Raw genomic sequence first — 56,140 nt, forward strand, 5'->3', positions numbered from 1 at the left:
CCACGTGCGGCAATCGCCCCACCCTCAAGCTCCGCCCGCAAGATCACGTCTTCATGGAAGACCTTCCGCTCTGCACGCAACAGCGCGGTGGTTTTAAGCGCTTCAACATCGCCCCCCAAGCCGTACAGATCTTGGCTCAAGCGGAAGGTGAAGCCGTAGCGCGGGTCGATCCCAGTGCGGCGCGTGTCATAGGTGTAGGTATAGCCGATGGCAGAGCTGTCGCGCTTACCTTCTTCTTGCTCAAGCGCCCAAGAAGACCAGTAGTTGTCATCGATATCCGCATCCGCCGCAGCATCAGCTTCGCTCGTCACCCCGCTCAGCTCGTTGCTGGCCCAAGTGTAGCGCAATTCCAGCCGCGAATTCCGCGCGATCGGGAATTCGATCGAGGGCGAAATCCCATACATCTTCGTATCGAAGTCGGTGCTGTCGCTTTCCGACGTATTGTACCACAGCCGGATGCGGCCCTTCAGGTCGCGCCCAAGAAGATGCGGTTCGATGAAGTCGATCGAATTGCTCTGGTTGTCAGAAGTCGTCCCGATCGAAACACCCAGATATTGCCCGCGCCCAAGGAAGTTGCTTTCTTCCAACGAGGCGTTGACCCCGAAGCCTTGCGAGGCACCATAGCTCGCCCCGAAGCTCAGCGAACCAGTGGGCTGTTCCTCGACGTTCACGTCGACCACAACCTGATCGGCACTGGAGCCTTGACGCGATTCGACATCCGCTTTCGAGAAGAACCCAAGCGCGCGGATACGTTCCGCCGAATTGCGAATTTCACGCGGGTTGAAGGGGTCCCCTTCGACCGTGTTGAACTCCCGCCGCACCACCGAGTCGAGCGTCGTGGTGTTGCCCTCAATATCAATGCGCTCAACAAAGACACGCTGACCGCGCACCAGCGCGAATTCGACATTGAGCGTTTGCGTGCGCGGATCGCGCGTGATGCGCGGATCGACGCGGACGAAATTCGCGCCTTGGCGCAGCGCGACCTCTTCCATCCGGGTCACAGCATAATCCAGAGCGGCCGGCGAATAGATCGCGCCATCGCGGATTTTGATCAGTCCTTCGAAATCCGCAGCATCCAGCTCGCTCACTTCCGAGACAACCGTCGTGGTGCCGAAGTGGTATTGCTGGCCCTCGCGGATGTTGAAGGTCATAAAGAACCCTTCGCGGTCACGGGTCATTTCCGAAGAAACACCGGTCACTTCCACATCGGGATAGCCACGCGAGCGGTAGAAATCGAGCAGCATCTGCCGGTCCAGCGCGACCCGGTCAGCGACAAAATTGTCGCGCTGAATAAGGCGGTGCAAAATGCCCGCTTGTTTCGTTCCCAGCACGTCGCGCAGGCGGCGATCGGAATAGGAGCGGTTGCCGGTAAAGGTGATGCGGTTCACCTCGGAAACGGCACCTTCCTTGATCTCAAACACCACGTCGACGCGGTTGCCAGAGCGCTTGATCACTTTCGGATCGACGCGGACGTTCAAACGCCCCGCCTCAGCGTAGCCCTGCGCAATCGCCGCAGCATCCGCTTCGACCAAGGCAGGCGAGAAAATGCGACGCGGTTGCGTTTTCACGACTGTGGAGAGGATCTCGTCTTTGAGCGCTTTGTTGCCCTCAAAATCGACCACGTTCACCGTCGGGAATTCTTGCACCTTGATCGTCAGCGTCGCGCCGCGCGGGATCAGTTCAACGCTTTGGAAAAGCCCCGAGCCTTGAAGGCGCTGATAGGCATCGTTGAGCGCCCCGGCCCCAAGGCTTTGACCTTTGCCGATGGCCGCAAACCCAAGGATCGTTTCGGGTTCAACGCGCTCGTTGCCCTCGATCACGACCTTTTGGAAGGAATAGCTTTGCGCCAAGACCGGCGCGCCCACAAAGGCAATCGGCGCCGCAACGGCAAGGAAGGTGGTCGTCGCCAAAACCCGTGCGCGATGGCCAAGCCTGCGCGTTTTCGCCGTGGGTTTTGCGCCCTGCAGCCGGTTCGTCATCCCTTTACCCCGCCAGTGTCTTTGCAACATCTTGTTTGTGACTAGCGAGAAAGAACGGCCTTGTCAAAGCGACTGAGCGGCCAAGCGGCGATAGAGTGAAGCGCTGTGGGAAAGAGGTCTTAAAGCTGGTATGAGGCGGGCGCCATCGGGCCCATCATCTCATGCAATTGCACGCCGATCACGGCGGCCCCGGAAAGCGCGACCATGATCGCGGCGGGCATCAACAGACGGTCCAGCGTGAGATCCCACACCAGCGACAAGCCGCGATAACCTTCTGCCAGAACCATCGTCATGAGAGTGCTCCCTATCCGTCAGGATCGGGTTACCCCTCTATTGCGGCGCAAATGCGGCTGAATATGGCGAAAATGAGGCTTTTGCGCCGAGCCGAAAGGCCAAGCGCAAAAGCGTCTCTTTTAGCAAGAGATGTCGTTCCAAAGGCCAAAGGCCATCAGGCTCAGCACCAGCGCAAGACCGACCGACACCATCATCGACATCACACGATCTGACGGCGGCTTGCCGGTGATGCCTTCCCACAGATGGAACATCAAATGGCCGCCATCCAACACGGGAATCGGCATCAGGTTGATAAAGCCCACAGCGGTGGACAAAAGCGCGATAAACCAGATGAAATCCGCCAAGCCAGATTTGGCCGCCGCCGCCGACCCTTCGGCAATGCCAATCGCGCCGCGCAGGTTACAGCTTGAGATATTGCCCAAGACCATATTCTCAATCGCCGAGACAGAGGCGGTGACGGTGCGCCAAGTCTGTTTGGTGCCGTTCACCAGCGCCTCGCCAACGCCACCGCGCTCGGTTTCGGGCGAAAAGCCCATCCCCGCCATCAGTCCGATCTTATAGTCGCTGGTAAAGCTGCCATCGGCTTGCGGAATGTCGATGATTTTGGGCGAAAGCGTGATGTTCAGGGTCTCGCTCGTGCCATCCTCGCCGGGGCGCCAGATTTGTAAATCCAGCGGCGCGCCTTTGGTGGCATCGACGGCGGCCACGATGTCTTCGAAGCGCCAAATCTCTTGCCCATTGATCGCGGTGATCACATCGCCCGCCAACAACCCCGCCTCATAGCCCGCCGATTGCGGCACCACCTGATCGGCGCGCGGCGGCGCGATTTGTGGCCCTTCGACCTCCATATCCGCGCCATCGCGGTTGATGCGATAGGTCAGGAATGGCGCTTCGGGCGTGGGAATATCCATCAACGCGCTGTAATCGGGCAGGTCCACGCCTTCGATGGCCAGAACCGCATCACCGGGGCGCAGATCGCCCGAGCCATTCGGCAGCGCGACAATTTCCGCCACGCGCGGCGGCTCAACAGCCGTGCCCTGCCACCAGATCGCTGCCCCAAAGACGAAGATCGACAGGATGAAGTTGAATGCGGGGCCCGCCGCGACCGTGGCGGCACGCGCCCAAAGCGGAGCACCATGCATGGTTTGCCGCCGCTCGGCTGCGCTCAGCGCCGCCATCGCACCTTCGTCAGCGCCCGCCGAGGCTGCATTGGCATCGCCCAAAAACTTCACATAGCCCCCCGCCGGGATCGCCGAAAGTTTCCAGACGGTGCCATGTTTGTCTTTGCGGCTGATCAGCGTCGGGCCAAAGCCAATCGAGAACGCCTCGGCCTTGATGCCGCAAATCCGGCCAATGATGTAATGGCCGTATTCATGCACCGTAACGATCACGGAAAGCGCAAGGATGAAGGCGATGATGGTGTAAAGCAGGTTGCCGAAATCGGGCAGGAATTCCAAGGGTCAGGTCCTCAGGCTCGGGATCATCTGGCGTGCAAGGGCGCGCGCCGTGGCGTCGGTCTCATAGACCATATCGAGATCGGAAAGCGGTTTGCCAAGGTCATGGCGCGCAGTCATTTCCGAAAGCACTTGGTCAACGAGCGTGGTCATGGCCAGAAAACCGATTTCTTCGCCGATGAAGGCGTCCAATGCGGCTTCTTTGGCGGCGTTGAAAGCCGCGCCCGCCGTGCCGCCCATATCCATCGTTTCGCGCGCAAGCCGCAGCGCCGGGAAGCGCACCCCATCAGGCGCGCGGAAGGTGAGCGCCGCGATTTTCGCAAGGTCGAGCCGTTCCACCGGCAGATCTTCGCGTTCGGGCCAGTTGAGCGCATAGCCAATCGCATGGCGCATATCGGGCGCGCCCAGATGCGCCATCAGCGCGCCGTCTTTGAACCCCACAAGCGCATGGATCAGCGATTCCGGATGCACGATGGTTTCGATTTTTTCCGGTGGCAGGCCAAAGAATTCTTTGGTTTCAATCAGCTCCATCGCCTTATTGAACATCGAGGCGCTGTCGATGGTGATGCGCTGCCCCATTGCCCAGTTTGGGTGGGTGGAGGCTTGCGCAACCGTCGCGTCTTTCAACTTTTCGAGCGGCCAATCGCGGAACGCCCCGCCAGAAGCGGTGATGATCACCCGCTCCACCGCGGCCATATCCTCGCCCACCAAAGCTTGGAACACGGCAGAGTGTTCACTATCGACGGGCAAGATGCGCGCGCCGTGTTTTTTCGCCTCGGCCAGCAAAAGCGGCCCGGCGGTGACGAGCGATTCTTTGTTCGCAAGCGCGAGCGTCGTGCCTTGCGAGAGCGCGGCAAACCCCGGCGCCAAGCCCGCTGCGCCGACGATAGCGCTCATCACCCAATCAGCGGGACGCAGCGCGGCCTCGACCAAAGCCTGCGTGCCTGCGGCAACCTCGGTTCCCGTGCCCGCAAGCGCATCGCGCAATGCGGGTAGGCACTCTTCATGCGCGGTTACGGCCAGTTCGGCGTTGAATTGGCGCGCCTGCTCGGCAAGCAATTTCACATTGCGCCCACCCGACAGGGCCACCACCTGAAACGCGCCCCGACGGCGGGCGATCAGATCAAGCGTATTGACCCCGATCGAGCCGGTGGCCCCAAAAACCGAAACGCGTCGCATGACTTATCCTCCGAAAAAGTTCTGCGGCAATAGAGGATAGATCAGGAGCAGAATGGAAACTGCGCCAATCAGCGCATCAAAGCGATCCAGTAGCCCGCCATGCCCCGGAATAAGGTTGGAGCTGTCTTTCACACCCATGCGGCGCTTGATCGCGCTTTCGGCGATGTCGCCCATTTGGCCGGAAAAGGCGATAAGTGCAGAGAGCGGGATCAGCACCGCGCTGCCCATGCCAATCACCCAGAACAGCGCGCCGATCCCCGCCGCGCCGATCCAGCCCGCCACGGTGCCAGACCAGGTTTTTTTCGGCGAAAAGCGCGGCCAGAACTTTGGCCCGCCAAGCGCGCGGCCCGCAAAATAGCCCGCCACATCCGAGGCCACGACCACCGCCACGAGCCACAAAATCCCAAGCGCGCCAATCCAATGGTGCAACATGATCAACGCATAGCCCGTCGCCATGACAAAAAACGCGTAAGCGGCAAAAATCGGCTTGTCGCGGCGCGGCAGCAGCGTGCCCACGATCACCGGGAGCAAAAGCGCGATCCGGGTGATGGCATTGGGCACAAACAGCACCAAAAGCGTGAGCGCCCCAGCAAAAGCCGCCAGCGCTTTCGCATGCAGACCCGACACGCCCTCGGGTGTCGTCATCTGCGCCAATTCCCAGATCATCAGCGTGACGACCAGCGCGGCCAGAAGCCCAAAGACCACCCCGCCCCACCAAATCGCAAAGCCGCCCACGGCGACCATGGCGATCCCCGAAAGGGTGCGCGCGCGCAGATCGGACCAATTCGCACTCATGCTTTCACTCCGCCAAAACGCCGATCACGTGTGGCGAAATCGGCCAAAATTCCCGCCATCTTTTGCGGCGTGAAATCAGGCCAAAGCGTCGGCGTGAATTCATATTCGGAATAAGCCGCTTGCCACGGCAAGAAGTTGGAGGTCCGCGTCTCGCCCGAAGTGCGGATCACCAAATCCGGATCGGGCAACCCAGCGGTATCCAGATAGGCCTCAAGATCGGCTTCGGTGACGCTGTCCGGCGCACGACCCGCCGCGATTTCGGCCGCCAAAGCTGCGGCCGCGCGGCGCAATTCATCACGCCCGCCATAGTTGATGGCGACCGTCAGATTGAGCCGGCAATTGCCCGAGGTTCGCGCCTCGATCCCTTCCATCAGCGCGACCAGCTTCGGATCAAGCGGTTCACGGTTGCCGATGAAGCGCATCCGCACCCCTTCGGCAGAAAGCGCATCTGCCTCGCGCTGAATATAGCGCGCGAACAGCGCCATCAGCCCCAGCACTTCCTCGGTCGAGCGCTTCCAGTTCTCGGTCGAAAAGGCATAGACCGTGAGGTATTTCACCCCAAGATCGGGGCAGGCCCGGGCGATTTCTTTCACCCGTTCTGCGCCCTTTCTATGGCCGACCAGCCGCGGCCAGCCGCGCTGTTTGGCCCAACGGCCGTTGCCATCCATAATGATGGCGACATGCGGCACCCCGTAATCGGTGATGCCGCCCCCGGTCGCTGGCTCAGAGCTGGGCTCGGTCGCGGCCATGAACTGCCTTTCCGCAGGTCTTAGACCTGCATGATCTCCGCTTGCTTGTCTTCAAGCGCCTTATCGACCAAGCCGATGTGCTTTTTGGTCAGATCTTCGATCTCGGATTCCCAGAATTTCTGGTCATCTTCCGACATGCCGTTGGATTTGGCCTTTTTCACCTGATCCATACCATCGCGGCGCACGTTGCGAATGGCGACACGGGCATGTTCGGCATATTGCGCGGCGACCTTGGTCAACTCGCGGCGGCGCTCTTCGTTCAGTTCCGGGATCGGCAGCATGATGATCGGCCCGTTGGTCTGCGGGTTGATGCCCAGACCAGATTCGCGGATCGCCTTTTCCACCTTGGCAATCAGGCCCTTATCCCAGACGTTTACGGTGACCATGCGCGGCTCGGGCACGTTGATCGTGCCGACTTGGTTGATCGGCGTCATCGAGCCATAGGCATCGACCATGATCGGCTCCACCATCGTGGCAGAGGCACGGCCGGTGCGCAGGGTGCCAAATTCATGTTTGAGCGCATGCATCGCCCCATCCATGCGGCGTTCAAGGTCATCGGTGTCGATTTCGATTTCTTCGGACATGGGTTCCCCCCGGGTCTTGTCAGTCTGTTTCTCTATAGTGGCACGGCGCGCGAATGGATAGGGGCCAAGCGCGCACACCCTGCCCCTGCGTCATCGCAATTTGCCCCAAATCACCCCTGAACGCGGGTGTAGGTGCCTTTGCCAGCCAAAATGCCTTTAAAGCCGCCCGGCTCATCAAGCGGGAAGACGATGATCGGCAGGTTGTTATCGCGCGCAAGCGCAATTGCCGAAGCATCCATGACGCCAAGGTTCTTTTGCAAAACCTCGTCATAGCTGACGGTCTCGTAACGCTTCGCCTCAGGGTGTTTTTTCGGGTCCATGTCATAGACCCCATCAACCCCGTTTTTGCCCATGAAAATCGCCTCACAGGCCATTTCATTGGCGCGCAGCGTCGCCGCCGTATCGGTGGTGAAATAGGGGTTGCCGGTGCCCGCCGCAAACACGCAAATGCGTTTTTTTTCAAGGTGACGCACGGCGCGGCGACGAATGTAGGGCTCGCAGACCTGATCCATCGGAATCGCCGAAATCACTCTGGTGTGGATACCAAGCGCCTCAAGCTGGGCTTGCATCCCCAGCGCATTGAGCACTGTGGCCAGCATCCCCATGTAATCGGCGGTGGTGCGCTCCATCCCCTGCGCAGAGCCCGCAAGCCCGCGGAAGATGTTGCCGCCGCCAATCACCATGCAAATCTCGACGCCCATATCATGGACCGATTTCACTTCGCGCGCGATCCGGGCAACGGTCGGCGGATGCAGGCCGTAGCCTTGGTCCCCCATCAATGCCTCACCGGAAATCTTCAACAACACACGCTTGTATTTCACACTCGGCTCGGCAGCGTCGCTCATCGCGGTTCCTCGATCTGATCTCGGGTTGTCATTGCCGCGCAAAATGTCGCAAATGAGCGCCAGATACAACCCGCCGCGCGCGCCTGAGGGGGAGGCAAATGTTCGATCCTGCAACACTGCCCGCCGACCGCCCGGTGCTGATCGCGGGGCCGACCGCAAGCGGGAAATCGGCTTTAGCACTTGATATTGCAACGCAATCCGGCGGCGTTGTGGTGAATGCCGATGCGCTTCAGATCTGGAATTGCTGGCAAGTGCTTTCCGCCCGCCCCTCCGCAGAAGAAGAGGCCCGCGCGCCGCATTTGCTCTATGGGCACCTTGCGCCGGGGCAAGAATACTCCGTCGGGCATTGGCTGCGCGCGCTTGCGCCTATTCTTGCTGCCCATCGCGCGGGCACCGGGCCGCGACCGATCATCACGGGGGGCACGGGGCTTTATTTCACCGCGCTGACCGAGGGGCTGGCCGAGATCCCCGCAACCCCGCCCGAAGTGCGCGAACTGGCCGATGCACGGCGCATGGCCGAGGGGCATGAGGGCATGCTGTCCGAACTTGACCCCGCCACGGCTGCACGGGTCGATCCGCTGAACCCAATGCGCGTGCAGCGCGCGTGGGAGGTGAAGCAGGCCACCGGGCGCGGTTTGGCCGCTTGGCAAGATGACACGCCCCCGCCCCTGCTGCCGCTCACCGACTGCGCCGCATTTGTGGTGCAGATGGACCGCGATACTTTGGCCGAGCGGATCGATCGGCGCTTTGATCTGATGATGGAGCATGGCGCACTAGACGAGGTCCGCGCGGTGCTGCCGATTTGGGACGAAACCGCGCTTTGGGCGCGTGCGATTGGGGCGCCGGAATTGGTGGCTTATTTGCGCGGCGAACTGAATTTGGACGAAGCAATCACCCGCGCCAAGGCCGCTTCGCGCCAATATGCCAAGCGCCAACGCACATGGTTTCGTGCTCGCATGAAAGACTGGCACAATATCCTGCGCGGCTAACAGAAACCCGCCGATCCCCTTAATTTTCGTTGCAATAACAAGCTGCTCGCCCCTATTCTTAAAGCGATTTCCGCTATTCGGATAGCTGCCCCGTGAAACTGTTCAATGCCCCTCCGTTGTCGCAAATGGCGACGCAGACCGCGCCCGCGCGACCTGATGATAAGCCCGTGTCCAAGGCGAGTTCTGCGCCCGCAAAACCGCGCACGACGCTGTTGCCCGAGGCGCCCTCGGCGCCGCGTGTGGTGCCGCTCGCGCGCCTCACCCAAGGCGGGCGCTGGCGGGTGGAGGCGATGCGCGCGTTTTCTGAACCCTATCTTTTGTGGTTCACCCGTGGTCAGGGCCGGATCACCATGGGCGGCGTCACACGCGGCTATGGCCCCTATACGGCGGCCTTCATCCCCGCAGGGGTCATGCACGCTTTTGAGGTCGGCTTGCAAACCCATGGTATGGCTGTCTTTTTTGGCCGCAATACGGATTTGGCGCTGCCCCATGCTGCGCAGCATTTGCGGATCCGTGATACCGCCGCGCAAGCCGAACTCACCGGGTTGATCGATTCCGTCACCCGCGAATTGGAAAGCGGGCGCCCCGGTGCGGACCGCGCGGCAAGCCATTATCTGGGACTTTTGAGCGTGGTGATTGAGCGCCAAAGCGAAGCCCTGCCCGCCGAAACCCGCCCTGCTGGCCCGACCCGGAAGCTGGTGGCGCGCTATTCGGCGCTTTTGGAGCGCGATTTCCGCACCGGTCATACGGTCAGCGATTATGCCGCGCAGCTTGGGGTCACGCCCACGCACCTGACCCGCGCCTGCCGCGCCAATTGCGGCCGCGCGGCGTCGGAGCTTTTGCAAGAACGCCGCCTTTATGAGGCGCGCAGGCTGCTCTCGGAAACCCGTGCCCCGGTGAAAGAGATCGCGGAAACCTTGGGCTTCACCAGCCCCGCCTATTTCACCCGCGCCTTCCATAGCAAAATCGGCAAAACGCCCTCGCAGTTTCGTCGCGGCGGCTGACAAAGCGCTTTGCTAAAGACAAATATCTTTGCATGGAGCCCCCTGATGCGTATCTAGACGCAAGGCATTGCGTCCGGGCTTGGCCCGCGCTTTTTCAGGGGGAATTTCATGGAACGCGCAATTGAACGGGTGCTGTTTGCCAGTCGCTGGCTGATGGCGCCGATGTATTTGGGCCTTGTTGCGGTCTTGGCGATCCTGCTTTGGGCCTTTGCGCTGGAGCTTTATCACTTCGCGCTGGAAGTCCCGCGTCTTGATGTGGATCACGCGGTGATGGGGGCGCTGTCGCTGATTGACCTCAGCCTTGCCGCGAACCTTCTGCTCATCGTCATTTTCTCGGGCTATGAGAATTTCGTCTCGCGCATGGATACGGGCGACCACGAAGACCGGCCCGATTGGCAGGGCGAGGTCGATTTCTCGACCCTCAAGCTAAAATTGGTGGCCTCGATCGTGGCGATCTCGGGGATCCATCTGCTGAAGGTGTTCATGGATCTCGATAAATATCCGCAAGAAAAGATCATCTGGATGGTGGTGATCCATCTGGTGTTCGTGATCTCTGGCGTTCTTTTGGCGGCGATGGATTGGATCACGAACCACGCCAAAACACTGAAGAAAAACGCCAAATATCCGCCGGTCAAAAAAGGCGAAGACACCGCGCATTAAGCCTGCGCAACGCATCGGCAATAATCGAAAGGGGCGCCCAAGGGCGCCCCGTTTTCATCAAAGCCTGTGCCGATCAGGCTGCCGAGGCGGTGGCGGCACTTACCGCATCTTTCTTGAGATCGAAGGTCTCGACCGTCTGTTTCAGCTGCGTGCCTTCCATCGCCAGCGCCCGGCCCGATGCCGCCGTTTGATCGGTCATATTGGCCATGTGCTGCGTGGTCTGATCAAGCTGCATCACCGCACCATTGATCTCGACGATGCCGCGCGCCTGTTCTTCGGCAGAAGAAGCAATCTCGCCCATCCGCACATGAATATCACGCACCGAGGTCAGAATATGATCCAGCGCCTCGCCGGTGCGGCCCACCAGCTTCACCCCACCCTGCACCTGCGTGGTGGAAGTGGTGATCAGATCCGAGATTTCACGTGCCGCATCCGAGGCGCGCTGCGCCAGCGCCCGCACCTCAGATGCCACAACCGCGAAACCACGTCCGGCTTCGCCCGCCCGTGCGGCCTCAACCCCTGCGTTCAGCGCTAAGAGATTGGTTTGGAAAGCAATCTCTTCGATCACATGTGTGATCCGCGAAATCGCCTCAGACGAGGTTTCAATCTCCGCCATCGCCGAGACCGCCTCTTTCACCACATTCGCGCCGTTTTCGGCATTGTCGCGGGCCGTATCCGCCATTTTGCGCGCGCTCACAGCCCCTTCCGCCGCCGAAGAGACCGAACTGGTCAATTCATTGAGCGCCGCAGCCGTTTCTTCCAGAGCCGCCGCATTTTGCTCGGCGTTATGCGACAGCCGGGTCGAGGCATCGGCCAAACGCGCCGCCTCTTCATCCACCCGCACCGCGCTGTCATCAATATGCTGCATCGCCCCGCAAAGCTTTTCGAGCGCCGCATTGAAGTTTTGCCGCAGCACATCATAGTCGCCCGGCAGCGGGTCGTGGATGCGCGCGCAGATATGACCATCGGCCAAAGCCTGCAAGCCATGCGCCAAGGCGCTGACCACGCGTTCCTGATCGGCCAGCCGCGCTTGTGCCTCAACCGCCTGACGTTCGGCCTCTTCTTGCGCCGCGATCTCGCGTTGACGGCGGCGTTCGATCATCTCGGCTTCCGCCTGCTCGCGCTCCGCGCGAGCCGCTTCTTCTTGTGCGATGCGCGCAGCCTCAGCGGCTTTCAATGCCGCCTCTTCTTCGGCAATCGTGGCCTGCATCCGGGCATTTTCTTGCAGATTGGCTTTGAACACCTGCAGCGCCTTGGCCATCGCGCCGATCTCATCATTGCGATTCAGCCCCTGCACTTCAACATTGGTATCGCCCTCGGCAATTGCCCGGGTCGTTTGCGACATCCGCGAAATGCAATTGACGATGCGGCTTCCGTAACCCCATGCAAAGGCGAAGGCAAAGGCCAGCGCCAACACAACAGAGACGCTCATCATTTTGATTTCGTTTGCCAAAAGCTGTGCGGCCAAGTGGTTCTTGCCGGCAACCACATAGATCCCTGCAATCCCGCCAGAGAAATCTTTCACCGCGATGGCACGGCCAATATAGGCCTCGCCTTCGAAGTCATGTTCGACATCCACCGAGCCGGTTTCCAACACCTGCGCAATCTGCGCGCTGTCCAGCATTGGCGGTGCGCCGGTGGTATCTGCCGTGCGCTCAATTCCGGCCAAAGCTTCCCCGGTCGAGGCGGCCACATCCGCACTGGGCACCACGTAATACTCGTACATCTTCCCGGTATTCGCGGCCATCTCGCCGAGGAATTTCACATCCATGTCAAAGCCCACCTCGACGGTGCCGACATGTTTGCCCTGCCAGCGCACCGAGGCGATGCCGCGCGCGCCCACACCGGCAACGCCACGCTCCAGCCCCATGACAGAGACTTCGTCGCGGTTCGCATCCACCACGGTCTGGCGGAACGGGCTCAGATCATCGCCGCGTTTCGACAGCTTGTGCAGACGAATAAGCGAGGTCGCAGGCGGGGTATGGAATTGCATCTGCTTGAGCCCGGTTTGAGCCACAAGATCATCATAGGCTTTCGCCAAAATCGCCTCGATCGCCATGTCATCGCGGTTCGCGGCGGCTTCTTGCAGCGCGGGGATCGCGGCCAAAACCCGCGCCATCGACAGCGCTTCGGTTTCTTTGCCAATCAACGCCAGACGCAGCGTTTCTTCATTTACTGCACGTTCATTGTCGTAAGCGGCTTCAAGCGTTTGCTGCCCTACAAGCACCATTCCGGCGGAGACAAGCAACACGCCGATCAATGCGGCAACGACAGGCAAAAGCAGGATCTGTTTGCGGAGGGACATACGAAAACTCCCGAACTCGGACGCCGGGAAGGCTAAGCAAACAAGCCTAAGAAGCGGTTTCCCTTGTTCAGAATGACAAGGCGATAATACGTGGCATTCGATGCAAATAAAAATGGCCGCCCCCGGGAAGGAGCGGCCAAAGCTGGGCGGATGGGAAGGATCAGAAGAAGCCCAGCTTGTTCGGGTTGTAGCTGACCAGCATGTTTTTGGTTTGCTGGTAGTGGTCGAGCATCATTTTGTGGGTTTCACGCCCGATGCCCGATTGTTTGTAGCCACCAAAGGCCGCGTGCGCCGGATAGGCATGGTAGTTGTTCACCCAAACCCGGCCCGCTTGGATATGGCGGCCAAAGCGGTAGCAGGTGTTGATGTCGCGCGACCAGACGCCAGCGCCAAGGCCGTACATCGTGTCATTGGCGATATGCAGGGCTTCTTCTTCGTCTTTGAAGGTGGTCACCGAAACGACCGGCCCAAAGATCTCTTCTTGGAAGACCCGCATCTTGTTGTGGCCTTTGAGGATCGTCGGCTGGATGTAGAAGCCATTCGACAGATCGCCGCCAAGGCTCGCCGCATCGCCACCGGTCAGCACTTCCGCGCCTTCTTCACGGCCAATCTTGAGGTAAGACATGATCTTGTCTTGCTGCTCACGGCTGGCTTGCGCACCGACCATCGTTTCCATCAAACGCGGGTCGCCCTGTTTGATGGCGTTCACGCGGGCGATGCAGCGCGCGATGAACTCTTCATAGATGTCTTCTTGCACAAGCGCGCGGCTCGGGCAGGTGCAGACCTCGCCTTGGTTGAAGGCAAAGAGCACAAAGCCTTCGACCGCTTTATCAAGGAAGGCATCGTCCTTCGCCATCACGTCAGAGAAGAAGATGTTGGGCGATTTGCCGCCAAGCTCCAGCGTCACCGGGATCAGGTTCTCGGTGGCGTATTGCATGATTTTACGGCCAGTTTCGGTCGAGCCGGTGAAGGCGATCTTCGCGATCCGGTTCGAACGGGCCAGCGGCGCGCCAACATCGGGGCCCATGCCGTTGACGATGTTCAGAACACCGGCGGGCAGCAGGTCTTTGATCACGTCGATCAGCACCATGATCGCGGCGGGCGTTTGCTCGGCCGGTTTCATCACGATGCAGTTGCCAGCGGCGAGCGCCGGGGCAAGTTTCCACGCCGCCATCAGGATCGAGAAGTTCCACGGGATGATCTGGCCCACAACGCCGAGCGGCTCGTGGTAGTGGTAGGCGACGGTGTCGTTGTCGATTTCCGACATCGAGCCCTCTTGGCCCCGCAGCACGCCCGCAAAGTAGCGGAAATGGTCAACCGACAGCGGAATGTCAGCGGCGGTGGTTTCGCGGATCGGCTTGCCGTTGTCCCAAGTTTCGGCGGCAGCGAGCAGGTCGAGGTTTTCTTCCAGACGATCGGCGATTTTCAAGAGAACGTTGGAGCGATGCGCGGCCGAGGTGGTGCCCCAAGCTTCGCGGGCCGCATGGGCGGCATCCAGCGCCAGTTCCACATCTGCGGCACCCGAGCGGGCGACTTCGCAGATTTTCTCGCCGGTGATCGGCGTGATGTTGTCGAAATACTGGCCCCCAACCGGCGGCGTCCATTTGCCCCCGATGAAGTTTTCGTAGCGCGGTTTGAAGGGCGACACCATCACCCCGTTGAACGCATGCGGCATGTCGTTGGCCATCTTATTCCTCCCTGATGGTCACCAGCTCCTCCCAGAGCCTGTTGATGGACTTACCTTGCGACAGCTTGCGTATATTGCATAGCCGGTTTGTTCTGGGGTTATGCCTCACCTGTTTCAGGGGCGAGACAGGTGCAACTGCAGCATTAAGATTTTGGTAAAGGCGGCAGCTTGTCGCAGGCCGATCAGGAAACCGATCCGGTTGCAGCGCTGCGCCAACTGCGGTCATCTGGGCTACGGGGAATCACACGACGGACAGAAAAGCACGAAAAGCGATGCCCCAAATGCCCTCCCCTCTCCCCGCAAAGGCCCAAGCATGACGATCCGGCTCAGACCGCATCACCTTTTGTGCATGCTCAGCTATGCGGGCAGCGGTTACACACCCGCCTTTACGGTGAATATGTCCGCCATCATGCCGCGTCTTGGTGCGGGCGAAGAGATTGAGATCGTCACCGGCCCCGATGATATTTGCGCGCCATTGCTCGATGAGCCCGAACCGCATTGCCACGGCTGTAGCGTCACCGCACGCGATGCCGCCGCCGCGCGCGATGTGGGCGCTTTGCTGGGCATCGAAATCATGCCGGGGGCGACACTACATCTTACCGCAGAGCGTATCACCGCGTTGCGCGCGGCCTTTGCGTCCGACACGATCCGTGCCGCTTGCCGCGACTGCCAATGGGATAGTTTGTGCCGCGATGTGGCTGCGGCGGGCTTCGCCAATACGCCGTTGCACCCTGTATGAAACGCGCTGTGGGGTGCAGCGCCCTGCCCGGCTGGCCTTAAACGCTCAGCCCGAGCGCTTTCGCTTTACGGTAAAAGGTGGCGCGGCCAATGCCCAGATCACGCGCTGCGGCAGAGACATTGCCGCCCGAGCGCGCGAGCGCGCGTGCCATTTCGGCCCGTTGCGCCTCGGCCAGCGCGCCTTGGCCGGTTTCCGACCGCGCGCCGAAAAGATCATTCGCGGGCAGCCGCCCAATCTGCGCTTCTTCAAGCCCCAAATGCCGCCGCGCGGCGCGGGTTGCGCCAATCACCAGATCATCGCGGTCGAGCGCCAAAAGCATCACCCCTTGCGGTCCATCTTCCGCACCACCGGTGGAAAGGATGCGCGCCCCTTCAAAAGAAGCACGGAAAAGATCGGATTCAATCCGGCTCGCCGCATCTTGCACCGTCAGCCCCACAAGGCAGGCATAGCCCTCGGTCATATCTTCGCGCGCGGAAGAGACATCAATCACCCCCGCCAATTCGCCCTGCGCGCCAAAGACCGGTGCGCCCATGCAGGTGAGCCCGGTGTTATTGGCGCGGAAATGTTGGTCACGCCACACCGTCACCGCGCGCCCCTCGGCCAAGCAGGTTCCAATACCGTTCGTGCCCTCGCGGCCCTCGGACCAATCCGACCCCGGCGCAAGGTTAGAGCCGTGAAAAGCGGTCCGGTCGCCTTCGCGCATCCGTTCATCCAGCACGAATCCCTCGGCATCGGAGAGGAAGACCGCACAGCCCGCCTCACAAGCCGCGCGCGCCAACCGGTCGAGCACGGGCGTCGCCACTTGCAACAAAAGCCCCGCTGCCTCGCGCCGCAGCGCCACCTCGGAAGCCGAGAGCCGCTCCCCGGCTTTGTGCACCGCCGGGTCAAGTTTGTGATGGATCATCGAGCGCCGCCAAGAGGCGGCAAAACCCGCTTGCCCCGCCGCACGCGGAGAGGAGACGACCGATTGCACGATCTCGGCATGATTGCGGCCCTGTGGCCGGGAATTGCGCATCGGAAAGCCTCCCCTCTTTTCGGTGCGACGAAATGGCAGGATAGGCGGTTTCGATGTTAGCGCAAGAGGTGCGACCCCTACGACTTTGGTCGCAAAAGGCTACTCACTCGCCCCCTCTTCATGGCGTTTGCCGCGAAAGCCTGTCGCCACAACGAATTTTTCGGAACTGTCCTTGCGGCTTGAAGGCGGCTTCACATTCACCACCTTGTCGAAATTCTTTTTCAAGACGGTCATCAGCCCCTGCTCGGCCCCGCCCGCCAGCACTTTGGCGACAAAGGTGCCGCCCTCATCCAGCACATCAAAGGCGAAATAGGCGGCATGCTCGCAAAGCGTAATGATGCGCAGGTGGTCCACCTGCTGGTTGCCCGAAGCGGCGGCGGCCATATCCGACATCACTACATCGGCATTGCCCCCAAGCCAGCCCTTCACCTTTTCATCGGCATCATCTTCCAAAAAGTCGAGCTGATGGATTTCGGCCCCGGCGATTGCATCCACTTCTTGCAGGTCAACGCCCAGCACGGTGCCGCGCTTCTTGCCCGATTTCTCGCCAAGCGCATTGACGCGTTTCACCGCGACTTGGCACCAACCGCCCGGTGCGCAGCCAAGATCGACCACCCGTGCGCCCGGCACAAGGAAGCGGAACTTTTCATCCAGCTCCAAAATCTTGAAGGCGGCGCGGCCGCGATAGCCCTCTTTCTTGGCGCGGATCACATAAGGATCGTTCAGTTGCCGCTCCAGCCAAAGGGTGGACGACAGCTTCCGCCCTTTTGCGGTTTTCACCCGCACCCGAAGATCGCGCTGTCCACGGCCCGAAGTGTTCTTGCCGGTCGGAGTTTTCGTCATTTCATTTCCCCTTCGATCGGCTTCATTTCTTCTAAGACGCCATCTTCGGCCATTTGTGCGTAAAGCAGCCCTTCGCGCAGGCCACGGTCCGCGACCGACATCCGGTCTGTGGGCCAGACCCGCATCAACGCCTGCAAGATCGCCGCGCCCGACATAATGAGCGTGTGCCGATCCCGCCCAATGCGCGGGTCCGCGCGCCGCCCATCCGGGCCTAAGTTCAAAAACGAGCGGATCACCGCATCAATTTCGCCCGAGGTCATGGTGAGCCCATCGACCCGGTTGCGATCATAGCGCTTGAGCCCAAGGTGGCAGGCGGCAACGGTGGTGACCGTGCCCGAGGTGCCAATCACCTGAAACCCGGCTTGCGGCGTGCCCGATGCATAGGGCGCGAAATCGGCCAGCTTCTCTTCAAAGAACCAAGACATCAGCGCAAACCGCGCGGCATCATCTTCGACATCGCCGAATTGGTCTTTGAGCGTGGCCACCCCAAGCGGCACGGAAATCCAATCGACCACGCGTGCCGAGGGAATATCGCATTCGGGCTGAGAAAACCCGCCCGAGAGCCGCATGATCGAGCGCGGGCGATCACACCACGGCACTTTGGAAATGTCGATCCAGACAAGCTCGGTCGAGCCGCCGCCAATATCCACAACCAAAAGCTGCTCGGTCTCAGCCTTCACCAGCGAGGCGCAAGAAATCACCGCGAGCCGCGCTTCCTCTTCTGGCGGAATGATCTCCAGCGGCAGATTGGTTTCGCGTCGCACGTAACGGATGAAGTCACGCGCATTGCCCGCCCGGCGGCAGGCCTCGGTTGCGACCAAGCGCATCCGCTTCACGCCATGGCTTTCGATCTTGCGGCGGCAAATTTGCAGCGCTTGCACCGTCCGCGCCATAGATGAACGCGAAAGGCGCCCAGAGGCTTCTAACCCTTGGCCGAGCTGGACAGCTTTCGAAAAGCTGTCGACCACCTGAAACTGATCCCCCTTCGGTCGGGCAATCAGCATCCGGCAACTGTTGGTGCCGAGATCAAGCGCAGCATAAAGCTCGCCCGACTCGGCGGGGGTGGGTGCAGCGCGTTCGACCTTTTTCGGGATCGCGCCCGCAGCCCGAGGACGCCTGGGCGCCATCTTCACGCCCTCCGATTTCAAGTTATCCCCTAGGTAGCGCGGGGGGGAGGCAGGATCAAGCGCGCAGGTGACGATATGGTGACGATCGTCACATCGCCCCCGCAGCCCGATTTTGCCTGATTTTGTGAGCGGTTCGGTGATGCGCTGCGCAATAAGAAAGCGGGCGCACCGCAGCCTTGCCGCCCGCGCCGCGGCGCAATCAGCAAGAAAGCGACCAAGTTTTAAGGCAAAACCCGCGCTTCAGCACCTGCTTCCTTGACCTTAACGGCAAGTGAGCAAGGCTCATCATCATCTTGCAGAATTCGAGGATGCGCAGCGATGCAACAGCCGGGTAAGGAAACGTGGCTGTGTCGCCAACTTTGCGAAAGATGTCGAAATCCGTCACCGGCGTCGTCGTTTTGACACGTATTGCTGGATCAAGAGGGAATCACACATGGCCGATATCACCATCGTCTTCTGGCGCGACATTCCAGCGCAGATCATTGTCGGCTCTGGCCGTCGGGGCGTTAAGAAACCGCTCCCCGAACGGTTTGAGCAAGCGATTGATCGCTGCGCGATGAAAGTGGGCGCAAAAGATAGCGACGCCTATCTTGCAGAATGGCGCAAGGTGATGATTGGCACCCGCGACGGATCGGATGCGGAAGCAGCCGAAGCCGAACTGGCGCGGGTTCTCTCCGACTACGATGCCGCGGCTTTGGCGCGGTTGATTGCCAATGACGGCTGGGCAAACGCCGCCCCACCCAGCCAGACAACCTGACGGAGAGAGACATGGCCCTTCTGAATTTCCGCCGCGACACCAGTGCGCCCACCAATGGCGCTGTGCCTGCTTTCCTCGAGGGGTTCTCGATGGAAGTGATGCCGCGCACCGCCGCGAAGATCCCGGACTTCCGCGAACTCCTGCCTGCGGGCACCCGCGTCTATGTTGCCCATATCGAAGGCACGCCGATTGAAGAAATGGTCGCCACGGTGAAGCGGCTGCGCGAAGAAGGCTTCGAGCCGATGCCGCACTTCCCCGCGCGCATCATGCGCGACGCGCTGCAACTGCGTGACTGGGTTGCGCGCTACAAAGGCGAAGCCGATGTGAAACAAGCGCTGCTGCTGGGCGGCGGGCCGACCACGCCGGTGGGCACGCTTGATAATGCGATGCAGCTTGTGGAAACCGGCGCGTTTGCGGGCTTTGAGCGGCTCCATTTCGCGGGCCACCCCGAAGGCAGCCGCGACATCGACCCCAAAGGCGGCGACAAAATGGTGATGCAAGCGCTGCATATGAAACAGCGTTTCGCCGACACCACCGACGCCGATTGCGCGATTGTCACCCAATTTGCCTTTGAAGCCGGTCCGATGATCGCTTGGGTGAACCGTCTGGCCGAAGAAGGCATCACCATGCCGGTGCATATTGGCATCGCGGGCCCGGCCAAGCTGCAAACGCTGATCAAATACGCCATCGCTTGCGGTGTTGGCCCCTCGCTCAAAGTGCTGCAAAAACGCGCCAAAGACGTGACCAAGCTGCTCGCGCCGCTGGAGCCGACCGAACTTTTGAAAGAACTGGCAAAGCATAAAGCCGCCAACCCCGCCTTCGGCATCGAAGCCGTGCATTTCTTCCCGCTCGGCGGTATCAAAACGAACGCGACCTGGATCGCAGATCAAGTGAAAGGCTGAAAATGACCCGCACCATTCTCGAGAGCAAGACGAAGACCGTCACCATCGGCTTCGACGAGCCCTTCTGCGTGATCGGCGAGCGTATCAACCCGACGGGCCGCAAAAAACTGGCCGCCGAGCTGGAGCTAGGCGATTTCACCACCGTCGAGAAAGATGCGCTGGAACAGGTGGCCTGTGGCGCGACCGTGCTCGACATCAACTCGGGCGCTGTCTTCTCCAACAAAATGGCCGAAGATCCGCGTTACGCCGACAACAACTTCGTTGAACCGCCGCTGATGCGCGACCTGATCACCCGCGTGCAAGCGATCACCGATGTGCCGCTGTGCATCGACAGCTCGGTGCCCGCCGCGCTTGAAGCCGGTCTGGAAGCCTGTGAGGGCCGCCCGCTGTTGAACTCCGTCACCGGGGAAGAAGAGCGTCTCGAACTCGTGCTGCCGCTCGTGAAAAAATACAATGTGCCGGTCGTGGCGATCTCGAACGACGACACCGGGATCTCGGAAGACCCCGATGTCCGCTTTGAGGTGGCGAAAAAGATCGTGCAGCGCGCGGCCGATTTCGGCATCCCGGCGCATGACATCGTGGTCGACCCGCTGGTGATGCCGGTGGGCGCGATGGCCTCGGCGGGCCGTCAGGTCTTCACGCTGGTGCAACGTCTGCGTACCGAGCTGGGCGTGAACACCACCTGCGGCGCTTCGAACATCTCCTTCGGTCTGCCGAACCGTCATGGCGTCAACGGGGCCTTCTTGCCGATGGCGATTGGCGCAGGCATGACCTCGGCGATCATGAACCCGGTGCGCAGCCAAGAGATGGAGGCGATCCGCGCCGCCAACTTGCTGATGGACCACGACGCCAACTCGATGGAGTGGATCAAACTCTCCAAAGTGCTGGATGCGATGAAAGAAGGCGCGACCTTTGCCGAGGCTTCGGCTGCTGCCGCGTCGGCCGGGGGCCGTGGGCGTCGCCGCGCCCGCTAAGGCGCTCGTTACTCCAACGACTCGAACACCTCAAAACGCCCCGGCTTCGCGCTGGGGCGTTCTCATTTTGCCCGCCAATGCCTGCGGCAAGGCCGGTAATGTTTACGGCTTGCGCCGCGAAAAGCAAAAAAACGCGAGCATTTTCCATTATTTGCACGCTATGCGTGTTTCCAGATCGGAAACAACATGATCTTGATTCGGCGCTAATCTGCCCAGATCGGCTCGGTTTCCGAACGCTGCGTTTCCGCATCTGCACCAAAGCCGCACGCGCTGCCCAATTGTGGCAACAATAAGGCGGGTGTTTGAAAGGTTAATGGCACCACATCTGGGGCCGCCTTATTAAAATCCCATTGCAACTCAAAGAATTACTGGTCGAAGTTACGGCGCTGTGCCTACAGTGGCCTACAAAACCTGGGATACGCACTGCCATGCGTTCGAATTGTCTGCCGTTCCGGGCGGATTCTGCGGCTGCCACCGCGGAATTCGTCCGGCCCCAGCGCCATGCGCTGCGGGCCTCTCATTCTATTGCCCGGTGCTCCGGGCTGATTGCCGCTGTGATGCTGGCGGGCTGTATGTCAGCCCCGCCCAGTATTGATGCGCCCACCACTCGGGCCTCAACGGCAGCCATCGACCTTCCCCTCGCTGATCCATCAGCGGGCGTGGATATGTCGTTGCCAGCGCAGCGCCCTGAAAGCCTGCCAAGCAATTCGGCCTTGGCGCGGGACTTCATGGAATTGAGCTTCTCGCTCGAATCCGGGCGCGCAATCCCGCAATTCTCGCGCTTTGAAGGGCCGATCACGGTCTCGCTCGGGGCGGGTGCGCCTGCCAGCGCACCGCGAGAATTGGCGCGGCTCGTGTCGCGACTGCGCAGCGAGGCCGGGGTTCCGATCTCGGTGGGGGCTTCGGCGAAAAACCACATTCAGATCGACTTCGTGCCGCGCAAACAAATGTCGCGCGAAGTGCCGAATGCCGCCTGTTTCGTGGTGCCCAATGTCAGCGGCTGGGACGATTACCGCGCCGCCCGCCGCACGGCACGGGGCGACTGGACACAGGTGAAGCAGCGCGTCTCGGCCACGGTTTTCATTCCGGCGGAAGCCACGCCCCAAGAGGTGCGCGACTGTCTGCATGAGGAAACAAGCCAAGCGCTTGGGCCACTCAATGACCTCTACCGTCTGCCGAATTCGGTCTGGAACGATGACAACTTTCATACCGTGCTAACACGCTATGATATGATGCAATTGCGCGCGACTTATGCAGGCGAGTTGCATTCGGGCATGAGCGCGCCCGAGGTGCAGGCGAAGCTGCCCGCCGTCTTTGCGCGCCTCAACCCTGCAGGGGGCGCGGTGCGTGGCCTGCGCGATGACCCGACCCCGCGCGCCTATGTGTCTGCGGTGAACCGGGCGATTGGTCCGGGCAACACCGGGGCACGCCGCGCCGCCGCGATGAGCGCGATCAATTTGGCCGCCGCGCAAGGCTGGAACGATACCCGCGCCGCCTTTGGCTGGTTCGCGCTTGGCCGCCTGAGCGTGCAAAACGACCCGGAAACCGCGCTGAATGCCTTTGCCAAAGCTGGCAACATCTATCGCGCCACCCCGGGTGCGGGCATTCAATCGGCCCATGTCGATATGCAGCTTGCGGCTTTCGCGCTTTCTGCCGGTCGTGCGCAAGATGCGATTGCACTGGTGAACCGGGCGATGACCCCGGCGCTGAGCGGCGAAAACGCGGCGCTGATGGCGACGCTCTATTTCATCCGCGCAGAAGCCTATGATACGCTCGGCAATCCGGCGCAGGCGCAGCAGGCACGGGTCGACTCGGCGCAATGGGCGCGCTACGGTTTTGGCTCCGATGCTGCGGTGCGCGCTCGGGCCGCCGAAGTGGCGGCGCTGGCCCGCGCCGGGCGCGGCTGATCCGGCGCGCAAGTCCCGCGCCGGGCAACTGGCGCGGGGGATGTGATGTTCTTACCCTTTTTTGAAAACCTCCGCGCGGCTGGCGTTCCCGTCAGCCCGCGCGAATATTTGGGCTTTCTGGAAGGGCTCGCGGCAGGCCTTTGCACCTATGATCTGGATGGCTTTTACTATTTCGCCCGCGCGGCGATGGTGAAAGATGAGCGTTTCCTAGACCGCTTCGATCAAGCTTTTTCAGAATCCTTCAAAGGGTTGGAGGCCATTCCTCAAGAAGCCGTTCTTGATGCGCTTGATCTGCCCGAGGATTGGCTGCGCAAAATGGCCGAAAAGCACCTGTCTGAGGAAGAGAAAGCCCAGATCGAGGCTTTGGGCGGTTTTGAAAAGCTGATGGAAACGCTGCGCGAGCGGCTCAAAGAACAGCAAAAACGCCACCAAGGCGGCAATAAGTGGATTGGCACCGCGGGCACCTCCCCTTTTGGCGCTTATGGCTATAACCCCGAAGGCGTGCGCATCGGCCAAGCCGAAAGCCGCCACCGCCGCGCGGTCAAGGTCTGGGACAAACGCGAATTTCGTGATTTCGATGACCGGGTGGAACTGGGCACCCGTAACATCAAAGTGGCGCTCAAACGGCTGCGGCAATGGGCGCGCCACGGCGCCCATGAAGAACTGGACCTGCCCGGCACAATCCGCGCCTCCGCCGAAGCGGGCTATATCGACGTGAAAACCCGGCCGGAGCGGCATAATGCGGTGAAAGTCGTGCTGTTTCTCGATGTTGGCGGCTCGATGGATGACCATATCGCGCTGGTGGATGAGCTATTCTCCGCCGCGCGGGCCGAGTTCAAACATCTTGAACATTACTACTTCCACAACTGCCTTTACGAGGGTGTGTGGCGCGACAACCACCGCCGCTGGGGCGAGTTGCTCCCGACATGGGAGGTGCTGCACCGCTACGGGCCGGATTACAAATGCATCTTTGTCGGCGATGCCTCAATGTCGCCTTATGAAATCACCCATGTCGGCGGCGCGAATGAGCATTGGAACCCCGAACCCGGCGCGCTTTGGCTCGAACGCGCGATCGAACAATGGCCCGATCACATTTGGCTCAACCCGGTGCCCGAGCGGCACTGGTCCTACACGATGTCGATTGGCATGATTGATCAGATCTTCGCGGGCCGCATGTTCCCGTTGACGTTGGAAGGGATCACCCGCGCGATGAAGGTGCTGGGATGAATGCGTTGCGCAGATTGTGGCGCGAACAACGCGGCGCGCTGATTGCCTTTGTGCTGGCCGCGCTTCTGGCCACGTTTTTTGGCGGGCGGATCGTGGTGCGCACGCTTTATTGGGCGAACCCCGAACACCAGCACCAAGCGCCCGAGGGCTGGATGACACCGGGCTATATCGCCCGCAGTTGGCATCTGCCTGTTGAACAGGTGGATGGCGTTTTGGGCATTGAAAACGGGCCCGAGCTTGTGGGCAAAGGCCCGCCCACGCTCGATCGGATTGCCCGCAAGATCAATGTTCCCCTGCCCGATCTGATCGCCCGTCTCGAAACCGGCCTGCCCGCGCTTGTCGCCGCAAAACAGGCGGCCCCCGGCTCATGACCGATCTGACCGATTGGTTCTTGGCGGCGCTGCCCCTGTATGGGCCTTGGCTAGTGGGGCTGACCACGCTTCTCAGCTGCTTGGCGCTGCCCGTGCCCTCGTCTTTGATGATGATCGCTGCCGGGGCCTTTGTCGCCTCGGGGGATTTGGCGCTCGCGCCCGTGGCGCTGGCGGCTTTTGGCGGCGCGCTGATGGGCGACCAGATCGGCTATGTCATTGGCCGCAAGGCGGGGCATTTGCTGCCCCCGCCGGGCTCGAAACGCGCGGCCCTTATTACCGTGGCTTTGGAAAAACTCGCGCAAAACGGCGCGGTGGCGGTGTTTCTCAGCCGTTGGCTCTTTTCCGCGCTTGGCCCTTGGGTGAACCTTGCCGCGGGCGCTTCGGGCTATGGCCACACGCGCTTTACGCTTGCCGATGTCGCGGGCGAGTTGGTTTGGGTCAGCGCCTATATCGGGCTCGGCATGGTCTTTGGCGCCAATCTTGATGCCGCCGCCGATCTGGCGGGCAACGTGCTTGGCTTGATCACGGCAGGCGCGGTGGCAATTGGGCTGGGGCTGTGGCTCGCCCGCACCCTGCGCCGCCCCGCCAAAGACAGTGATCAGGCCCCCGCCCCCGCTACGACGGGGGATTGAACCGCCCGCACCCAACCCCATTTGTGAAACATGGTCCTATTGCTTCGCCTTCTTCCCTTCTTGCTGCTCATCGCGGGCGGCCTTGTGATGTGGCATTTCTCGGCCCGCGCGACGATGCGCAAACTCACAGCCGAGTCGCGCCCGCTTAATGACACGCGTCTTGCGCCCTATCTGGAGCGTCTGCGCACCGCGCTCGGGGTCGAACGGCTCCCGGTCTTTGTTTATCAAATTCCGCAGGTGAACGGCTTGGCCGCGCCCGATGGCCGGGTCTTTCTGACCGAGGGGTTCATGGAACTTTACCGCGCGGGCAAGGTCAGCCCAGAGGAACTGACCTCGGTCATCGCGCATGAAATCGGTCATGTTGCGCGCGGCCATGCCAAGCGGCGGATGCTGGATTTCTCGGGCCAAAACCTGCTGCGCGTGCTGCTTGCGGGCGTTTTAGGGCGGTTCATCCCCTTCATCGGCCCGTGGATCGCCAATTTGATCACTGCCGCCGTGGCCGCGAAGCTAAGCCAGAAGGACGAATATGAGGCGGACGAATTCGCCTCCGCCCTTTTGATCAAGGCGGGCATTGGTGCAGAGCCTCAGCTTAGCCTCTTTGAAAAGCTTGATGCGCTCACCGGCGCGCGCGCGGGCGCCACCCCTGCTTGGCTTCTCTCTCACCCCGCGACCGAGGCACGGATGCGCGCCATTCGTAGCAATGTTGCGCGCTGGAATGGGGCATAAGTCACAGCTTTGGCTTGGCTTTTTTGCTAGCGTGCCGAGAACAAAGCACGCAAGATAGGCCCCAAATGACCCAAGACGTTGCCAAGCGCCGGGTGTTCTACATCCCCGGTTATGACCCGATCCACCCGCGCCGCTACCGCGAGCTTTACCGCAAGGAAGGCCGAGCACAGGCGCAGATTTCGGGCTATGACCTCACCCTTGCGCCCAAACGCGGCGGCGGCCCCTATGGCTGGCATGTGACCTCCACCCAAGACGGCGCTGCGGTCGAGGCCGATATCGAGGTGCTGATCTGGGCCGATATCGTGCGCGACAGCATGGCCAATTCGATCCCGGCGACCTATGGGCAATTGCTGCGCACCGCTTGGGCCTATATCGCTTCGGGCGCACTTTTCCGGCTGATGCGGCTGCGCAAAGGCCCGGTCATTGCCGCGCTTTACCCGATTTTTGCGCTGATTTTGCAGCTTCTTGTCGCGCTCGTCTTGGGCTTTGGCACCTATGCCGGGCTTGCGGCTTACTTGGGCTGGGCGGTCTCGCTCTTTTCCGTGCCCGGTGTGCTGCCGTTCCTCACCACCGGGGTCTCGGCCCTTGCGGGCTTGGGCGTTGTCTTCGGGCTCTTGCGCTGGTTTCGCAAAAAAGACGGCACCTTTTACGCCTATTACCTGATGCACGACTACGCCTTTACCGCGCGTTGGGGCGGCGCGAACCCGCCCGAGCTTGAAGCCCGCATGGCGCAATTTGGTGAGACCATCGCGCAAACTTTGCAAGAGGATTGGGACGAGGTTTTGGTCGTCGGCCATTCCTCGGGCGCGCATCTGGCGGTGTCGATCTTGGCCGATCTTATCCGCGCGGGCCGCGTGCCCGCCGTTGGCCCGGCGCTTGGGTTTCTCTCGCTGGGCCATGTGGTGCCGATGGTCAGCTACCTGCCCAAAGCGCATCGCCTGCGCGGTGATCTGGCCTATCTTTGCACGCGCGCGGAACTGGCTTGGGTCGATGTCACCGCGCCGGGCGATGGCTGCGCCTTTGCGCTTTGTGATCCGGTGCGCGTCTCGGGCGTGGGGCCTCAGGGGCAGCGCCATCCGCTGGTGCTCTCCGCCGCCTTCACGCAAACGCTCAGCCCCGCGCGATGGAAGGAACTCCGTTGGCGCTTCTTCCGGCTGCATTTCCAATATCTTTGCGCCTTTGATCGCCCCAAGGCTTACGACTATTTCCGCGTCACCGCCGGGCCGAAAACGCTCGCTGCGCGCTTTGCGGGGATGACCCACGCCAAAAGCCTGATCACCACAGCGGCCAACAAATTCACCTCGGTGGCATAAAAAAGGGGGCGCTGCCCCCTCTTTGCCCTAAGGGGCAAATTCACCCCCGGGATATTTGGACCAAGTCGAAGATCAGGTGTCTTTGCTCTTCGACCTTATCGAATATCCCGGGGGGAGTCCTGCAAGGACGGGGGCAGCGCCCCCTGCCCCGTTACAACCCGTAAATCGCGCTGAATTTCTCTTCGAGATACTCAAGCAGCGGCGCTTCAGAGGGCTCAAACCCGCAGGCATGGGCGATGGTTTCGCGCGGCGGGCGCAGGCCGCCATGCACTTGCAACTTTTCACGCAGCCAGTCGGTCGCGGGTTTTGCCGTGCCTTGGGCCAAGGCCGCGTCGATCCCGTCTACCTCGGCCCGCATGGTTTTGTGCAAACAGCCCGCATAAACATTGCCCAAGCTATAGGTCGGGAAATAGCCAAAGAGGCCGACCGACCAATGCACATCTTGCAAGAACCCATGCGAGGGGCGGTCCACCTTCACGCCGAAATCAGCCTCAAAGCGGGTGTTCCACGCCTCTTCCAGATCGGCCACTTCCAGCTTTCCGGTGATCAGCGCGCGCTCCAGATCGAACCGCATCATGATATGCAGGTTGTAATGCAGTTCATCCGCTTCGGTGCGGATGTAGCCCGGGTTCACCCGGTTCACGCAGGCATGGAAGCTTTCAGCATCGGCAACGCCAAAATCGCCAAAGCCTTCGACCATGCGCTGGTAAAGCCAACCGGTGAAGGCGGCAGAGCGGCCCAACTGGTTTTCGTAAATCCGGCTTTGGCTTTCATGCACGCCCATCGACACACCGCGCCCGAGCGGCGTGAAGGCATAGGCCGTGTCGATACCTTGTTCATAACACGCATGCCCCACCTCATGGATGGTGGAATAGAGGCAATTGAACGGCTCGCTTTCGACCACGCGGGTGGTGATGCGCACATCACGCCCCGAACCCGACGAGAACGGATGCACCGCCAGATCAAGCCGACCCGCTGTCCAATCATAGCCAAAGGCGGTGGCGCAAATCCGCGCCATGCGCAGTTGCGCGGCTTCTGGGAAGACCTGATCCATCGCTTTCGGTTGGCTCGCAATGCCCAGCACCTTTTCCCGCAAAGCGACAATGCGCGGGCGCATCCGGTCAAACATCGCGCCAATTTGGCGATGCGTCGCACCGGGTTCGTAATCTTCCATCAGCGCATCATAAAGATCGCCTTCGCTCAGACAGGCCGCCTCTTCGCGCTTCAGCGCCACGACCTGCGCAAGCGTCGGCAGGAAATGCGTCGGGTCTTCGGCGGCGCGCGCCTCGGCCCAGATACCTTGCGAAAGCGAGGTGAGCCGGGCCAGTTCGGTCGCCAGCCGCGCCGGAATGCGGCTCGCCCGGTTGTAGCTGCGCCCCGCAAGGTCAAGCACACGCGCCTCAACCTCCGTTGTGGCCTCAGACCGGGTCACCCAATCTTCAATGCGCGGATCGGTGCGGCGCGCATGCAGCACAGATTCAAGTGCCGCGATTTCCTCGGCGCGCTGTTCGGTCGCCGCGCGCGGCATGATCGTTTCCTGATCCCAGCCCAAACGCTCCGCCACACAGCTCAGCGCCTCGGTCTCGCGCAGATGCGCGGTTAGTTCGGCATAGGCAGACATCACGACCTCCGGATGGATTGGACGCGCGGGTATCGCGCAAGGAAACGGGCACGGATCACAAAGAGCCACATCAGCACCACAACGCCCAGATGGGCGAGCGCCATTTCAAGCGCATCGCCGCGCAGAAGGGTGAGCACGCCCAAAATGGCGGCGAGCGCGAGCCAGATAAAGGCCATCAAAAAGGCCGAGCGCGTCACCCCATGCACCGAGCGGCGCGACCGGACAAAGGCGACAATGCCCAGCACCAAAAGCAGATAGCCCGCAATGCGGTGCATGAATTGCACGAGCCCTTGGTTTTCAAGGAAGTTACGCCACACGGGCTCTAGGCTCAGCGCATCGGCGGGCAAGAAGGCCCCGCCCATCAACGGCCAATCCATGTAAACCGCGCCCGCGCCAAGCGCGGACACAAGCGCCCCCAGCAGGATTTGCACAAAACCAAGGTGCATCACGCCAGAGGCAAGGCCCGTCAGCCCCGCTTCACCCTGACGGCGGGCGGAGATCAACTCCGCCTCGCTGCGGCCCAAGAGCAGCGCATACCAAAGCGCAAAGCCCACGATCATCAGCGCCAGCCCCGCGCGCAACGCCACAAGCACAGGCGCGGTGAGGATGCTGCGCATTTGGTCAATTTGTGCGGCAGTGAAGGAAGCCGCCACCTGCGTATAGTGCGAAGCCTGCGCGATGTAGGGCGCAAGGGCCGAAGGCGCGGCCTCTGGTGCGGCTTCGGGAGCGGGCTCCGGGGTCGGGCTTGGCGGGGTGGCGGGCAGCATCACCATCGGTGGCATATCGCCCGCTTGCGGCAAGACCGAGACCTGAGCCGTTTCAACTTCACCCACCAAGGCATTGTCTAACTTCAGGAATACCTGATCATCTGACAGGACCGCCACGAGGCACAGCGCGCCAAGACCAAGACTGCGCAGACCCCAACCGCGCGGAAACTTCCGCCCGATCGCCAAGCCCAAAGCGCCCAAGAGCCACAGGCCCAATAACGCGGTGCCGCTATAAACCTGTCCTTCGGCCACAGGCTCGGGCAACGCAACTTGGTCGAGCCCCAGCATCACCAGCGCAAGTAGCACGAGCGTCGCCATCCAAAAGGCCACCGCCCCGCGCGCCCCTTTGGGCCGTGCATCGATCATGCCGCCTTTCGGTGTGACGGGCATTTGCTTTGGCGTCTCGACCCCAACCTCTTCGAACAGGGCGCGGTTGGCTTTCTTCGACGGTTTCATCCCCATCGGGCGCTCCTACTTTGATCGTGCGCGAGACTAGGCCCCGCACGCCCAAGGGGCAAGGGGGCAGGCCCGCGCGCCTCCCTTAGGGCAATGGCTCTGCCGCGTCCAGCCGTGCCCAAAGCGCTGACGCACCACCGTTTTTGTCCATCCACATCAGCGTGGCGCAGGCCGCCTCGGCATAAATGTCGCGGTCCTGTCCCGCGAGTGGCCCCCAGATGAAGGGCGAAACCGGCAGGGTCGCGCGGGGCCGCTTCAGGCACCGCTCTGCGCCCTGCCCCGGCCCAAGGTAGCGCGGGTCATTCGAAACGATCACCGCGACGCCCTCATCCATCCAAGTGGGCATGCGCCCGCGCAACTGCCCCAAGGCACCCATTCGGGCGTGGGTTTCGGTATGCGTCAGTTCATGGGTCAAAATGGTGAGCGAGAGCCCGCGCGGCGCGAGCCGCACCACCGAAACAGGCCCAAGCGAATAGGTCACCGCCGCCGCTCCGCGCCCTCCAAGGCGGCGGTCGCAGGCATCGCTTTGGCAAGCCAAAATCCGCAAATGCGCCCGCGCGGGGCCAAGCGCCGCTTCAATCTGCCCGCGCGCCTGTGCCACTTCGCGCAAAAGTGCAAGACGTGCATGAAGCGGCATCTCCGCTTCGACAAAGAGTTCGGATGAAACCTGTTCCAACCCATAGCAGCTTGGGCAAAGCGCTCCGCGCAGCGCCGGAAAAAACACCAAAAGCGCAACAGCGCCCAGCCCCGCCCCAAAGGCAAGCGCCAGAATCGCTTTGCGGAAAGATTTTCTCATCCAGGTAGGATGGGCGCGGCTTGGGGCGCAGGCAAGCTTAGTCGCGCCCGCGCATCAGCTGGCGCAGCGCGCCGTGCAGCGTTTGCACATCGGCGCGGGTGAGGCCAAATCGGCTCCACATATTGCGCAGGTTCCGCTTCATCATCGGGGCTTTCGTCTCGGGGAAGAAAAACCCGGCCTGTTCCAGCCGTTCCTCATAATGGTCCCCCAGTTTCTCGATCTCGAGCGCATTGGCGGGTTCAGACCCCGCCAACCCCGGATCAATCGCCGGGGCGTCGCTGCCTTGACGACCGAATTCGTAAGAAAGCAGCAGCACCGCCTGCGCGAGGTTGAGCGAGTAGAACTCCGGGTTCACCGGCACGGTGATGATCGCATTGGCGCGGATGATCTCGTCGTTTTCGAGCCCGGTGCGCTCGGGCCCGAACATCACGCCGACCTTCTGACCTTGCGCAATCCGTGCCCGCGCCTCGGCCATCGCCGCTTCGGGCGTGTAGATCGGCTTGGTCAATTCGCGCCCCCGCGCGGTGGTGGCAAAGACAAAATCGCAATCCGCAATCGCCTCCGCCGTCGTGGCAAACACCCCCGCATGATCGAGCACCTGCCCCGCCGCGCCCGAGGCCATCGCCACCGCTTTCGGGTTTGGCCAGCCATCGCGCGGGGCAACCAACCGCAACCGGTTGAGCGAAAAGTTCAACATCGCACGGGCCGCGCCGCCGATATTCTCGCCCATCTGGGGCCGGATCAGGATGAAAGTCGGAATCTGCATGCTCATGCCCCCCGATAGCGCCGCGCAAAGCCGCTGGCAAGGCGCGCGCGGCTGCGTTAGAGAAGCACCAAACCAGATGGAGTGCCCCATGGCCGAGGATCGCCCGCAGATCTACCTGCTTACGCCGCCGACATTCGACCTTGATATCTTCCCGCCGCTGTTGTCGCGGGTTTTGGGCGCGCATGAGGTGGCCTGCATCCGCTTGGCGCTCGCCAGCAAGGATGAAGATGCGGTGATGCGCGCAGCCGATGCGGTGCGGGTTGTGGCGCATGAACATGATGTGGCGCTGGTGATTGAAAACCATGTTGGGCTGGTGGAGCGCCACGGGCTTGATGGCGTGCATCTGAGCGACGGCGCGCGTTCGGTGCGTGCGGCGCGCAAGGAACTTGGGACCGAGGCGATTGTGGGGGCCTTCTGCGGCGCCTCTAAACACGAGGGCATGACGGCGGGCGAAGCAGGCGCGGATTACGTCTGCTTTGGCCCGGTTGGCGAAACCGGGCTTGGCACCGGCGCGCGGCCCGAGCGGGAGCTTTTCGAGTGGTGGTCGGAAATGATCGAAGTGCCGATTGTTGCCGAAGGCGCGCTGACCGCGGACCTCGTGCGTGCCACCGCGCCCGTGACCGACTTCTTTGCCATCGGCGAAGAGATTTGGAACACCGACAATCCGGTCGGCGCTTTGGGCCAACTCATTGCGGCGATGAGCTGAACGGATGGCAGAGTTCTGGCTTGGCGATAGCAACGGCCCGATGGGTGATGTTGGCGCCTTCATGGCGTCAGAGCTGCGCGTGGATCGCGCCGATCTGCCCGGCCATATCCGCCAGCTTGGCGATGCGCGGGTCTTGGTCGCTGTTACAGGCGCGCCCGGCGCGGGCGAGGTGCAGCTTGCCCGCGAGATTGCCGAAGCTCTGAACAGCAAGCGCCCCGAAAGCGCTGCACTTTTGCCGCTTGAGGGCTTTGCGGATGAGGAAGGCGCGCTCGAGAGTGCCGCGCTTTGCCACTATCTTGCGCAGATGCCCGCCGAAGGCCCTGCCCCCGCGCCCTTGCCAGAACGCACACAAGTGGTGCTGGTTGCGGGCCCCCAGCTTTTGCGCACCAGCGCGCCGCTGCGCGACCTTTATCCGCTTTTTGATCTGACGATCCGCCTTGTCACACCGGGCACCAAGCCCGACCCGGAGGGCGATCTGCGCGCCGCCGATCTTGTGGTGCTGGCACGCTAAGGGCCGCGGCCCCTGCCCGGCCAGCCCCTGACGCAGCGTTAGCCTTTGGAGCGGGTCAGAGGCGTGATAATCTCGGCCATTCCCCATGAGAGACTCCGCGCCATGACACGACACCAGCTTGCCCATTCCTTTAAGGAACATTTCGCCGATGGCGTGATGCATGTGCTGGGCCTTGTCTTTGCCGTGGCGGCTGTTTCGGCGATGATGGTCTGGGCCGCAATGGCGGGTTTGGGGCCGAAAATCTGGCCGCTGATCGTTTATGCGGTGGGCCTCATCGCCTCCTTTGGCTTTTCGGCGGGCTATAACCTCACGCTTTATGCCCCCGCCCGCGCGGTGCTGCGCCGCTTTGACCATGCCGCGATTTATCTTTTGATTGCAGGCACCTACACGCCGATGGCACTGATTGGCCTTGGCGGCGGCTTGGGCATTGCGATGACCGCCACGATCTGGACACTCGCGCTCATTGGTATGGTGATGAAGCTTGGCTTCTTTCACCGCGGTGAGCGGTTCGGCTTTGTGCTGTACCTTGCGATGGGCTGGCTTGGTGTGGTGGCGATTTGGCCACTGTTGCAAGCGCTGCCCGTTGCGGTGCTGATTTTGCTGGGCACCGGCGGGGTGATCTACACGCTCGGCACGGTGTTTTACACCCGCAAGAGCCTGCCGTTTTCGCGCGCAATCTGGCACGGCCATGTGCTGGCCGCCGCCGCCACGCATTACGCGGCGGTGGTGCTGATCGCGGGTCAGTAAAACCGTTTAAAGCGGGTCGATATCGCCTTCGGCGCGTTGCGCGTGGAACTGGGCGACAAAGGCGCTTAGCGTTCCGGCGGCAATCGCATCGCGTAGCCCCTGCATCAGCTCTTGATAGTAATGCAGGTTGTGCCACGTCAGCAGCATGCCCGAGATCATCTCTTGCGACCGGAACACATGGTGCAGATAGGCACGGCTATAGTTGCGGCAAGCCGGGCAGGTGCAAGCCTCATCCAGTGGGCGCGGGTCATCTTGGTGGCGCGCGTTTTTGATGTTGATCTGCCCGCGCCGGGTCCAAGCCTGCCCGGTGCGGCCAGAGCGCGAGGGCAACACGCAATCCATCATATCAATGCCGCGCTCGACCGCGCCGACAATATCATCGGGCTTGCCCACGCCCATCAGATAGCGCGGCTTGTCTTCTGGCAGGAACCCGGGCGCATAATCCAACACAGAGAACATCGCCTCTTGCCCCTCGCCCACGGCAAGGCCGCCCACCGCATAGCCATCAAAACCGATTTGCTTGAGCGCCTCGGCGCTTTCTTCGCGCAGCTCGCGGGTCACCCCGCCTTGCATGATGCCAAAAAGCGCGTGGCCGGGGCGATCGCCAAAAGCATCGCGGCTCCGTTGCGCCCACCGCATCGAAAGCCGCATCGACTTCGCCACCTCGGCATCGGTCGCGGGCAGCGCTGGGCATTCGTCAAACGCCATCACGATGTCAGAGCCCAAAAGCTTTTGGATCTCCATCGAGCGTTCCGGGGTCAGGTGATGTTTGGACCCGTCGATATGGCTCGAAAAGGTCACGCCCTCTTCGGTGAGCTTGCGCAACGAGGCCAAGCTCATCACCTGAAACCCGCCCGAGTCGGTCAGGATCGGGCGCTCCCAATTCATGAATTTGTGCAAGCCGCCAAGCCGCGCGATCCGCTCTGCCGTCGGGCGCAGCATCAGATGGTAGGTGTTGCCCAGCAAGATATCGGCGCCCGTCGCGCGCACGCTTTCGGGCATCATCGCTTTCACCGTTGCCGCCGTGCCCACCGGCATGAACGCGGGGGTGCGGATCTCGCCGCGCGGGGTGGAGATCACGCCCGTGCGGGCGGTGCCATCGGTGGCGGAAAGGGAAAAGCTGAACTGGGTCATCGGGCGCTCCTTCGCGGCGCGTTTAGCAGCGATGCGGGCGCAGGGGAAGGCCGGGTCGCTCTATGGCGCTTGCGGAAACCGCCAAAAACAGAACGCCCCGCATCGGCGGGGCGCTCCAGAAAGCTTCACACAGGAGATCAGGCTGCTTGATAGGTCGTGTCGGCCCGCGAACCCGAGACTTGGAACTGCGCCACCATTGCCTCAAGCCCGCGCGCTTGGTCATTGAGCGTCATGCAAGCGGCGGCGGTTTCTTCAAAGCCGGCGGCATTGTGCTGCTGCGTGCGGTCCAACTGGCTCATCGCGGTGTTGATCTCGCCAATACCCGAGGCTTGCTCATCGGCTGAGGTCGCAATCTCGCGCACATAGCCCGACATCGTCGCAATCGACTGCACGATTGTATCAAGTGCCTCGCCCGCCCGGCCCACAAGCGCCACACCGGTGTTCACCTGCGTGCCGGAATCCGAGATCAGGGTATTGATCTCATGCGCCGCTTCCGAGGCACGCTGCGCCAGCGCCCGTACTTCGGAGGCGACAACGGCAAAGCCGCGCCCTGCCTCGCCCGCGCGCGCAGCCTCAACACCCGCGTTCAGCGCCAGAAGGTTGGTTTGGAAGGCGATATCATCAATCACATTGATAATACGCGAGATTTTCTCGGACGATTGCTGAATTGCCCCCATTGCGGAGACGGTTTCTTCAACCACTTTGGTGGTGGTTTGCGCCTCTTGGGTGGCCGATTGCATCGCCGTATCCACCCGGCGGGCGTTTTGCGCGGCCATCTGCACCGAGGCGGTAAGCTCATTGAGCGCGGCCGCCGTTTCTTCCAGCGTGGCGGCGGCGGCCTCGGTTTGGCTGGAAAGCCCGTTGGTCGCGCCGGTGATTTCCTGCACGCCGCCCACAATCGCGCTGGTCGCCTCGCCAATCGAGCCGATCAGATCCGACAGATGCGCGACGGTATCGTTGAAGTCGAGCCGCAGCTGGTCATAGCCCTCGGGGAAGCTCTGCGCGATGGCGACGTTCAGATTGCCAGAGGCAAGCCCACGCAGGCCCGAGGCAAGGCTATCCACCACGGCGTTTTGCTCTGCGGCACGCGCGGCGCGTTCGGCCTCGTCGCGGGCGCGGTCAGCCTCTGCCGCAGCGGCCAAGGACCGTTCGCGTTCTTCATCTTCCAAACGCCGCGCTTCGCGTTCGGCGCGGAATTTCTCTTCTTCCTCCGCACGGCGCTGACGCTCGGCCTCGGCTTCGGCCTCAAGGCGTTTTTGCTCGGCCTCCATCGCGCGCCGCTCAATCAGCCGTAGGCGCAGCATATCGACCGCCCCCGCCATCGCGCCGATTTCATCTTTGCGGTTCAGGCCTTCTACCTCGCTGTCATAATTGCCAATCGCCAAACCATGCACGGTGCAGTGAATTTCGGCCAATGGGCGACGCACCAGCACGGTTGAGGCCCACCAGTTCGACCCGAGCGCCATAAATAAGATCACCAGCGACCCAAGCGAATTGGTCAAAACCTCGTGGCGCACGGGCGCCGAGAAAACCTCGGCAGGCATATCAAGGATCACCGCCCAAGTGGTGTTCATGCCGTTGATCGCAAAAGGATAAATCATCCGCTTCGCACCGCCGGGCAGGCCCTCAACCACTTGAACCGTCCGCTCCCGAAGGGCGGTTTGCAAGGCCTCAGCCCCCGGCCCTTCATAAGCTTTCGTGCGCAGGGCCGGATCGGGGGTGGCCACCCATTTGCCACTGCCATCGACAAGCAGCATTTTCGAACCCTCAAAGGGCACCATCTGTTCAAGGATATCGGACATTTCCTTGAGCGTGATGTCGACGCCGACGAGACCGACGATCTCTCCATTCGCCCGGACCGGGACAGAAACAGAGGTCAAAATGAAGCCCGCGTCGGTCACATAGGGTTCGGTCAACAGGGCTTCCCCAGTGCTGACAGGCCCTTTGAACCACATCTGCGTCTCGTTGATATTGAAGGTCGAGAAGCTCAGACCGCCCGTATCGTTCTTGGTCCAATACGGCGAGAAAACGCCCGCAGCGTTGCGCCCGGTTTCGCCCGTCAGGAACTGATCGGTGGGACCATTCGGCAGACCAGCCATCCACGCGGAAAACAGATCATCATATTTCATCGGCAAGGCTTCGAGCATGGTGATCAGCCCGTCGGTCGAGGCGTCGCCCGTGGACATATATCCCTCGACCATCCCGGAAAGGGCGCGGCCAGCCGCCGTTGCCACCGCCAGATGCTCTGCCACTTCATTCGAGGCGTTGCGCGCCTTGGTGGTGGCCAATTCGATGACTTGCTCATTGACGCGCTCTGCAGTGCGCCATCCGCTATAGGCGGTGTAACTCAATACGATCACGGCAATTGCGGCGCCGGTGGCAATAATCAACTTGCCCGACACGGTCTTGAAAGGATTTGTCACAGGAGACCTCGCATGACGAAACTGTGGAAAGGCTTCGAGCGGGTCTAACCAGCAATGGGAAAGATCGCGTAAACGGCAGTAAGAAGTGCTGGGATGTGCGCAAAGGTCGCGCTTCGAGCCACTGTCAGGGTTAGCGAATTCCTAATCAAATTTCGGCGCGAAGTCGAAAGTTGGCGCGCGCTTCAAACCCGCGCGACTGGCCCGGAATTGGCGAGAAAAGTGCCAAAGCCCCGCCCGCACGCGATAAAATCGCCTGCACGATGGCAAGGCCCAGCCCCGCGCCGTCAACACGCCCCGCGCTTTGGGCCGCCCGCTCGAACCGCGCGCCGATCCGGGCAAGGTCTTCGGGGGGGAGCGGATCGCAGTCGTTTTGCACGCTGAGCGATCCGGTTTCGCTGAGTTGCACCGTTACCGGCGCCCCTGCCGTGCCGTGGCGCAGCGCATTGGCGACAAGATTACGCAGCAAAATCGCAAAGAGATCGGGATCAAGGTCAGATAGAACCGGGCCTTCAGGTAGATCAAGCGTCACCTGCGCGCTGCCCGCCAGCCGCGCGGTATCTTCGACCACAAGCTGCGCCACGGGGCGCAAATCTTGCACCGCATCTCCGCGCAGCTTGCCGCCCTCGGCACGGGCCAAACTCATCAAACCTTCCGACAGACGCGTGAGCCGTTTCAGCACCGCTTCAATATCGCGGGCACGGGTGGCGACACTCTCTTTCTCGGTTTCGGCACGCAGGCGCTGCACCTGAGCAATGGCGCCCGCAAGCGGCGTGCGCAATTCATGCGCGGCATTGGCGGCAAAGCTGCGTTCGGCCTCAAAGGCCGCATCGAGGCGCGAGAGCAGCGCGTTGATCGTTTCCGCCAAGGGCCGCGCTTCTGCGGGCAAACCGTCGAGTTCCACCGGGGCCAAATCCGCCGCCGAGCGTTTGGCAAGCCTGTCGCGAAACCGCCGCATCGGCGCAAAACCGAGCCGCATCAGCGCCCCAATCCCCACAAGCGTAAGCGGCAAAAGCACGATCAGCGGCGCGAAAAGCCCCATCATCAATTCGCGCCGGATCGCGCGGCGGTGCGCGGTGGGTTCGGCCACCGCAATGGTAACAGAGCCGCGCAAAGCCTCATCGGCGTAAAGGCGCAATTTGCGCGCGGTGCGAAAGCCGGGGCCGTCATAGGGCGGGAAATCCTCGGCCTTGGCGCCATGCGACAGCATCAAGACCTCGCCCGCCGCATTGCGCACGATATAGATCATCGGCTCATCTTCATCGCCGTCTTTGTCGCGAATGAGCGGCATGACCTGCGCGCCCGTCACCACCTCTTCGCGGCCCAACACCTCTGAGACGGCAAGCGGCAAGATCCGTTCGGCGGTGGATTCAAGCTCGCCGTCAAAAACCGCATCAATGCGGGTGGAAAGCCGGTTCGCCGTAAAAGCCGCTCCGCCTGCCCAAAGCGTGGCCACCAAAGCCCCCACCGCCACGCCCAGTCGGGTCTGAAGCGACCACGCTTTCATGGCCGCACCAGCCGGTAGCCAAGGCCGCGTTCGGTTTCAATCACGCCTTGCCCCAGCTTCTTGCGCAAGCGGCTCACCAAGACTTCAAGCGTGTTGGAGCCGATCTCATCGTCAAAGGAATAGAGCCGTTCCTCCAGCGCCGCTTTGGAAAAGATTTGGCCCGGGCGGCTCAAAAGCGCCTCAAACAAGGCCCATTCCCGTGCCGTCAACGCCACAACCTTGCCTGCACGTTTGAGCGCGCGGCCCGCCAAATCGACCTCCAATGCGCCCAAGGTCAAAAGCGGGTTCGGGTTGCCCACATAGCGCCGCGCGACCGAGCCGATACGCGCGGAAAGCTCATCCAGATCAAAGGGTTTAACAAGATAATCATCCGCCCCGGCATTGAGCCCCGCAATCCGATCAGACACCTGATCGAGCGCGGTCATAATAATCACCGGGGTCGCCACACCGCGCGCGCGCAGGGTTTTGAGAAACGGCACGCCGCGCCCATCGGGCAGCATCAGATCGAGCGCAATCAGATCATAGCTGGCCACATCCATCGCCTCTGCCGCCGCATCAAGCCGGGTGACCCAATCGACCGAATGGCCATCGGCGGCGATCTGGTCCCGCACCGCCGCCCCTAACACCGCGTCGTCTTCAATGATGAGGATGCGCATCTTTGCCCCCTAAGTTCCCCCACCCTATCGCGTGCAAAGCTGACAGCAAGCTGAACGACTATTTTTACCGCCGTCAGCTTCGTGTCAGATTGGGGGGCAATAACGGCCCCATCGAAATCGGAGAGAGCCATGACACTTTCGCTGCCCCTGCCGCTGATCTTTGCCGCGCTTGTTGCGGCAGTGCCAGCGCAGGCCCGTGACATGCATTGCACTGTGCCCTTGGCCGATTGGCAACCGCGCGAGGCTGTGCAAGCGGCGCTGGAAAGCCAAGGGCTGGTGGTGCGGCGCATCAAGATCGACGACGGCTGCTACGAGGTCGACGCGCTTGATGGCACCGGGCAGCGGCTGTGGATGCGGCTTGATCCGGGCAGCTTGGCGATCTTGCGCCAAGCGATCCCGCATCGCCATCACGGCGATGACGACGATGACGATCACGACGGGCGCAAACGCGACCGCCGCGATCACGACTAGATCGGGGCGTTTCCCGAAACCGCGCCCCGCTTTGCGCGCAGCGGCTTTCCTTGGTCGGACCGCTGCGCGCCCCAAACCTCCAATGGGCTTTTGCCTCGCCAGACTTTGGCGGGACCGAAAGCTGCATGCCAAAACACCAAGCGAACAGCAAAAAGGAAAAGACACAATGAAATCCGCCCTTCCCACCCTCGCCCTTGCCGCCGCGCTTTCAAGCAGCGTCTTTGGCGCGCTGTCTGCTGCGCCGATTACCGCGCCTGTGGCCGATCAAATCCCTGCCGCGAAGGTGCAAGCTCCGATCGCAGAGATCTCCGCCAATGTGCTGTTCGCCTCGATGCCGAACAGCGCGCCCGTCACACCGGCCGACACCCCCGCGGGCAACGCGCTTTTCGCCTCGATGCCAGCCGCGGCGGAGGCTGCCCCGCAAAGCCCCGCAGAAGACACCGCCCCCGCGCAATTGGCCGACCGGCACGGCCGCGATGGCTGGTTCTTTGGCATGTTCGACGATGATGACGACGATGATCATCACCGCCGCGGCCACCACGATGATGACGACGACCATCACCGTTGCCCGCCCGGTGCCACCAATTGCACCTCGGGCAGCCCTGCCGCCGCAGGCACGACGGAGGCCCCCAATAACGGGCTCTTTACCCCCGGCACCAAGCCGCAAGTGCAAACCAATTAAGGAGCCCGCCATGAAATCGCTTTCCACAAGCCTTGCGCTTTCAACCGCTTTGGTTCCGGGGCTGGCCGCCGCCACCCCGGTCACCTTCACCACGCAAATGAACAGCTACGGCGGAGATGGCGCTTACCTTGCCTATTACGTCACCGATGCGTCCGGCGCTTATATGGGCAGCCTCTGGATGGCGGGCGGTAAGGCGAAATATTACCAGCACCTGAGCGGTTGGTATGCCGCGACAGCGGGCAATATCGCGCAAGTCGATGGCATCACCGGCGCCTCTGTCGGGGCGGGACGCAACCTGAGCATCACGCTCGACCTTCAGGATGCGCTTTTTGACAATGGCTATGTGCTCCATGTCGATAGCTCGGTCGAGGATATGGCGGACCAGCCCAATGATGTGGTGATCCCGCTCACTTCCGCGACGCTGGGCCAACCCGTTTCCGGCAAGCGTTACGTGCAAAGCGTGACCGTCTCCAAATAACCCCACCCCCCGGAGGGCAAACCCGTGTTGCGTCTTCTTCACCGTTGGCCCGGTCTTTTGGCCATGGCTCTTGTGCTTTTGCTCTCCGTAACCGGGGCGATCTTATCGCTTTACCCGATGGCGGAGCGGCTAAACGTCCCGCAAGTGGAAAGTACGCTCACGGTGGCCGATTTGGCAAAGCGCGTGCAAAATGCCCATCCGGGGGTGGAACAAATTCGCCGCGCGCCTTCTGGGCGCGTGGTGGCGTGGTGGTTTGAAAATGGCACCCCCGGCGCAGCGGTGATTGACCCGGCAACGGGGGCCGAAATTGGCAGCCCTGACCCGGCCTTTGGCTTGCGCTTTTTCACCGATCTGCACCGCAAATTGCTGATGGGCGATGGCGGGCGGATCACCGCTGCCATGGGCGCGGGATTGATGCTTTTGCTTTCTGCCTCGGGCACAGTTTTGGTGGCGCGCCGCATGGGCGGCTGGAACCGCTGGTTTGCCCGCGCGCGTGGGCCCCTTTCGACCCGGCTGCACACCGAACTGGCGCGGTTTGCGATTGGCGGGCTCATGCTGTCCTCCCTCACCGGGCTTTGGATGACGGCCTCTGTCTTTTCGCTGATCCCGGACACATCCGTGGAGCCTGCGCCCGCGTTTGCCAGCGCGGCGCAAACCCCGTTGGCCTTTGACCAGATCCCGCTGTTCGCGGAAACCCCGGCGAGCGCGCTTAAAGAACTCTCTTTTCCCTCCCCCGATCTGCCCAGTGATACGCTGAAACTGACAACCGAGGGCGGCGCGGCGCTGATCGACCCCGGCACCGGGCAGATGCTCTCTTTCGCCACGCCGGGCGTGATGGAACGCGTGAGCGAGATCATCCTCATGCTGCACACCGGCCAAGGCGCGGAAACGCTCGGCCTGATCTTGGGGCTGATGTCACTCTCTGTGCCGGTGTTGGGCTGGACGGGCTTTCAGCAATGGCGCGCCGCGCGCCGCTATGGCGCCCGCATCAAAGCCAATGTCAAACCCACGCTGGCGCAGACCGTGGTTTTGGTGGCCTCGGAAGGTGGCTCGACTTGGGGCTTCGCGCGCACGTTGCACAACGGGCTGACCAAGGCCGGGCAAAAGGTGCATACCGGCGCGCTTTCAAGCTTTGATCCGAACCGTTTTCCCCATGCAGAGCGCTTCGTGATTTTGGCCGCGACCTATGGCGAGGGGGAGGCCCCAACCGCCGCGCGTGGTGTGGCCGAGCGCATTGCAAAATTGCGCCACGCCCCCACCGCGCCACTCGCCATTTTGGGCTTTGGAGATCGCTCCTTCCCGCAGTTTTGCGGTTATGCCGAAAGCTTGGCCAAAGCCGCCCGCGCGGCGGGTTGGGTGGAACTGATGCCGATGGGCACGGTGGATCGCCAATCCGCGCAAGATTTCACCCGCTGGTCGCGCGACTTGGGCGCGGCGCTGGGGCTGCCGCTGGACCTCACCCATCTGCCCGAACGCCCGCGGACCGAGACGCTCACCCTGATCTCGCGCCGCGATTACGGGGCTGAGGTGCAGGCCCCCACCGCGATCTTGCGGTTTGCCTTGCCGCGCAAATCGCTTTGGGCGCGGTTGTCGGGCCACGGCTTTGCGCGCTTTGACGCGGGTGATCTGATCGGCATTTTGCCGCGTGGCTCGGATGTGCCGCGGTTCTATTCGCTCGCCTCGGCTTCGCGCGATGGCTTTGTGGAAATTTGCGTGCGCCGCCATCCGGGAGGGCTCTGCTCGGGCCAATTGACCGAGTTGCAACCGGGCGACACAGTCGCGGGTTTCTTGCGCCCCAACCCAGGCTTTCGCCCGCATGCCTCGCGCAAGCCGGTCATTTTGATCGGCGCGGGCACCGGGGTCGGGCCTTTGGCGGGCTTTATCCGCGCCAACCGCCGCCGCCGCCCGTTGCATCTCTATTTCGGCATCCGCAGCCCCGAAAGCGATCTGCTTTATGGCGAAGATTTCGCGGCATGGCAAAAGGCCGGGCATTTGGCCGGGCTCACCACCGCAAGCTCGCGCAGCGGGGCCCGCCACTATGTGCAAGATGCGCTGCGCGCCGATGCAGAGAAGCTGCGCGCAATGCTCGCTGCTGGCGCCCAGATCATGGTCTGCGGCGGGCGAGACATGGCCGCCGCCGTGCGCGCCACGCTTGACGACATTGCCCAAACCGCCGCGCAGAGCCCTGCAACCCTCAAAGCCGAAGGACGCTACCTTGAAGATGTCTACTGATCTTGCCCGCCATGTGCTGAACGGCCCGACGATGGGCAGCCGCTGGTCGGTGGTGTTTTTCGCGCCCGAAGACAGTGACCTCGCCCCGCTTCAGGCACGCTTTCAAGCGGCGGTGGATCTGGTCGATGATCAGATGTCCACTTGGAAACCGCACAGCGACTTGATGCGGTTCAATGCGGCCCCGGTGGGGCACTGGCATCCCCTGCCCGCCGCTTTGATGGAGGTTTTGGCCGAGGCTTTGGCGATCGGGTGCGCCTCTGGGGGCGCGTTTGAGATTGGCATGGGCGATGCAGTACGCGCTTGGGGCTTTGGCCCGGCTGCGCCCAATGAAGCCGCCATCCGCGCCGCGCTGCAAAAGACCCGTCGCCCCGCGCATGAGGTGCTCGAACTCGACATCACACAGGGCCGCGCGCGCAAGCATGCCGAAATCACGCTTGATCTGTGCGGCATCGCCAAGGGCTATGGGGTCGATTGCCTGCTCCGCACCGCGCAAGCGCTTGGTCTTACCCATGCTTTGGCAAGCATTGATGGGGAGTTGCGCGCTTTAGGCTCTCAACCCGATGGGCGCGGCTGGACGGTGGCGTTGGAGAAGCCAGAAATTGGCACCCGCGCGATCCATTCGATGTTTGAAATTGAGAATATCGCGCTCGCCACCTCGGGCGATTACCGACATTTCGTCAAACTGGGCGACCGCCATCTGGCGCATACGATGGACCCGGCAACCGGGGGGCCGCTAAAACAAAGCCCCGCCTCGGTCACTGTCTTGGCCGAAAGCTGCATGCGGGCCGATGCGCTGGCAAGCGCAGTGATGGTGCTGGGCGAAGCGCGCGGGCGCGCCTTGGTGGCGCAACTGGGGGCCGAGATCGTCACACTGGCAGAGCACTGCGAAGCCTAACCCCTTGCGTCAATGTCCCCCGCGCGGCACATCTGGGCCCGGAGGCCCGATGCAGTTTGAGCGTTTGTGGGACCGCGCCCCTTTCGCGGTGGATTATCTGCCTGGCAAGGGGGCCGATTTGGTGATATCCTTCGCCTCAATCGGGCATGACCCGACGCGCCCCCCCGCGCCCGAATTTGTCGCCACCGCCACCGGGCGCGGCACCAATGCCCATCCCCGACCCGCGCTCTTTATTTCAGATGCCAACCGCAGTTGGGCAAATGATCCGGGCTTCGAGGCGGCGCTTTTGGAAAGTTTCAAAGCCGTGCAAGCGCGCCAAGATTTGGCGCGGATTGCAACCCTTGGTCTGTCTATGGGGGCGTTTTCGGCGCTCGTTGCGGCGCAGGTTTTGCCTGTGGATTTGGTGCTCGCCTTTGGACCGCAAATCTCGGTCGCGCCGGATCTGATGCCCCATGAAACCCGCTGGGTGGACTGGACCGCGCACATCGCAAACTGGCGCTGGCCCACCGCGCCCCTGCCCTCGCGCGGGCAAGCGTGGCTCTTTCATGGTGGCGTGGATGACCTTCCCCACGCGTTACGGTTTCCGCAAACCAAGGGCACGGAACAGGTGATTTTCCCCGACCTCAGCCATTCCGATTTGGTGCCCCACCTCAAACGCCGCGGCGCGCTTTCGGGGTTGGTGGAGGCCGCTTTCGCGGACGACCGGCGGCGGCTTTTGCGGATCGCAGCCTCTGCGGGCGGGCAGCGGCGCGCGAAGCTTTTCCCTATTCCGCGCTGATCTCGCGGCGCAAAAACCGCATCATCTCTTCGCGCTGGCTTTGCACGATATTTTCAGACCGTTCGCCCTCAACCCCCAAGGCGCCAAGCGCGCGGTCCAAAAGCTCGAGGCTCGTTTCAAACGCTTCGGGGATCACATGGCTGGCACCCAAAGCAAAAAGCCGAACCGCATGATCGGCATCTTGCGCACGCACGATGATCGGCACCTCGGGCCGCTCCGCCCGCACAGCGGTCACAATCGCTTCGGCCGCCGTGGCATCATGCATGGTCAAGATCACGGCGGGCGCATCATCCAGCCCACAGCGGCGCAAAAAGCCCGTGCGGGTTGCATCACCATAAACCACATCGCGCCCGCGTTCGCGGCCCCGGCGCACCAGATCGGCATCGCGCTCAATCATCAGGCAATCAAAGCTTTCGCGCTCCAGCACCTCGCTAAGAAGCCGCCCCACGCGGCCATGGCCCACCACCAGCACGCGCCCTGTAGACAGGTCTGGCAAGACCCCCTCACCGGGGGTCGCACTGGCGCTGGCGCGCGAGCCAACCTGCCGCCCGAGCCGCGCCAAAAGCGGGGTCATCAGCATCGTGCCGGAGGCCACAAGCAACATGAACTGCTGCACCTCACGCGAGGTCAGCCCGCTTGAGCCCGCAAGGCTGAGCACAAGGAAGGCAAATTCCCCACCGCCCGCCAACAACAGCGCCGCCTCTAACGCCTGTGGCCACGAAATGCCAAAAGCACGCGCCAAGGGGGCCACCACAGCCGCCTTCACCGCCGTCATCCCAATGATCGAGAGCGCCACCATCACCGGATAGGCCGCAATCGCCGCCGGGTCGATCCGCATCCCGACCGAGATGAAGAAAAGCCCCAAAAGCAGGCCCTTAAAGGGCTCAATATCCACGGCGACTTGGCGACGAAATTCGGTTTCAGCCAACAAAAGCCCCGCCAAAAACGCGCCCAAAGCCATCGACAGCCCGGCAAAACGGGTGACGAGCGAGGTGCCCACGACGACAAATAAGATCGTCGCCATGAAAAGTTCGCGGTTTTGCGTATGCGCCACTTGGCGGAACAGACGCCGCAAAATCAGCCGGCCAAAGCCGACGATCAGCGAGATGGCCGCAATCGCCTGCAACAGCGCGATACCAAGCCCAGAGAGCACATCAGTGACCGAGACCTCACCGCCCTTGGAGGTGGCATCGCCAAAGACGACGATCAGGAACAAAATCGGCACAACGGCCAAATCTTGGGCGAGCAGAATGCCAAAAATATTGCGCCCCGATTGGGTGTTCAGCCGGTGTTGATCGGCCAAAAGCTGCAACACGATCGCGGTGGAAGACAGCGCCAGACAGGCACCAATCACCAAGCTCGCGTCAATCGGGTTGCCAAACAGCCAAGCCGTGACCGCAATCGCCACCGTCGTCAGCACCACCTGCGCCATGCCAAGCCCAAAGACCGCGCGCCGCATGGTCCACAACCGGTCCAGTGACAGCTCCAACCCGATGTTGAACAGCAAGAAAGCCACGCCCAGTTCGGCCAGTTGATCCACCGCCTCTTGCGAGGAAATCGTGAACCAGCCGACGAAGGGCAAATATTCCGTCAGCCGCCCCGCGCTATAGGGGCCAAGCAAAAGCCCGGCCACCAAAAACCCGACCACGGGGGAAACGCGGAACCGCGTCATGAGCGGCAACACCACACCGGCGGTACCAAGGAAAATGAGCGCTTCGCGATAGAAGCCAAGGTCGTGAGCTGTAGACATGATCCCATCAAACACGAAGCAAAGCCGCAGGCGAGAGGGCATCTTGACCATAGCTTCGCCCCGCTATGGACATGTTGCCGCGCCTTGCCAATTTGGGCCGGATTTCTTGAGCCTTTGTTAACGTTTACCGGTGTGAAACTTAATACGAACCGCGCGCGACGGGCTTGACCCACACACGTGACAGGTTCACACTTTCGTCACCGCTTGCGAGGGCCCGCAATGGAACAGGCAAGGTCAAGACCACCCTCATCGGATTTTTGCCCGCCCCGGGCTGCGGCGGTCCCTTTGCTTTGTTTTCGAGTAATCCCCGTACCCTTTGGTGAAGGAGCCCTGCGATGGCTGGCCTGAATCCCATTTCCGCCCCCGCCGCCCTGCCCCCCTCAACGCTGATGGCAGCGCCCGTTGCGGGCAGTAACACGGATTTTGCCGCAGCGCTTGCCGCAGCCCGCCTGCCCGTTGCGGATCTGGCCGAACCGGGGCGGGCCTTCTTCGCCTATCAAACGCCCGCTGGCGATGGCGGGATTTATGGCGGCTATGAGATGATTGAGGGGCATGGGCTTATTCGCTCGATCCTTGTGCCCGCAAGCTTGCGCGACAAAGGTCATGGGCGCGCGGTGCTGTCTGCGCTTTTGGCCGAGGTGAAAGCCGCTGGCGCGCATGATGTTTATGCCTATAGCCCCGCGGCTTCGGCCAAGTTCTTCATCCACCACGGGTTTCGCGAACTCGCCCGCTACGAAGTGCCGCCCGCAATTTTAGGCGCCCGTATCGCAAGCCTCACTTGCCCGATTTCTACGGCGATCTTGTATCGGGCTCTGTGAGGGGCGCCCCTCGGACAGGAACATAGACCCACGGCGGGGGGCTAGGTCTTCAGCGCTTCTGCGATGAGCCTTGCTGGGTCTGCAAATTTGCCGTCTGAATATTTGCGCTCATAGAAAATGTCTGGGCGCGCGGCGACGGTGTTTTGCGGCCAAACTGGTGGCGGGAAATCTTGCGCATATTCCAAAGCGGCCTGCGAAAGATCGACATCAAGCGTGTCTAAGGCGGCTCCCTCTTCGACCACCAAACGCCCGACCTTTTCCCACTGGAAAGCCTGCACTTCGGAACGGTCGGCGCGCTTTAAATGGGTGCTCCACCCCACAGCGCATTTGGCGATAAATTGCTCCCGGCTGCGCACGGGAAAATGCATCAGGCAAAGGTCGGGCAACGGAACGGTTTTCAGGGCCTTCTCGCGTCTTGTTGCACTGTGATTTCCCTGCCCGATCACGATTTGATCCGCCGCCTGCCCCGCCAAGCGCAGGATAATCTTAGAAAACTGCGGCAACTCCGCTTCACGTCGAAATGCGATCTGCGCAATCGGGTCAGGGGGCGGCGATGCCATTGGGGCAGGCAGATAGGTTTGCCAACGCACCTCCCCACAGGCCCGGGCGGGCATGCGCGAAAGCACCCGCTCAAAGGCAGCACGGCTTTCCGAACCAATAAACTCATCCGCATCCAAAAACACCACGTAATCAGGATGATAATCCCGTACAGCGGCTTGCAACGCCTCGGTTGTGAACTTGGATTGATGATAAGCGGGCTCTTCAATCGGAGTGATATGGATATGCCCAAGCTCCTGCGCACAGCGCTGTGCAATCGCGGCAGTATCGTCAGTTGAGCCGTGATCCAAAACGATCATTTCATCAAAGAAGCGCCGATTGTGGCGCAAGAACGGTTCGATGATGTCTTGCTCGTTCTTGATCAGGGAAATGCAAATCGTAGGACCAGAGCGCCCGCGCCGCCCCCAAAGCCAATTGAGAGGTTTCATCGTCCCAGCCCTTATCAATCCGTTGGAATTTATCGCGCGAGACACCGTCTGCCGCGCGCTTTTCAAACCTGCTTGGAACAGTATCGCCACCGCGCTTTGTCCGACAACCTCCCTCACGTCTCAAAGCATCATCTGCGTCATGATTGCCCACGGCATCACAAACGCTGATGTGAGCTGACCAAACGCCCAAACAAAAAAGCCCCGGGTTTCCCCGGGGCTCTTCTTCTCGCACACAATCGGCTTACAGGCGGCCGTTGCGTTGTTGGATCATCATGAAGGTGTCGTAGTTGTATTCCGCCACCTGCGCCCAGAGGTAGTTCTCGGCGCGGAACTCGGTCATCGAGTCATAGATTTTCTTGAAGCCCGGGTTCGAGGCGGTCATTTCCGCATAGACCTCTTGCGCCGCGTCGAAGCAGGCTTGCAGGATTTCTTGGCTGAACGGGCGCAGTTGCGCGCCATTGGCCACCAGCGATTTCAGCGCTTTCGGGTTCTTGTAGTCATATTTCTGCAGCATGTCGGCGTCTTCGGCCTGACACGCGGTGCGCAGAAGCGACTGATAGGCCGCCGGCAGACCCTCAAAGGCCTCTTTGTTGAACATGAAGTGGACCGTCGGGCCCCCTTCCCACCAACCGGGGTAGTAGTAATAGGGCGCGACTTTATAGAAGCCGAGCTTCTCGTCATCATAGGGGCCGACCCATTCCGCCGCGTCGATCGTGCCTTTTTCAAGCGACGGATAGATGTCGCCACCGGCCACTTGCTGCGGCACGAGGCCGAGCTTTTCCATGACCTTGCCAGCAAAGCCACCGATACGCATTTTCAGACCTTGCAGGTCTTGCACGGTGTTGATTTCTTTGCGGAACCAGCCGCCCATCTGCACGCCGGTGTTGCCGCCCGGGAAGCCGATCAGGCCTTGGGTGGCAAGGAACTCGTTGTACATGTCGATGCCGCCGCCATGGTATTGCCAGGCGTTCATGCCGCGCGCTGACAGCGCAAACGGCACGGTCGCGCCAAGCGCCCAAGTCGGGTCTTTGCCCCAGTAATAGTAACCCACGGTGTGGCAGGCTTCGACGGTACCCGCCGCCGTGGCATCCGCCGCTTGCAGACCGGGAACGATTTCGCCGCCCGCGAAGACTTGGATTTGGAAATTGCCATCAGAGGCTTCCGAAACCATTTTCGAAAGCACTTCGGCGCCGCCATAGATCGTGTCGAGCGATTTCGGGAAGGACGAGGTCATCCGCCACGTGATTTTCGGCAGCGATTGCGCAAGCGCAGGCGTGGCCAGCGTGGTGGCAGCAGCGCCACCCAGCGCGGCCTTGGTCAAAAATGAACGACGATCCATAGGGTCTCCTCCCGTGTGCTTCCGTCTATCCCCCGCACCCGGTCCGAGCGCTGGTTCGGGCGCCAAACTGGCACTGTGGTGCGAGACTGTCCAGAGACAGCGCAGGAAAATTGCGCAAATCGGTCCGAAAACATGACCAGATGTTCCAGGCGCCGCAAAGTGACGAAAGATTCTAAGCCAAAATGCCGCACATTCAGGCACTTGCCCGCGAATAGACCGCCGATTTTGAGATGGTTTGGTCCGGTAAAGGCCGGTTAGCGCATATCCGGCAGTTGGATTCGCGCAACCTGCTCCGCAATCGGATCGACCGAAAGCGGATGCGTCTCGCCCGAGTGATCTTCGGGGTTGCCAATCGGCTGCCAGCGCCCGCCCTTGAAAATCTCAAGCGCCGAGAACCGGGCCTTGTAGCCCATCTTGCGCGACCCGGGCACCCAATAGCCAAGGTAGACGTAGGGCAGCCCCGCTTTCTGCGCGAGCGCGACATGATCGAGGATCAAATAGGTGCCAAGGCTCGTATCGGCAAGCGCGGGGTCATAGAAGCTATAGACCATGCTCACGCCATCATCGAGCACATCGGTCAGGCACACCGCCGTCAGCGGGCGCGGCGATTCCGTCACACGGCCATCGCGATATTCAATCACCCGCGTCTTGACCGGCGTTTCCTCGATCATCGCGGCGAATTCGAAAATATCCATATCGGCCATGCCGCCATCGGCGTGGCGCGCGTCCAAGTAACGCCGGAACAGCGTATATTGTTCTTCCGTGGCCCAAGGGCTAGTAGCCGTACGCTTGAGATGGGCGTTCTTGTTCAGGACCCGGCGTTGGGTGCGGCCCGGCACGAAATCTTCAACGCGAATGCGCGCCGAGAGACAGGCCGAACAATCAGCGCAAGACGGGCGATAGAGCACGTTTTGCGACCGACGGAAGCCTTGACGCGAGAGCGCGTTGTTGAGCTTTTCCGCACTTTCGCCCTGCAAAGCCGTGAACAATTTCCGTTCTGACCGGCCCTCAAGATAAGGGCAGGGCTGCGGCGCGGTCACATAGAATTGCGGGGCAAGAGGGAGTGAATGGCGCATCACGTTCGGGAAATTGCGCGCCGCATGCATGACGACGCGCCCTTAAGCTAACAAAGCCTGCGCCCAACGCCAAGGATTTCGTGTCACGAAATCGCGACAACCCCGCCCTTTCAGGCGGGATTGGTCAGCTTTTGTCATTTCAGCGTCAGTACTGGCCGCGCGGAGACTCGGTGGCATCGCCTTCCGCAGAAGCGGTTTCCGCTGCGGCGGCACGCGCACGCTCTTCCATATATTGGTCGAACTCGGCCTTATCGCGGGCCTCGCGCAGACGGTGCAGGAAGGCTTCAAACTCATCTTGCTCGCGTTCAAGCCGCGCCAGCGTATCGGCCTTATATGCATCGAACGCGGCATTGCCGGTCGGACGGGCCGCTTTGAAATGCATCCGCAGGTCATAGCGGCTGGGGCAGCCCGCGTGCAACGAACGGCATTTGCGGCCAGAGAAGCGGCCAGTGATCAAGATGAAGCCAAGCACCAGAAGGCCAAGCGGGCCAGCAAAGATGAACGACCCGATCATCACGATGACCCAGCTCATGGGCCCGCGTTCGTCAAGCCAATTCAGGGCACGCGTCACCACGCCGGGGCGCTCATGGGCATGGAAGGTGGTTGCAGTCATTGTCTTTCTCCGGGGCTGATGTGAATTCCTTTCACATGAACGGAGATGGGAAGCCGATCCGTCGCAATCAAGGGGAGATGTAAAAAGTTTTTACATCTGTGCGGATGCCGCGAAAGATCAACAGAAAAAGGGCCCTCCCGCAGGAAGGCCCTTTTGGAGCGCGCCGCACGCGCCTCGGGTCTTGCGTATCACCACGACGGATTAGGTCGGCGGTTGGCCCCGCACCGCGCGCGCCACCATGGCGATCACGAACAGGATCAAGAACAGGACAAACAGCACTTGCGCGATCGAGGCAGACGCCCCCGCGATGCCGCCAAATCCGAGCGCGCCGGCAATCAGCGCGATGATGAGAAAGGTCACAGCCCAACCAAGCATGAGTAGTCTCCTTTCGGAAGCTGGATCTAGGTTTAAGCGCCACAACATCTTGCGGCGTTGTAAGGAAAGAACGCGCGATCACGGCCGAACGTTCCTTCCCTCACGAAACCGTCAGATCTCGCTTTGCGGGCCGTCGCAGCAATGGCGTTCTTCTGCCGCTTGCAGATCGGTCGGCGTGAACCGCAAACTCAACCGATAAGTCTCGCCCTCGCGGCCCCGCTCCATCCGGCCCTGCAATTGCGCGGCAAAGGCTGCCAAAAGACGCGTGCCAAAACCATCCGACGGCGGCACCATCGTTGGCGGCACCGTGAGTTGCGGTGCGTCTTCGGGGGCGAGCGAATTGGCGACCTCAAGCAAGGCAGAACCATCGTCTTGGCGCGTAAATGCCACCCGAACAGCAGCCACACCGCGCTGGCCACGCCACGCATGTTTGAGCACGTTATCAAGTGCCTCGGTCAGCAAAAGCGCCAACGCCACGGCTTGATCGGGCACGAGACGGATATCTTGCACTTCCAGATCAAGGTCAAACCGCCGCTCGCGGGTCGAGCCAATTTTGAGGATGTGATGCGCAATCCGCGGCAACAGTTCATCCGCGCGAATGTCGGTCTGGCCCGAGGTCAGATAAAGCTCGCGGTGGATCGTGGCGAGGCTCAGCACCCGCTCTTGCACGTTTTTCATCGCGGCGCGGGTCTCCTCCGATTTCGCGCGGCGCAATTGCATGTTCAAAATCGAGGCGATGAGTTGCAGGTTGTTCTTCACCCGGTGATGCACTTCGCGCAGCAACACCTCTTTTTGGTGGATCACATTCTCCAAGTAAGCCTCGTCGCGCAGCACAGAATCCGTCATGTGCTCATGCGCCCGCGCCACATCGCGCAATTCAGAGGGCGCACCCGCCATCGAAATATGGCGCACGCGCCGATCGCCGCGCGCAAAAGAGGTGATCGAGGCATGCAGCACCCGCACATGGCGCAGCACCTGACTTTCCGCCGCAAGCCAAGCGACCAAAAGGCTCGCCGCCCACATCAGGAACGGAAAGGCAAAGGGCGGCCAATTCGAGAGCATCCCCTCGTCATCCAGCGTATCGGCGGGCCACGAGGCGAGCAGGTAAAGATTGCCCTCGGAAAGCGGCACCACGGCAAAGGCACGGCGGCGGCCATCGGCGGCCTTCGCCAAAAAGCTATTGCCCCCCTGCCCCACAAATTGCCCCAAGGGCCGATCCGACGGCAAAGCACGGGCAACATCATCCAGCCCGGTGGTCGAGGTCAGCACCTCGCCCTTGGCATCAAAGGTCAAAATCGTGAGCGGACGGTCGCCTCCCACGGTATTGGCAATGCCGCGCGTCTCAAAGCCTGCATGCGGCATCGACACCGAGGCAAAGCCAAGAAGCGCTCCTGCGTCATCGCGCACCGGTAAAGAGAAATTCAAAATCGAGGTGCCAGAGATCGGCCCTTCGCGGTTCACGTAAAGCAGGGGCCGCGGATTGGTCCGAATGTCGTTAAACCACGCGTTGCCCTGCACATCGAAAGGTTTGTCATCCGAGGTGCAGATGATCTGCCCATCCAGCGGCACAAAACCGACAAAGGAATAATCTTCCTGAGCGGTTTCGACGATATGGCGCATATGCGCCGAGCACGTGTCGGTATCTTCAATCCATTGCGGCAGGCCAGCAGCCATCGCCATCGCAGTGCCGCGCGCTTGCATCAGCAAATCAATCTGCGGCCCGGCGGCCATCAGCGTTTCGCCCAAAATGGCCGCGCGCATCCGGCTTTCGGCCAAGCGGTTTGACGCCATGGATTGCGCAAAAGACAAAAGCGCAAGGGGCAGCAACACCACCCCCATGCCCAGCATCAAACGCGCGCCAAGGCCATCGGCGCGCGTGCGGAATTTATGCCAGATGCTCATGCAGCCTGCGGACCATTCGGGCCCGCAACGGCCTGGAAGGTGGCGGGCGAAGACAGCAAATCCTCCCCTTCCTCAAGGCCGAGCAATTCGCCGAGCCGCGCCCGCGCCCGGTTCGCGCGGCTTTTGGCCGTGCCGACCGCACAGCCCATCATGCCCGCAGCTTGTTCATAGGAATAGCCATTGGCACCGACCAAGATCAGCACCTCGCGATGCTCATCAGACAGTTGGTCAAACGCGCGGGTAAAATCCGCCAAGGCCAAGCGCCCATCATGCGCCGGGCGGACCGAAAGCGAACCGGCATGAATGCCATCGGGGTCTGCCACTTCGCGGCGCGTTTTGCGGCGTGCCGAATAGAAGGTGTTGCGCAAGATCGTGAAAAGCCAAGCCTTCATATCCGTGCCGACCTGAAACTTGTCAAAGTTGCTCCACGCTTTCAGGATCGCCTCTTGCACGAGGTCATCCGCTTCCGAGGTGTTACGGGTGAGAGAAATCGCAAAGGCCCGCAACGCGGGAATATGCGTTGCCAGCTCATCGCGCGGATCGGCGGGAACTTTGGCCGAACCGCTCACTTCGTGCCCTCCTCGGTTTGGCTTTGCTGCGCCTTCAACTGCGCCAGAAGGTCTTTGAAACGGTCGGGAATCTCCGGCTCAAGCGCGGCTTCATAGACACGCTTGAGGTTCTCGTCGATGTCACGCCGCAACGCGGACTTTGCATTTTCCTCTTTCATCTTGCGCCATGCTCGTTTTTTTGGGTGTATCTGACAAACTTCGGGAACCCAACGCCCCCACACAGCGTTCGGTTCCCAGAAAAACTCGCATTGGGGAGAAAAAACCATGAGCTCAACCGCCACCCTCGATTTGTCGCAAGCGATCGCTGGGGAGCTTCCCTACCTGCGCCGCTACGCGCGCGCGCTGACCGGCAATCAAAAATCGGGCGACGCTTTTGCGGTGGCGACTTTGGAAAGCCTGTTGGTTGACCCCTCGGTGGTCGAAGCCGCCTCGCGCCCCAAAGTCGGGCTGTTTCATGCCTTCCACCTTGTTTGGGCGAGTGCAGGCGCGCCGGGCGGGGAAGAAACCGAAGGGCTGGCCGCGCGCGCGCAAGCGCTGATGGCGGGTCTCACCAAAAACTCGCGTGAGGCGCTGCTTTTGCATTCGATCGAAGGCTTCACCCACGAAGAAATCGGCGCGATCATGCAGATGGATGCGGAAGAGGTCGCCACGCTGATCACCGCCGCCAATGACGAGATGGCCGCCGCCGTCACCGGTCGCGTGATGGTGATCGAAGATGAAGCGATCATCGCGATGGATCTGAGCGACATCGTCTCCACCATTGGCCATGAGGTGACCGGGGTCGCCCGCACCCGTGCCGAGGCCGTGGCGCTTGCCGCGAAAACCCGCCCCGATCTGATCTTGTCGGATATTCAACTGGCCGATAACTCCTCGGGCATTGATGCGGTGAATGACATTTTGGCCGATATCGGCGAGGTTCCGGTGATTTTCATCACCGCCTTCCCCGAGCGTCTGCTGACGGGCGACAAGCCCGAACCGGCCTTCCTGATCACCAAGCCGTTTTCGGAAGAACAAGTCCGCTCCGCCGTCAGCCAAGCGATGTTCTTTGCCTCGACCGAGACGCTTGCGGGCTAATCGCGCCCCACATGACGCCGTTAAAACCCGCCGCGCGCACGGCGGGTTTTCTTTTGTGATCAAGCGCGCGTGAAAAGGTGGAACGCAGGCACATCTTTGCGCGTTTCTTTCTCAGAAGGCCCGACACGCATCTGCCGGGCTCAGCACAGGAGAGAAAGATGTTCCGCAAGGCTCTTATCACCACGACTGCCGCCCTTATGATTGCAAGCCCCGCGCTGGCCACCACGCCGGTTCACCAAATCGAGGTTGAAACCGACCTGAGCGCCATCGCCAATCCCGAAGCGCTAGCCTATTGGGGTGGCATCGCGCCCGATCTGCAAGAAGCCATTGCCGCGCGCTTGGCTGCGGATGGGCAACTGGCCCCGGAAGGGGCCACCGTCTCGGTTGATATTGATGAGCTGGCGCTCGCAAACACCTTCCAGACCCTCACCAGTGACGAAGAGGCGGTTCTGGTGGGCCAAGTCAATGTCACCTCAGAGACCGACAACTCGGACTTTGACAGCTACATCGTCACCGTGAATACCTCGGCGGCGCACGCGTTTGACAAAGACGGCAAGCTTAAGAAAGGCGCATATTTCGACAGCCCTGCCTATTATGTCGCCATGGTGAATGCGTTTGCCAATCAGGTGGTTGCACGTCTGGAATGATCTGTCACACTAAGACTTCCCGGGTGCAGTGGGAAGGCTGCACCTTGGGGCCCCGCTGTGGCGCCCCACTCGCGGGGGGTGAGCCCGGAGGATGTTTTACCTCCGGGCTTTTTTCTTTGTCTTTTCAAGGCATATGGGCGCGCTCAAGCTTCCGTCGCGCGGTTCCCAAAAAAGTCTCGGCGGATCTCCACGCCCTCTTGCGCATTGACGCACATATCTTCACCCCATTTGCCATTGATTGCGCCAAAATGCGCAGTATCTCTGGAGCATCAAGTTTCAGGCGGCCTCCCCCGCCTTGCCCACCACGGGCC

The 56,140-nt window shown here is 61.5% G+C and carries 55 protein-coding genes (1 of these 55 cut by a window edge); 25 read left to right on the forward strand and 30 right to left on the reverse strand.

Going from position 1 to position 56,140, the window contains the following annotated elements; genetic code table 11:
• The 8 genes from bamA to pyrH all read right to left on the reverse strand — a co-directional run.
• Positions 1–1,979, reverse strand: the 5' portion of a protein-coding gene (bamA, locus tag CRO18_RS14300; protein WP_097082639.1) for an outer membrane protein assembly factor BamA. Its footprint begins 418 nt before the window's first position; 1,979 of the gene's 2,397 nt are visible here — the first part of the coding sequence; the start codon lies at positions 1,977–1,979; its stop codon lies off the left edge, out of view.
• Between the two features lie 119 nt (positions 1,980–2,098).
• A complete protein-coding gene (locus tag CRO18_RS18880; protein WP_170952682.1) occupies positions 2,099–2,272 on the reverse strand; it encodes a hypothetical protein in 174 nt (57 codons plus the stop codon).
• 120 nt (positions 2,273–2,392) lie between these two features.
• Positions 2,393–3,730 carry an RIP metalloprotease RseP gene (rseP, locus tag CRO18_RS14305; RefSeq protein WP_097082640.1) on the reverse strand — a complete coding sequence of 446 codons (1,338 nt, stop codon included), beginning with the start codon at positions 3,728–3,730 and terminating at the stop codon, positions 2,393–2,395.
• A 3-nt stretch (positions 3,731–3,733) separates the two neighbouring features.
• On the reverse strand, positions 3,734–4,906 hold the full coding sequence (gene dxr / locus CRO18_RS14310; protein WP_097082641.1) for a 1-deoxy-D-xylulose-5-phosphate reductoisomerase: 1,173 nt from the start codon (positions 4,904–4,906) through the stop codon (positions 3,734–3,736).
• 3 nt (positions 4,907–4,909) lie between these two features.
• Entirely contained in the window at positions 4,910–5,701 is a 792-nt protein-coding gene (locus CRO18_RS14315) for a phosphatidate cytidylyltransferase (RefSeq protein ID WP_076484603.1), read from the reverse strand.
• Positions 5,698–6,450: a polyprenyl diphosphate synthase gene (gene uppS, locus CRO18_RS14320; RefSeq protein ID WP_076484602.1), complete on the reverse strand. Its 753-nt coding sequence runs from the start codon at positions 6,448–6,450 to the stop codon at positions 5,698–5,700. Before uppS ends, CRO18_RS14315 begins: the two co-directional genes overlap by 4 nt.
• A gap of 20 nt (positions 6,451–6,470) precedes the next feature.
• Positions 6,471–7,034, reverse strand: a complete 564-nt coding sequence (frr, locus tag CRO18_RS14325) for a ribosome recycling factor (RefSeq protein ID WP_076484601.1) — start codon at positions 7,032–7,034, stop codon at positions 6,471–6,473.
• Positions 7,035–7,144: 110 nt separating this feature from the next.
• Complete coding sequence (pyrH, locus tag CRO18_RS14330) at positions 7,145–7,879, reverse strand: UMP kinase (protein ID WP_076484600.1); 735 nt, start codon at positions 7,877–7,879, stop codon at positions 7,145–7,147.
• Positions 7,880–7,977: 98 nt separating this feature from the next.
• Here pyrH and miaA point away from each other — a divergent pair, with 98 nt between their 5' ends.
• The 3 genes from miaA (at position 7,978) to CRO18_RS14345 (ending at position 10,532) form a co-directional block, all read left to right on the forward strand.
• On the forward strand, positions 7,978–8,868 hold the full coding sequence (miaA, locus tag CRO18_RS14335) for a tRNA (adenosine(37)-N6)-dimethylallyltransferase MiaA (RefSeq protein WP_097082642.1): 891 nt from the start codon (positions 7,978–7,980) through the stop codon (positions 8,866–8,868).
• A 92-nt stretch (positions 8,869–8,960) separates the two neighbouring features.
• Positions 8,961–9,872, forward strand: a complete 912-nt coding sequence (locus tag CRO18_RS14340; RefSeq protein ID WP_249276074.1) for an AraC family transcriptional regulator — start codon at positions 8,961–8,963, stop codon at positions 9,870–9,872.
• A 108-nt stretch (positions 9,873–9,980) separates the two neighbouring features.
• Positions 9,981–10,532 (forward strand): TIGR00645 family protein, encoded by a 552-nt coding sequence (locus CRO18_RS14345; protein WP_097082644.1) that lies wholly within the window; start codon positions 9,981–9,983, stop codon positions 10,530–10,532.
• Between the two features lie 73 nt (positions 10,533–10,605).
• Here the strand turns inward: CRO18_RS14345 and CRO18_RS14350 are convergent, their stop codons facing one another.
• Positions 10,606–12,837 (reverse strand): methyl-accepting chemotaxis protein, encoded by a 2,232-nt coding sequence (locus CRO18_RS14350; RefSeq protein ID WP_097082645.1) that lies wholly within the window; start codon positions 12,835–12,837, stop codon positions 10,606–10,608.
• 160 nt (positions 12,838–12,997) lie between these two features.
• Positions 12,998–14,524 (reverse strand): aldehyde dehydrogenase, encoded by a 1,527-nt coding sequence (adh, locus tag CRO18_RS14355; RefSeq protein WP_170952690.1) that lies wholly within the window; start codon positions 14,522–14,524, stop codon positions 12,998–13,000.
• Positions 14,525–14,837: 313 nt separating this feature from the next.
• Here adh and CRO18_RS14360 point away from each other — a divergent pair, with 313 nt between their 5' ends.
• On the forward strand, positions 14,838–15,263 hold the full coding sequence (locus CRO18_RS14360; protein ID WP_097082646.1) for a DUF1284 domain-containing protein: 426 nt from the start codon (positions 14,838–14,840) through the stop codon (positions 15,261–15,263).
• Between the two features lie 37 nt (positions 15,264–15,300).
• Here CRO18_RS14360 and CRO18_RS14365 read toward each other — a convergent pair whose 3' ends face one another.
• The 3 genes from CRO18_RS14365 to CRO18_RS14375 form a co-directional block, all read right to left on the reverse strand.
• On the reverse strand, positions 15,301–16,278 hold the full coding sequence (locus CRO18_RS14365) for a GAF domain-containing protein (RefSeq protein ID WP_097082647.1): 978 nt from the start codon (positions 16,276–16,278) through the stop codon (positions 15,301–15,303).
• A 99-nt stretch (positions 16,279–16,377) separates the two neighbouring features.
• Positions 16,378–17,121, reverse strand: a complete 744-nt coding sequence (locus CRO18_RS14370) for an RlmE family RNA methyltransferase (RefSeq protein ID WP_076484594.1) — start codon at positions 17,119–17,121, stop codon at positions 16,378–16,380.
• Complete coding sequence (locus CRO18_RS14375) at positions 17,118–18,248, reverse strand: Ppx/GppA phosphatase family protein (protein WP_076484791.1); 1,131 nt, start codon at positions 18,246–18,248, stop codon at positions 17,118–17,120. The genes CRO18_RS14370 and CRO18_RS14375 overlap by 4 nt, the downstream gene beginning before the upstream one ends.
• 433 nt (positions 18,249–18,681) lie before the next feature.
• On the opposite strand from CRO18_RS14375, the gene CRO18_RS14380 reads away from it, so the two are divergent.
• The 9 genes from CRO18_RS14380 to CRO18_RS14425 all read left to right on the forward strand — a co-directional run bounded on the left by CRO18_RS14380 (position 18,682) and on the right by CRO18_RS14425 (position 27,057).
• Positions 18,682–19,005: a virulence factor gene (locus tag CRO18_RS14380; RefSeq protein WP_076484593.1), complete on the forward strand. Its 324-nt coding sequence runs from the start codon at positions 18,682–18,684 to the stop codon at positions 19,003–19,005.
• A gap of 11 nt (positions 19,006–19,016) precedes the next feature.
• The gene (locus tag CRO18_RS14385) at positions 19,017–19,907 is read left to right on the forward strand and encodes a 5,10-methylenetetrahydrofolate reductase (RefSeq protein WP_076484592.1); all 891 of its coding nucleotides are present in this window, start codon (positions 19,017–19,019) and stop codon (positions 19,905–19,907) included.
• A gap of 2 nt (positions 19,908–19,909) precedes the next feature.
• Positions 19,910–20,881: a methyltetrahydrofolate cobalamin methyltransferase gene (locus CRO18_RS14390; RefSeq protein ID WP_076484591.1), complete on the forward strand. Its 972-nt coding sequence runs from the start codon at positions 19,910–19,912 to the stop codon at positions 20,879–20,881.
• A gap of 665 nt (positions 20,882–21,546) precedes the next feature.
• Complete coding sequence (locus tag CRO18_RS14400; protein ID WP_097082696.1) at positions 21,547–22,788, forward strand: DUF2927 domain-containing protein; 1,242 nt, start codon at positions 21,547–21,549, stop codon at positions 22,786–22,788.
• A gap of 45 nt (positions 22,789–22,833) precedes the next feature.
• Positions 22,834–24,015, forward strand: coding sequence for a VWA domain-containing protein (locus tag CRO18_RS14405; protein ID WP_097082649.1), 1,182 nt, complete (start codon positions 22,834–22,836; stop codon positions 24,013–24,015).
• 5 nt (positions 24,016–24,020) lie between these two features.
• A complete protein-coding gene (locus tag CRO18_RS14410; protein ID WP_143128655.1) occupies positions 24,021–24,386 on the forward strand; it encodes a hypothetical protein in 366 nt (121 codons plus the stop codon).
• Positions 24,383–25,018, forward strand: a complete 636-nt coding sequence (locus CRO18_RS14415) for a DedA family protein (RefSeq protein WP_097082651.1) — start codon at positions 24,383–24,385, stop codon at positions 25,016–25,018. The genes CRO18_RS14410 and CRO18_RS14415 overlap by 4 nt, the downstream gene beginning before the upstream one ends.
• A gap of 39 nt (positions 25,019–25,057) precedes the next feature.
• Positions 25,058–25,744: a M48 family metallopeptidase gene (locus CRO18_RS14420; RefSeq protein ID WP_097082652.1), complete on the forward strand. Its 687-nt coding sequence runs from the start codon at positions 25,058–25,060 to the stop codon at positions 25,742–25,744.
• A gap of 65 nt (positions 25,745–25,809) precedes the next feature.
• A complete protein-coding gene (locus CRO18_RS14425) occupies positions 25,810–27,057 on the forward strand; it encodes a hypothetical protein (protein WP_097082653.1) in 1,248 nt (415 codons plus the stop codon).
• Positions 27,058–27,208: 151 nt separating this feature from the next.
• On the opposite strand, the gene CRO18_RS14430 is transcribed toward CRO18_RS14425, so the two are convergent.
• From CRO18_RS14430 to CRO18_RS14445, 4 genes are all read right to left on the reverse strand, one after another.
• Positions 27,209–28,678 (reverse strand): carboxypeptidase M32, encoded by a 1,470-nt coding sequence (locus CRO18_RS14430; RefSeq protein ID WP_097082654.1) that lies wholly within the window; start codon positions 28,676–28,678, stop codon positions 27,209–27,211.
• On the reverse strand, positions 28,678–29,907 hold the full coding sequence (locus tag CRO18_RS14435; protein WP_097082655.1) for a COX15/CtaA family protein: 1,230 nt from the start codon (positions 29,905–29,907) through the stop codon (positions 28,678–28,680). Before CRO18_RS14435 ends, CRO18_RS14430 begins: the two co-directional genes overlap by 1 nt.
• 79 nt (positions 29,908–29,986) lie before the next feature.
• Positions 29,987–30,697, reverse strand: a complete 711-nt coding sequence (locus CRO18_RS14440) for a hypothetical protein (RefSeq protein ID WP_097082656.1) — start codon at positions 30,695–30,697, stop codon at positions 29,987–29,989.
• A gap of 37 nt (positions 30,698–30,734) precedes the next feature.
• A complete protein-coding gene (locus CRO18_RS14445; RefSeq protein WP_373455190.1) occupies positions 30,735–31,463 on the reverse strand; it encodes an RNA methyltransferase in 729 nt (242 codons plus the stop codon).
• An 88-nt stretch (positions 31,464–31,551) separates the two neighbouring features.
• On the opposite strand from CRO18_RS14445, the gene CRO18_RS14450 reads away from it, so the two are divergent.
• The 3 genes from CRO18_RS14450 to CRO18_RS14460 all read left to right on the forward strand — a co-directional run bounded on the left by CRO18_RS14450 (position 31,552) and on the right by CRO18_RS14460 (position 33,427).
• Complete coding sequence (locus tag CRO18_RS14450) at positions 31,552–32,169, forward strand: thiamine phosphate synthase (RefSeq protein WP_097082697.1); 618 nt, start codon at positions 31,552–31,554, stop codon at positions 32,167–32,169.
• Between the two features lie 4 nt (positions 32,170–32,173).
• The gene (locus CRO18_RS14455; protein WP_097082657.1) at positions 32,174–32,680 is read left to right on the forward strand and encodes a hypothetical protein; all 507 of its coding nucleotides are present in this window, start codon (positions 32,174–32,176) and stop codon (positions 32,678–32,680) included.
• Between the two features lie 102 nt (positions 32,681–32,782).
• A complete protein-coding gene (locus CRO18_RS14460) occupies positions 32,783–33,427 on the forward strand; it encodes a hemolysin III family protein (RefSeq protein WP_076484581.1) in 645 nt (214 codons plus the stop codon).
• Positions 33,428–33,433: 6 nt separating this feature from the next.
• Here CRO18_RS14460 and tgt read toward each other — a convergent pair whose 3' ends face one another.
• The 4 genes from tgt to CRO18_RS14480 all read right to left on the reverse strand — a co-directional run bounded on the left by tgt (position 33,434) and on the right by CRO18_RS14480 (position 39,144).
• Complete coding sequence (gene tgt, locus CRO18_RS14465) at positions 33,434–34,561, reverse strand: tRNA guanosine(34) transglycosylase Tgt (RefSeq protein ID WP_076484580.1); 1,128 nt, start codon at positions 34,559–34,561, stop codon at positions 33,434–33,436.
• A gap of 137 nt (positions 34,562–34,698) precedes the next feature.
• Positions 34,699–36,984, reverse strand: a complete 2,286-nt coding sequence (locus tag CRO18_RS14470; protein WP_097082658.1) for a methyl-accepting chemotaxis protein — start codon at positions 36,982–36,984, stop codon at positions 34,699–34,701.
• Between the two features lie 145 nt (positions 36,985–37,129).
• Positions 37,130–38,488: an ATP-binding protein gene (locus CRO18_RS14475; RefSeq protein ID WP_097082659.1), complete on the reverse strand. Its 1,359-nt coding sequence runs from the start codon at positions 38,486–38,488 to the stop codon at positions 37,130–37,132.
• Positions 38,485–39,144: a response regulator transcription factor gene (locus CRO18_RS14480; RefSeq protein ID WP_097082660.1), complete on the reverse strand. Its 660-nt coding sequence runs from the start codon at positions 39,142–39,144 to the stop codon at positions 38,485–38,487. Before CRO18_RS14480 ends, CRO18_RS14475 begins: the two co-directional genes overlap by 4 nt.
• A 129-nt stretch (positions 39,145–39,273) precedes the next feature.
• Here CRO18_RS14480 and CRO18_RS14485 point away from each other — a divergent pair, with 129 nt between their 5' ends.
• From CRO18_RS14485 to CRO18_RS14510, 6 genes are all read left to right on the forward strand, one after another.
• Complete coding sequence (locus CRO18_RS14485; protein WP_076484576.1) at positions 39,274–39,615, forward strand: PepSY domain-containing protein; 342 nt, start codon at positions 39,274–39,276, stop codon at positions 39,613–39,615.
• Positions 39,616–39,781: 166 nt separating this feature from the next.
• The gene (locus CRO18_RS14490) at positions 39,782–40,297 is read left to right on the forward strand and encodes a hypothetical protein (protein WP_249276075.1); all 516 of its coding nucleotides are present in this window, start codon (positions 39,782–39,784) and stop codon (positions 40,295–40,297) included.
• A gap of 10 nt (positions 40,298–40,307) precedes the next feature.
• Positions 40,308–40,775 (forward strand): DUF2271 domain-containing protein, encoded by a 468-nt coding sequence (locus CRO18_RS14495; protein ID WP_097082661.1) that lies wholly within the window; start codon positions 40,308–40,310, stop codon positions 40,773–40,775.
• Between the two features lie 24 nt (positions 40,776–40,799).
• Positions 40,800–43,007: a PepSY domain-containing protein gene (locus CRO18_RS14500; protein WP_097082662.1), complete on the forward strand. Its 2,208-nt coding sequence runs from the start codon at positions 40,800–40,802 to the stop codon at positions 43,005–43,007.
• Positions 42,997–43,902 carry an FAD:protein FMN transferase gene (locus tag CRO18_RS14505; protein WP_097082663.1) on the forward strand — a complete coding sequence of 302 codons (906 nt, stop codon included), beginning with the start codon at positions 42,997–42,999 and terminating at the stop codon, positions 43,900–43,902. Before CRO18_RS14500 ends, CRO18_RS14505 begins: the two co-directional genes overlap by 11 nt.
• Before the next feature lie 49 nt (positions 43,903–43,951).
• The gene (locus CRO18_RS14510; RefSeq protein WP_097082664.1) at positions 43,952–44,680 is read left to right on the forward strand and encodes a hypothetical protein; all 729 of its coding nucleotides are present in this window, start codon (positions 43,952–43,954) and stop codon (positions 44,678–44,680) included.
• Here the strand turns inward: CRO18_RS14510 and CRO18_RS14515 are convergent.
• Complete coding sequence (locus tag CRO18_RS14515) at positions 44,667–46,430, reverse strand: cation:proton antiporter (protein ID WP_076484785.1); 1,764 nt, start codon at positions 46,428–46,430, stop codon at positions 44,667–44,669. The two genes, CRO18_RS14510 and CRO18_RS14515, sit on opposite strands and share 14 nt — an antisense overlap.
• Before the next feature lie 335 nt (positions 46,431–46,765).
• On the opposite strand from CRO18_RS14515, the gene CRO18_RS14520 reads away from it, so the two are divergent.
• Entirely contained in the window at positions 46,766–47,248 is a 483-nt protein-coding gene (locus tag CRO18_RS14520; protein ID WP_097082665.1) for a GNAT family N-acetyltransferase, read from the forward strand.
• 41 nt (positions 47,249–47,289) lie between these two features.
• Here CRO18_RS14520 and CRO18_RS14525 read toward each other — a convergent pair whose 3' ends face one another.
• From CRO18_RS14525 to CRO18_RS18885, 8 genes are all read right to left on the reverse strand, one after another.
• The gene (locus CRO18_RS14525; protein WP_097082666.1) at positions 47,290–48,234 is read right to left on the reverse strand and encodes a glycosyltransferase family 2 protein; all 945 of its coding nucleotides are present in this window, start codon (positions 48,232–48,234) and stop codon (positions 47,290–47,292) included.
• Positions 48,235–48,475: 241 nt separating this feature from the next.
• Entirely contained in the window at positions 48,476–49,573 is a 1,098-nt protein-coding gene (locus tag CRO18_RS14530; RefSeq protein WP_076484570.1) for a TRAP transporter substrate-binding protein, read from the reverse strand.
• A gap of 254 nt (positions 49,574–49,827) precedes the next feature.
• On the reverse strand, positions 49,828–50,649 hold the full coding sequence (locus tag CRO18_RS14535; protein ID WP_076484783.1) for an arginyltransferase: 822 nt from the start codon (positions 50,647–50,649) through the stop codon (positions 49,828–49,830).
• A 145-nt stretch (positions 50,650–50,794) separates the two neighbouring features.
• Positions 50,795–51,262 (reverse strand): DUF2852 domain-containing protein, encoded by a 468-nt coding sequence (locus CRO18_RS14540; RefSeq protein WP_097082667.1) that lies wholly within the window; start codon positions 51,260–51,262, stop codon positions 50,795–50,797.
• 201 nt (positions 51,263–51,463) lie between these two features.
• A complete protein-coding gene (locus CRO18_RS14545) occupies positions 51,464–51,637 on the reverse strand; it encodes a DUF1328 domain-containing protein (protein WP_076484568.1) in 174 nt (57 codons plus the stop codon).
• A 111-nt stretch (positions 51,638–51,748) separates the two neighbouring features.
• Complete coding sequence (locus tag CRO18_RS14550; RefSeq protein WP_097082668.1) at positions 51,749–53,539, reverse strand: sensor histidine kinase; 1,791 nt, start codon at positions 53,537–53,539, stop codon at positions 51,749–51,751.
• Positions 53,536–54,108, reverse strand: coding sequence for an RNA polymerase sigma factor (locus CRO18_RS14555; RefSeq protein ID WP_076484566.1), 573 nt, complete (start codon positions 54,106–54,108; stop codon positions 53,536–53,538). The genes CRO18_RS14550 and CRO18_RS14555 overlap by 4 nt, the downstream gene beginning before the upstream one ends.
• Positions 54,105–54,266, reverse strand: a complete 162-nt coding sequence (locus tag CRO18_RS18885; RefSeq protein ID WP_170952692.1) for a NepR family anti-sigma factor — start codon at positions 54,264–54,266, stop codon at positions 54,105–54,107. The genes CRO18_RS14555 and CRO18_RS18885 overlap by 4 nt, the downstream gene beginning before the upstream one ends.
• A gap of 106 nt (positions 54,267–54,372) precedes the next feature.
• Here CRO18_RS18885 and CRO18_RS14560 point away from each other — a divergent pair, with 106 nt between their 5' ends.
• On the forward strand, positions 54,373–55,182 hold the full coding sequence (locus CRO18_RS14560; RefSeq protein WP_097082669.1) for a response regulator: 810 nt from the start codon (positions 54,373–54,375) through the stop codon (positions 55,180–55,182).
• A 158-nt stretch (positions 55,183–55,340) separates the two neighbouring features.
• Positions 55,341–55,829 carry a hypothetical protein gene (locus tag CRO18_RS14565; protein ID WP_097082670.1) on the forward strand — a complete coding sequence of 163 codons (489 nt, stop codon included), beginning with the start codon at positions 55,341–55,343 and terminating at the stop codon, positions 55,827–55,829.
• The last annotated feature ends 311 nt before the right edge of the window (positions 55,830–56,140 follow it).

The sequence above is a fragment of the Rhodobacter sp. JA431 genome (assembly GCF_900217725.1).
Lineage (GTDB): Bacteria > Pseudomonadota > Alphaproteobacteria > Rhodobacterales > Rhodobacteraceae > Rhodobacter > Rhodobacter aestuarii.

What these genes read in the sequence shown, in the direction of transcription:
- CRO18_RS14365 (WP_097082647.1), bottom strand. Translation starts at nt 16,278, where the DNA reads ATGCGCAATTCCCGGCCACAGGGCCGCAATCATGCCGAGATCGTGCAA.
- CRO18_RS14435 (WP_097082655.1), bottom strand. Translation starts at nt 29,907, where the DNA reads ATGGGGATGAAACCGTCGAAGAAAGCCAACCGCGCCCTGTTCGAAGAG.
- miaA (WP_097082642.1), top strand. Translation starts at nt 7,978, where the DNA reads ATGTTCGATCCTGCAACACTGCCCGCCGACCGCCCGGTGCTGATCGCG.
- CRO18_RS14505 (WP_097082663.1), top strand. Translation starts at nt 42,997, where the DNA reads ATGTCTACTGATCTTGCCCGCCATGTGCTGAACGGCCCGACGATGGGC.
- CRO18_RS14390 (WP_076484591.1), top strand. Translation starts at nt 19,910, where the DNA reads ATGACCCGCACCATTCTCGAGAGCAAGACGAAGACCGTCACCATCGGC.
- CRO18_RS14515 (WP_076484785.1), bottom strand. Translation starts at nt 46,430, where the DNA reads ATGTCTACAGCTCACGACCTTGGCTTCTATCGCGAAGCGCTCATTTTC.
- CRO18_RS14375 (WP_076484791.1), bottom strand. Translation starts at nt 18,248, where the DNA reads ATGGCGCCCAGGCGTCCTCGGGCTGCGGGCGCGATCCCGAAAAAGGTC.
- dxr (WP_097082641.1), bottom strand. Translation starts at nt 4,906, where the DNA reads ATGCGACGCGTTTCGGTTTTTGGGGCCACCGGCTCGATCGGGGTCAAT.
- CRO18_RS14450 (WP_097082697.1), top strand. Translation starts at nt 31,552, where the DNA reads ATGGCCGAGGATCGCCCGCAGATCTACCTGCTTACGCCGCCGACATTC.
- CRO18_RS18885 (WP_170952692.1), bottom strand. Translation starts at nt 54,266, where the DNA reads ATGAAAGAGGAAAATGCAAAGTCCGCGTTGCGGCGTGACATCGACGAG.
- CRO18_RS14400 (WP_097082696.1), top strand. Translation starts at nt 21,547, where the DNA reads ATGTCGTTGCCAGCGCAGCGCCCTGAAAGCCTGCCAAGCAATTCGGCC.
- CRO18_RS14520 (WP_097082665.1), top strand. Translation starts at nt 46,766, where the DNA reads ATGGCTGGCCTGAATCCCATTTCCGCCCCCGCCGCCCTGCCCCCCTCA.
- frr (WP_076484601.1), bottom strand. Translation starts at nt 7,034, where the DNA reads ATGTCCGAAGAAATCGAAATCGACACCGATGACCTTGAACGCCGCATG.
- uppS (WP_076484602.1), bottom strand. Translation starts at nt 6,450, where the DNA reads ATGGCCGCGACCGAGCCCAGCTCTGAGCCAGCGACCGGGGGCGGCATC.
- CRO18_RS14530 (WP_076484570.1), bottom strand. Translation starts at nt 49,573, where the DNA reads ATGGATCGTCGTTCATTTTTGACCAAGGCCGCGCTGGGTGGCGCTGCT.
- CRO18_RS14525 (WP_097082666.1), bottom strand. Translation starts at nt 48,234, where the DNA reads ATGAAACCTCTCAATTGGCTTTGGGGGCGGCGCGGGCGCTCTGGTCCT.
- tgt (WP_076484580.1), bottom strand. Translation starts at nt 34,561, where the DNA reads ATGACCCAGTTCAGCTTTTCCCTTTCCGCCACCGATGGCACCGCCCGC.
- CRO18_RS14560 (WP_097082669.1), top strand. Translation starts at nt 54,373, where the DNA reads ATGAGCTCAACCGCCACCCTCGATTTGTCGCAAGCGATCGCTGGGGAG.
- CRO18_RS14315 (WP_076484603.1), bottom strand. Translation starts at nt 5,701, where the DNA reads ATGAGTGCGAATTGGTCCGATCTGCGCGCGCGCACCCTTTCGGGGATC.
- CRO18_RS14415 (WP_097082651.1), top strand. Translation starts at nt 24,383, where the DNA reads ATGACCGATCTGACCGATTGGTTCTTGGCGGCGCTGCCCCTGTATGGG.
- CRO18_RS14480 (WP_097082660.1), bottom strand. Translation starts at nt 39,144, where the DNA reads ATGCGCATCCTCATCATTGAAGACGACGCGGTGTTAGGGGCGGCGGTG.
- CRO18_RS18880 (WP_170952682.1), bottom strand. Translation starts at nt 2,272, where the DNA reads ATGACGATGGTTCTGGCAGAAGGTTATCGCGGCTTGTCGCTGGTGTGG.
- CRO18_RS14485 (WP_076484576.1), top strand. Translation starts at nt 39,274, where the DNA reads ATGACACTTTCGCTGCCCCTGCCGCTGATCTTTGCCGCGCTTGTTGCG.
- CRO18_RS14370 (WP_076484594.1), bottom strand. Translation starts at nt 17,121, where the DNA reads ATGACGAAAACTCCGACCGGCAAGAACACTTCGGGCCGTGGACAGCGC.
- CRO18_RS14455 (WP_097082657.1), top strand. Translation starts at nt 32,174, where the DNA reads ATGGCAGAGTTCTGGCTTGGCGATAGCAACGGCCCGATGGGTGATGTT.
- CRO18_RS14475 (WP_097082659.1), bottom strand. Translation starts at nt 38,488, where the DNA reads ATGAAAGCGTGGTCGCTTCAGACCCGACTGGGCGTGGCGGTGGGGGCT.
- CRO18_RS14445 (WP_373455190.1), bottom strand. Translation starts at nt 31,463, where the DNA reads ATGCAGATTCCGACTTTCATCCTGATCCGGCCCCAGATGGGCGAGAAT.
- CRO18_RS14360 (WP_097082646.1), top strand. Translation starts at nt 14,838, where the DNA reads ATGACGATCCGGCTCAGACCGCATCACCTTTTGTGCATGCTCAGCTAT.
- CRO18_RS14550 (WP_097082668.1), bottom strand. Translation starts at nt 53,539, where the DNA reads ATGAGCATCTGGCATAAATTCCGCACGCGCGCCGATGGCCTTGGCGCG.
- CRO18_RS14425 (WP_097082653.1), top strand. Translation starts at nt 25,810, where the DNA reads ATGACCCAAGACGTTGCCAAGCGCCGGGTGTTCTACATCCCCGGTTAT.
- pyrH (WP_076484600.1), bottom strand. Translation starts at nt 7,879, where the DNA reads ATGAGCGACGCTGCCGAGCCGAGTGTGAAATACAAGCGTGTGTTGTTG.
- CRO18_RS14440 (WP_097082656.1), bottom strand. Translation starts at nt 30,697, where the DNA reads ATGAGAAAATCTTTCCGCAAAGCGATTCTGGCGCTTGCCTTTGGGGCG.
- CRO18_RS14565 (WP_097082670.1), top strand. Translation starts at nt 55,341, where the DNA reads ATGTTCCGCAAGGCTCTTATCACCACGACTGCCGCCCTTATGATTGCA.
- CRO18_RS14545 (WP_076484568.1), bottom strand. Translation starts at nt 51,637, where the DNA reads ATGCTTGGTTGGGCTGTGACCTTTCTCATCATCGCGCTGATTGCCGGC.
- CRO18_RS14510 (WP_097082664.1), top strand. Translation starts at nt 43,952, where the DNA reads ATGCAGTTTGAGCGTTTGTGGGACCGCGCCCCTTTCGCGGTGGATTAT.
- CRO18_RS14345 (WP_097082644.1), top strand. Translation starts at nt 9,981, where the DNA reads ATGGAACGCGCAATTGAACGGGTGCTGTTTGCCAGTCGCTGGCTGATG.
- adh (WP_170952690.1), bottom strand. Translation starts at nt 14,524, where the DNA reads ATGGCCAACGACATGCCGCATGCGTTCAACGGGGTGATGGTGTCGCCC.
- CRO18_RS14495 (WP_097082661.1), top strand. Translation starts at nt 40,308, where the DNA reads ATGAAATCGCTTTCCACAAGCCTTGCGCTTTCAACCGCTTTGGTTCCG.
- CRO18_RS14380 (WP_076484593.1), top strand. Translation starts at nt 18,682, where the DNA reads ATGGCCGATATCACCATCGTCTTCTGGCGCGACATTCCAGCGCAGATC.
- CRO18_RS14430 (WP_097082654.1), bottom strand. Translation starts at nt 28,678, where the DNA reads ATGTCTGCCTATGCCGAACTAACCGCGCATCTGCGCGAGACCGAGGCG.
- CRO18_RS14490 (WP_249276075.1), top strand. Translation starts at nt 39,782, where the DNA reads ATGAAATCCGCCCTTCCCACCCTCGCCCTTGCCGCCGCGCTTTCAAGC.
- CRO18_RS14540 (WP_097082667.1), bottom strand. Translation starts at nt 51,262, where the DNA reads ATGACTGCAACCACCTTCCATGCCCATGAGCGCCCCGGCGTGGTGACG.
- CRO18_RS14535 (WP_076484783.1), bottom strand. Translation starts at nt 50,649, where the DNA reads ATGCGCCATTCACTCCCTCTTGCCCCGCAATTCTATGTGACCGCGCCG.
- CRO18_RS14405 (WP_097082649.1), top strand. Translation starts at nt 22,834, where the DNA reads ATGTTCTTACCCTTTTTTGAAAACCTCCGCGCGGCTGGCGTTCCCGTC.
- CRO18_RS14385 (WP_076484592.1), top strand. Translation starts at nt 19,017, where the DNA reads ATGGCCCTTCTGAATTTCCGCCGCGACACCAGTGCGCCCACCAATGGC.
- CRO18_RS14350 (WP_097082645.1), bottom strand. Translation starts at nt 12,837, where the DNA reads ATGTCCCTCCGCAAACAGATCCTGCTTTTGCCTGTCGTTGCCGCATTG.
- CRO18_RS14460 (WP_076484581.1), top strand. Translation starts at nt 32,783, where the DNA reads ATGACACGACACCAGCTTGCCCATTCCTTTAAGGAACATTTCGCCGAT.